Origin of the sequence: Pelagibius sp. (assembly GCF_965249265.1) — a bacterium.
GTDB lineage: Bacteria > Pseudomonadota > Alphaproteobacteria > Kiloniellales > Kiloniellaceae > Pelagibius.
In genome coordinates, this window is sequence record NZ_OZ252224.1 from 1,630,289 (window position 1) to 1,687,959 (window position 57,671).

The following is a 57,671-nucleotide window of genomic DNA, read 5'->3' on the forward strand; positions in this document are numbered from 1 at the left end:
CGGCCAGCTCGGCCTCGGCCCAGGCCCGCAGCGGCGAGCCGTCGCGCGGCCCGTGATCGCCGTCATGAAAGCTGAAAACGTTGAAGCGGTTATGCGAGATCAGCGGCAGACGGCGGGTCAGCTTCGGCAACTCGTCGAGATCGAGAAACAGCGAGAACACCCGGTAGCGGAAACGGTGTGTGAAGGGGCGCAGACGCTTGTGCATCACCTGGCCGAAGTAGAGGCAGGAGGTCAGGGCCTGCTCCTTGCCGTCCAAGCCGCTCTCTGCATCCTTGCCACGCTTTTCCCTCACTCCGCGGCCTCCAGCAAGGCGGCGGGCACAGTCGCCTCGGCAGCGGGACTGCGAGGCACGACTTCGTGTGCCCAAGGGGCAGGCGCGCCCAGGGCGGCGGCGACACCGAGGCCGGCCTGCAGGCCATCCTCGTGAAAGCCATATCCGCAATAGGATCCGCAGAACCAGGTTCTCAGAGAGCCCTGGATGTCGGGCAGCGATTTCTGCGCCCGCAAGGCGGCGCCATCGAACAGCGGATGGTCGTAGTCGAAGGATTGCAGCACCTTGTCGGCGGCGGGTGCGCGTTCCGGGTTTAAGGTGACGAACAGCGGATGGCGTCGCTCAAGGTTCTGCAGCTTGTTCATCCAGTAGGTGACGGAGACTTTCTGACCGTCGTTGCGCACCCCTTGATCGTTTTCCGTATGGCCGCTGGTGTAGTTCCAGCTTGCCCAGGCGCCGCGGCGTCGGGGCATCAGGCTGGTATCCTGGTGAAGGACCGCATGATTTTTCTCGTAACGGAAGGCTTCGAGAACGCTTCGCTCCCTCAGCGTCGCCTCGGCCCCGAGAATACGCAGTGCCTGGTCGGCGTGACAGGCGAGGACGACCTGATCAAAGCGTTCCTCATCGCTGCCGGCGCTGCGAAGATAAACGCCTTCAGGCGCGCGGCGCAGGCCGGTTATGGGACTGGCCAGGCGAATGTCACCGTCAAGACCGGTTGCAATGCGATCGACATAGGTACGGCTGCCGCCGGTAACCGTACGCCACTGCGGCCGGCCGGTCAGTAGCAGCAAGCCGTGATTCTCGCAGAACTGAATGAACGACCGAGCGGGGAAGGCTAGCATTTCTTCCAAAGGCGCGGACCAGATCGCGGAGCCCATCGGCAGCAGGTGATCGCGGGTAAAGGCTTCACCGTATCCGCCTTGATCCAGCAAGTCGCCGAGGCTCATGCCGGTGCTCTCGGCTTCGCGCATGGCGCCCGGCGCCTGACGATAGAAGCGTAGGAGATCGCGCAGCATCGACCAGAAGCGCGGCCGCAGCAGGTTACGCTTCTGAATGAACAGGCCGATGGCGCTTCCTTGATACTCCAGCCGTCCATTGTCCAGCGAAACGGAGAATGACATATCGCTGCGCTCGGTCGGCACCGAAAGCGCGTCGAAAAGGCGTGTGAGGTTGGGGTAGGCGAGGTTGTTGTAGACGATGAAGCCGGTGTCCACCGGCAAACGGCTGTCACCCAAAGCGACATCAACTGTGTTGGCATGACCGCCGAGACGGTCTGCGGACTCGAACAGAGTCACCTCATGGCGCTTATCCAGTGCCCAGGCCGCACCCAGGCCGGTGATCCCGGCCCCTACTACTGCAATCCTCATATGCTCCCCTTAATCACCCGGCCGGCTCGCTGGCGCTCAGACCATCCCGATTTCCGTTCACCGAGCATAACACTGCCTAACCTTTACCTAGTGCGGCTGACCACTTCGGGACAGGCCGCGGATCGGAAAGCTGTCACCATTTTCAACCGATCCTTCGCCGTCCCGACCGCTGTATATCCACTTGTGCTGATACGCCGCCAAACCCTAAATGGATCATGCGGTTGCGGGGTATTCTCTGGCGATCCGGTTCTTTTGGCCCGGCGGCGGGGTCGATTTTGCGGTAACTGATTGCAGCTTGTGGCCGGAGCGGCGATTTTATCGGGCAAGCGGTTCTTTGGGCAGAGGTGTGGCACAAGTGCGATGACGGGATTGTTTGAAAGCCAGGCGCCGCGGCCGCTGGCCGACCGCCTCCGGCCGCAGAACCTTGCCGAGGTCGTGGGCCAGGATCATCTGCTGGGACCGGAAGGTCCGCTTGGCCGGATGCTGGGCTCCGGCCGCTTGGCCTCCCTCGTCCTCTGGGGGCCGCCGGGTTGCGGGAAGACCACCATTGCCCGCCTGCTGGCCGAGGAAACAACACTGGAATTCGAGCCGCTGTCGGCGGTTTTTTCAGGTGTCGCCGACCTGCGAAAGGTTTTCGAAAGAGCCAAGCAGCGCCGCCTCGCCGGACGCGGCACCTTGCTCTTCGTCGACGAGATCCATCGCTTCAATCGCGCCCAGCAGGACGGCTTTCTGCCTTTCGTCGAAGACGGCACGGTCGTTCTGGTGGGGGCCACCACCGAGAATCCCTCCTTCGAACTGAACCCCGCGCTGCTGTCGCGCTGTCAGGTCCTGGTCCTGAAGCGGCTGGAGGAGTCGGCCTTGCGGGAATTGCTTGCCAGGGTCGAGGCGCTGGAGGGCCGGAACCTGCCGCTGACCAGCGAGGCCCGGGCCGCCTTGATGGCGATGGCGGACGGCGATGGCCGCTACCTGCTGAACCTGACCGAGGAGGTGCTGGCCCTTGCCAGCCCGGCCAACCAAGAACCGCTCGATACCGCGGCGCTGGCGGCGGTGGTCCAGAAACGCGCGCCGATCTATGACAAGGGGCAGGAGAGCCACTACAACCTCATCTCCGCCCTGCACAAGTCGCTGCGCGGCTCGGACTGTGACGCGGCTCTCTATTGGTTTGCCAGGATGCTGGCCGGCGGCGAGGACCCCCACTTCATTGCCCGCCGGCTGGTGCGTTTCGCCGTGGAGGATGTCGGCCTCGCGGATCCCGACGCGCTGCCGCAGTCAATTGCCGCCTGGCAGGCCTTCGAACGCATTGGTTCTCCCGAAGGCGAACTGGCGCTGGCCCAGGCGGTTATCTACCTGGCGACCGCACCGAAATCCAATGCCGCCTACAAGGCCTATAAGGCGGCCCGGAAGAGCGCGGGGGAGAGCGGCTCCCTGGCGCCGCCCGCGCACATTCTGAACGCCCCCACGGGCCTGATGCGGGATCTTGGGTATGGTAAAGGCTATCGCTACGATCACGATACGGCAGAGGCTTTTTCGGGGCAGGACTATTTTCCTGATACTCTAGGGCGCCAGGCCCTTTATCACCCTGTCGAGCGCGGATTTGAGCGGGAGATCCGCAAGCGTCTCGCCTATTGGGCGAAGCTTCGCGCCGGGCGGCAAGGCGAGAGCGAAGACCAAAACTAAGCTCAGCCTTGCAATTGATGCGAGTCTGCTATTCCGCCTTGCCTGTTGTCTGCAAACCGAAAGCTCGTAGTTTGTCACCGAGACAATCTGCCCGGCTGACGACAGCCTGAGCAGAGGGCTAACCAAACAAATTAGGCAATAGGGGCGTTGGATGGGCAATTACTGCGTGCCTGACAAGGGCAAAGCAGCTCTTCTCTGTATCTCTGCACAGCGTGATTTCGTAACTCCGGGTTCGCAGCTGAGGGCATCGGGTGTGCGCTCGGCACTGCCGAACATGGCAAAGCTCGCGGAGGCGTTTCGTGCTCAGGGAGCACCGATTTTCCATTCGGTGCGGCTTTACAAGGCCGACGGGTCCAACGTCGATGCCTGCCGCCGCCAAGCGGTCGAGGAAGGTATGCGTATCCTGATGCCGGGCACGCTGGGCGCCGAGTTGATCGATGAACTGCAACCCAATGCCGAAATGCGGTTGGATCCGGAGTTGCTTTTCGCCGGCGACTTCCAGCAGGTCGATCAGAACGAGTTTGTCCACTACCGTCCGCGCTGGGGCGCCTTTCACCACACCGCTCTGGAAGCGAAGCTGCGGGAGCTTGAGGTGACCACCCTGGTGATCTGCGGCTTCAGCTTTTCGACCGGCGGCCGCGCTTCGGTCTATGAGGCCTCGGCACGGGATTTCAGGATCGTCCTGGCGACCGATGCGCTCTGCAACGCCTCCGATGAGTCGGTGCGCGAGCTGGGCCGGATCGGCGTCTATCAGATGGACAGTGACAACTGTATTGCCTGGCTCGACAGCGGCGGACCGCGTTCCGCCGCCGCCTAGATCTGATCTGCTCCAGCCGGTTCACAGAATAGCTTGCGGAAAGGAACCACCGGAAGCCATGCGCTTCCGGCGGGCGGCCCGACGGCGTTTGCGCAGCCGTTTTTTGTCTGTTAGCTAGACTGCCGTTGCCAGCCGCTCCGGTGGCGGCTTCACGTGGCGGGGAGGCGGCGCATGCAGTACACGGTTTTGGCGAGCGTTGCTTTGGGTGGCGCCCTGGGGGCGCTGGGCCGCTATGTCATGGTGAGCCAGGTCGGTCACTGGTTCGGGCCCATGCTGGCCGGATTTCCGTTGGGCACCCTCAGCGTCAACGTGCTGGGTTCCTTTGTTATGGGACTGCTGGTCGAATTCATGGCCATCGTCTGGTCGCCCTCGCCGGAGCTTCGTGCCCTGCTGACAGTCGGCTTCCTCGGCGCCTTCACGACATTCTCAACCTTTTCCATGGAGGCCGTTCTGCTTTATGAGCGCGGAGCGCTGCTGCAGGCGGCCGGCTATGTCGGGGCGTCCGTGGTGCTCTCGATCGCGGGCTTCGCCGCCGGGCTCTATCTCGTGCGGATCAGTCTCGCGTGAGCCGGGTGCAGCAGATAACCATCGGCGCCGAGGACGCGGGGCTGCGGCTCGACCGCTGGTTCCGCCAGCGGTTTCCCCAGGTGACCCAGGGGCGGCTGGAGAAGCTGTTGCGGAAGGGCGAGATCCGCGTCGACGGCAAAAGGGTGAAATCCGCCCATCGGATCGATACCGGGCAGACCGTGCGGGTTCCGCCGCTTCCGGACGCTGACGCGCCAAAGCGGCCGCGGGAGCCTGCGAAAGAGAAGCCGGTTTCGGCCGAGGCCGCCGCGGAACTGCAGAACCGGGTGCTCTACCGTGACAATGCGGTAATCGTCCTCGATAAGCCCGCAGGCCTGGCAGTACAGGGCGGCAGCGGCCAATCGCGCCATCTCGACGGCATGCTCGATGCCCTGCGCTTCGGCTCGGGCGAACGCCCGCGCCTGGTCCATCGTCTGGATAAGGATACGGCCGGGATTCTGCTGCTCGCCCGCAACGCCGGGAGTGCCCGCGCCCTGACCGCGGCCTTTCGCGGCAAGACTACCCAGAAGATCTATTGGGCGCTGGTCCACGGTGTGCCGGCGGAAAAGCGCGGGATCATCGATCTGCCTCTGGCCAAGCGCCAGGCCGGACCGGGCGAAGCCATGGCGCCCGTGGAGGGGGAGGACGGCAAGCCGGCCCAGACCCTTTACCGCCTGGTTGAGAGCCACAAGCGCGCGGTGAGCTGGCTGGTTCTGATGCCGTTGACCGGCCGCACCCATCAACTGCGCGTCCACTGCGCCGCGCTGGGCCTGCCGATCATCGGCGACGGCAAATACGGCGGGCGCGCCGCCTTTCCTGAGGCTCTGGGCCTGCCAAAACCGCTTCATCTGCTGGCGCGAGAGCTTGCGGTCCCGCATCCCGAAGACGGCACCACCCTGCGGCAGACCGCGGCTTTGCCGCCGCATATGGCCGAGAGTTGGCAGAAGCTCGGATTTGATGAGAGAAAAGGCGAGGCGGCTTTGGAAGCGCTCTTGGCCTATGCCGAAGGCATCAGCCATTCGCCCGGCCAGGGCCGCGGGGCTTAACAGTGCGCGTACCGGCGTCTGTGCCCGAGCCCTGCTGAAGGCTTTATACTGATTAGAAAGCGGAGAGGCGGCGCGGTGCAGAGCGGCGCACAAGCTGCTGATAGCGCCGGGTCTGAGGCGTAACGCTGGGGCGCTCCTGCTTGCGCAGGGTCTCGGCGGTCTTCTTGCGCCACTCCATGTCGCTCATCATGTTCGCTAAAGAAAAACCCCATTCGGAGCCGGCTTCCGGCTGATACTTATTCGACTCCGCAGCCGAATAGTGACGGTCCATCGACAAATTCCAGTTCTCGGCAGCAACCGGTGAAGAAATACCGATAACCGTTGCGGTCGCGATAGCGATGGCTGCTGACTTGCCAAGTTTGAGTTTGGAAAACATGCCTGTCCCTCTGGAGTGTTTTTTCGATGACCCAAGGTATAAGCATGATTTTTTCTTAGTTCTCCTTCAAAATGATTAAAAACCACAAATGACATCAATCAAAACCCTTAAATGTCACAGCAATAGTCAATGAAATGGTATTTTTACTTAATTAATTATTTGTTAACAATTTGGCAAATGCGGCAGCAATGTGGCGTACCTAGAAAGAGTCTAGGTTTTTCAGATGGATAAAGCTGTGGGTAGATTTTCGGCAAATATGATTACTATCTAATGCCGCCTCATTTTGGTCACCTTCCGGGAGGATTCCGGCGATCTCCGGGTATCTTCTTTTGGCCATGGGAATGGGGCCGGACGGCCACAATCGTTAACAAATCACGCGGATTGTTCGCGAAGGTGTAGCGAACTGTTGAGAGCGACTCCCGAGGAGACGTTCTACTGGTCCTTGGCGCGTGGCTTGAACAGATCGCGGGCGGTCTGCCTGATCAACTGCTGAAAGCGGGGGGAGGCGGGGCCATCGGCCTCCTCCACCCAGCCGTTGACGGCAGAGACCAGGCGTTTGCCGCTACAGAAGGCGGCAAGGATTTCGACGCGGCCGTCGCTTCGGGCGGGCCCACCGGTTGCCGGGTCCTCGCAGATCGACAGTACGGCGGTTGCGGAGGGGGCGTTAAAGAGCAGCAGGAGCCGGGCATTCGGGTCCTCTGCGGCCGTTGCATCGGTGGTGAGCGTCAGGACTCGTGACTGGACGGCGGTTCCGATTGTCGCAGCCAGATCGCTTTGCGGAATGGGCTGCCCTGGGAAGGCCTGGCCGGATACCGCGAGGTAGAGGGCGCCCTGGTTCCGGGTCGCAGCAGCCAGAAAATCCAGCGATCCGCTGGGGTGCATGAAACGGGTGTTGGTAGCCGGGCCTTCGTCGCAGGCAGCCAGGGCCGCCGTGAGCGCCAGGGCGGCGACCAGACCGCTCAGCTTGGTGTGTCTCCGCTTGCTGAGGCGCAGGGATTCTGTCATGTCGTTCTCCGGTCGCCCCATTCGACTGCCCCTGTCCGCAAAGTCGCCTGCGCTCACCTCACCAAGAACCCCGGCGCAGACCGACCCGAATCGCCTTAAGCATGGGCGGGCAACGTGATAGAGACAACGCGCAATGACTCAGCTTCCTTTTCGCCACCGTTTTATCGTTTTCGACCTCGACGGAACGCTGGTCGACAGTCAGCATACGATTGTGCACTGCATGGGCCGGGCCTTCTCTTCGGACGGCCTGCCCGCGCCGACCGCCCAGGCGGTCCGCGGCATTATCGGTCTGAAGCTTGAGGTGGCGATCGGCACCCTGCTGCCGGAGCCCGATGAGGAGAGGGCCCTCAAGCTCGCGGGACGCTACAGAGAGGCATTCCACGAGCGCCTCGGTCAGCCCGATCATGACGAGCCTCTGTTTGAGGGCACCCTCGAATGCCTTTCCGCCCTGGACCATCCCGAGCTGTTTCTGGGGATCGTTACCGGCAAGAACCGCCGTGGCCTTGAGAGGGTGCTGGCGCATCACGAAATCCAGCACCGCTTCACCACTCTCAGGACTGCAGACGACGGGCCCAGCAAGCCGCACCCCCATGTCCTTCAATTAGCCATGGCCGACGTTGGGGCGGACCCGCAGGATACGGTGATGATCGGAGACACGACTTTCGACATCCAGATGGCGCGCTCGGCGGGCTGTGATGCGGTGGGGGTGGATTGGGGCTATCATCACCGCGATGAGCTGAAGGCCGCCGGTGCTGGTAAGGTTGTTGATCGATTTTCCGATCTTCGGCAGGCACTTATAGACTTGAGTGGAGTTTAGGTATGAAGTTGAGGCGGGTTCTCTACTGGACTGCCGCCGTGACTGCCGGCGTGTTTGTCGCCGGCTATGCCGCCCTTTCGTCGCTGCAGTTCGATGACCTGACCCGCCTGATCCAGGCGGAGGTCAAGAAGGCGACGGGCCGCGATCTGGTGGTAGCAGGGCCCGCCGATCTGGAGATCTCCCTCAGTCCCTCCGTCAATCTCCAGGACCTTAGCTTCGCCAATGCCGCCTGGGGCAGCCGGGCCGAGATGGTGACCGTCCGTCAGCTTGAGGTCGAAGTCGAGTTGCTGGCGCTGTTGACCGGCAACATCGTCATCAACCGTTTGGTTTTGGTTGAGCCGGACATCCTGTTGGAGACCTCTGCAGACGGCCTCGGCAACTGGGAGTTCGGCGCCCCTGATGGGTCGGACGCCACGGCGGAAGCGGCCGATGAAGACGGCGGCCGAGGCGGTGGCTCCGGGGCTCTTTCGGATGTGAACGACTTCGCCATCCGCGGCGGCCGTTTGGTCGTCAAGGGGATAGCGGGCGAGGAGACAACGCGCCTGGATCTAACGGAGGCGACAGGCAGCGCTCCCGCCGGCAGCAGTTCACGCAGTCTGACCCTGACCGGCAGCTATAACGACAATCCCTTTCGGGTCGAGGGCACCTTCGGCAGTCTGCGCGACATCCTTTCCGGTGAGGCGAGCCCGATCGATCTCGCCATCGACGCGGGAGGGGCCAGGGCAACGGTAGAGGGCAGCGCCGGCGATCTGACAGGATCTGCAGCCGCCGAACTCGCGGTTACCGCCGAAGGCGACAGCCTTGCCGGTTTCTCGGGCTTCGTGGGCAACACGCTGCCGGACCTGGGGCCCTATAAGCTCTCAAGCGACATCAGTATTGCCGGACAAAGTGTTGATTTTTCGGGATTAGCGATGCTGCTTGGGGGCAGTGATCTGGCTGGGGCAGGCAGCCTGGACCTGGCCGGAGAGCGGCCCAAGGTGACGGCGAAGCTTGCTTCCAGGACCCTGGACCTGTCGGATTTCTCGTCATCCGGGCCGGGAGATTCAGAGGGCCCTTCAGCCCCGGCAGACAGCGCGGCGGATCAGGCGGCGGGCCCGGGCGGCCGCATCTTTTCCAGAGAGCCTCTGCCCCTTGAGGCCCTGGCGGCATTTGATGGCGCGTTGACCCTGGGCGCTGCAGAGCTGCGCGTGACGCCGCGGCTTTTCCTGAACGACGTCGAACTGACCGCCCAGCTTACCAACGGCAACCTGAAGGTCGACCCGATGCAGGGGCGGCTGGCGGGTGGGTTGTTGAGCGGCTCTGCAGGTCTTGACGCCGGCACGGCGCCTGCCGCGCTGGATATCGACCTCAAGGGTGAGGGCATGGACTTCGGCAGCCTGTTGCAGGCGGCGGAGGTCAGTGACCAGGTCGGCGGCGAGTTGGCGTTGGATGTCGTCCTTAGCGGGCGGGGGCAGTCCGCCCACGCCTTGGCCGCCGGGCTGGACGGTCACGTTCAGGCGGTCTCAGAGGACGGCACCATCGACAATGCGCTGCTTGGATTCTTCAGCGCCGGGCTCAGCGACATCACCGGTCCGCTATTCGGCACCTCGGATCGTGCCAATCTGAACTGCATCGTCGGCCGCTTCGACATTGCGGGCGGGCAGGCCGAGAGCCGCGCACTGGTTTTGGACACCGGGACCTTCGCCATTGCCGGTCAGGGCGGTATTGATCTTGAGGCCGAGCGCGTCAGTCTCTCGTTCGACACGGAAACCAGCGAGCCGAGCCTTGCCAGCCTGGCGGTGCCCTTTAAGGTCTTTGGTCCGATGGAGGATCCGAGCATCGTGCCCGATCCCATCGGGGCCGCCGCCAATGTGGTTGGCACTGTTGGCACCGTTGCTGAAACTGGTGGCAACATCGTCGGTGGGGTTGTCGACACCCTCGGCGGTCTGGTCGGCACCGGGCCGATAATCGGCCGGATCGGCAGTGACGAGACTCTCTGCGGCGAAGCCCTGGCTGCGGTCGGCCTGGCTGAGACAACACCGCCTTCCTCTGACTCCGAGGTCAAGCCGGCCGATGGCGGACCGAAGCCGGCCTCGAAAGGTCTGGTCGAGGATGCCGGCGATGCCGCCAAGGAACTCGGGCGCGACTTGAAAGAGGGCATTAAGGGCTTGTTCGGGAACTGATTTACCGGCTTTTCTCATGCAGAAGATGAAGCGTTTCTACAAGGCCGCGACAGCGGGCTTAACCGACGGCGGCTATGGCGTCCTGCTGGACGGCCGTCCCGTTAAAACCCCGGCCAAGGCCGCTCTTGCCGTTGCCTCCCAGGCGCTGGCCGAGGCCATCGCCGAAGAGTGGCAGGGCCAGGACGATGAGATCGACACGGCCAGCATGTCGATCAACAACCTGACCTGCACGGCTATCGATATCGTCGGTCCGCAGCGTCAACGGATCGTCGACGACTTGATCGACTATGGCGGCCACGATCTGATCTGCTATTGGAGTGACGAGACGGGCGATCTGCTGAACCGTCAACAACAGCTATGGCAACCGCTGCTGGACTGGTCGGCGCAAAGCCTTGCCGCACCGCTGTCGAAGACCTGCGGTGTGATCTCCCAAGATCAGCCGCCGGCGAGCCTCGCTGCCTTGCGGGACGCGGTTGAAGTCCATGACACGCTGGCGCTGACGGGGCTGACCACGGCTGCGCAGGCGGCCGGTTCGCTGATCATCGGCCTTGCCTTGTCCCATGGCCGGCTGGACGCCGAAGAGGCCCATAGGCTCTCACAGCTTGACGAACTCTATCAGGCGGAACGTTGGGGCGAAGATGCTGAGGCCGCTGCCCGGCGTGAGCACTTGCGGCAGGAAATGCTCGCCGCCGCCCGTTTCCTCGAACTGGTTCGCCAGGGCGGCGCGGCGTAAGGTCTCAGACGCTGCGTGTTGCCGGCGGTTCCTGCGCGCCCTGCTGCATGACATCCGCCAGAATGCCATAGGTCTTGGCCCAGGCCGCTTCGACGGCCGGGGTGTACGTGTCCTGCAGTCCCTGCTGGAGGGTCCACAACAGAGCGTTGGCGACGCTCTCGTAATGGTTGGGCTGGATGCCATAGGCGTGGTGACGCTGACCCATGACCTTTACCGCCGGCACCAGTTTGTCGAGTTTTTCCAGGCTGGCGACCGCGGTCTTCAGCACCGCCATGAGCTTGCGGCCCTGTTCGGTCATGTCGCCCTTGAAGAGCGGTTTGGTGCTGGGGTCGATCTCGAAGAGCCTGCCGTAAAACAGGGCTGCGGCATCGTCGGCAATCGGCTCCACCGCGGCAAAGGTATCCTGCACCAGTCTGATTTCTGAGGGGCTGAGCGGGCCGTCGGCGGCGGACGCGCTCGGCGTCGGCGCTGCCGCCGGTTCAGGTCGCTCGGAGGCGGATGCCGGCGGCGCTGGTTCCGGCTTCTGTTCTGGTGCTGCGGCCTTCGGTGCCGGGGCTTTCGGCTCGGCAGCGCCTTGTCCCGCCTTGGCCTGCTTGCGCTCCGATTCCGTGTTCAGGCTGGAAAGCTTGTTGATCCTTTGGGTCAGGCTCTCGACGATCTCGCCGATCTGGTTGGTCGCCTTGCTGGTCTGCCCGGCGAGCTGCTTCACCTCACCCGCGACGACGGCAAAGCCCTTGCCGGCCTCGCCGGCGCGTGCCGCCTCGATGGTGGCGTTCAGCGCCAGCAGATTGGTTTGCTTGGCAATCGCCTCGATCTGGCCGGCCATATTGGCGACATTCCCGACTTCATCGCGCAGCGCCTCGATCTGCTCGGCAATGCCGCCGGCGGAGGCCTTGTCGGCAGATTCGGGTTTTTGACTTATGGTGGCGGCGGTGCTGGCGTCTTTGGCTGGCATGTACTGTCCTGCGGGCACTGTTGAGGTTCTGGGTAGGCTGTCCTAGAGCCTTGTATCCGGCCGCCGTTAATAATCGACTAATTATAATCATAATGCTCATTTTCGAGCTTTTGCCGGGTCGAATGCCGGGAAAGCCGGCCGGGTGGTGCTTGCCCCGGTCCCGTGCTATCAGCTTTTGCGAATTCTTCCACTTGTGGATCGATCAGCGACGATGGCGGCCCGGGATCGGGCGAGGGGACGGCAAAGGCGATGCAGGAAATCCTTCAGCAGCTTCAGGTCAAGCGCGACGAGGCGGCCGTGGGCGGCGGCCAGCGGCGTATCGACGCCCAACATGCCAAGGGCAAGCTCACGGCGCGTGAGCGGCTGAAGATCCTGCTCGATGAGGGCTCCTTCGAAGAATGGGATATGTTCGTCGAGCACCGCTGCAAGGACTTCGGCATGGAAAGCCAGACCGTCGCCGGGGACGGCGTGGTGACCGGTCACGGCACAATCAACGGCCGTCTGGTCTTCGTTTTCAGCCAGGACTTCACGGTCTTCGGCGGCTCCCTGTCGGAGGCCCATGCCGAGAAGATCTGCAAGGTAATGGATAAAGCGCTGCAGGTCGGGGCGCCGGTGATCGGGATCAATGATTCCGGGGGCGCCCGCATCCAGGAGGGGGTTGCCTCTCTCGCCGGCTATGCCGAGGTCTTCCAGCGCAACGTCCTGGCATCCGGCGTGGTGCCGCAGATTTCGATGATCATGGGCCCCTGTGCAGGTGGCGCGGTTTACTCGCCGGCGATGACCGACTTCATCTTCATGGTGAAGGACAGTTCTTACATGTTCGTCACCGGCCCCGATGTGGTGAAGACGGTGACTCATGAAGAGGTTTCCGCCGAGGCGCTGGGCGGTGCGACCACCCATACCACCAAGTCGGGTGTTGCCGATCTGGCCTTTGAAAACGATGTCGAGGCCTTGCTGGAGCTGCGGCGCTTTGCCGACTTCCTGCCCGCCTCCAACCGGGAGGCCCCGCCCTGGCGCCCCAGCGACGATCCCGCGGATCGCGAGGAAGCCTCGCTCGACAGCCTCGTGCCCGCCGATCCCAGCAAACCCTACGACATGAAAGAGCTGATCGAGAAAGTCGTCGACGAGGGCGAGTTCTTCGAACTGCAACCGACCTATGCGGGCAATATCCTCACCGGCTTTGGGCGGATGGAGGGCCAGACCGTGGGTTTCGTCGCCAATCAGCCGATGGTGCTGGCCGGCTGCCTGGACATTGCTTCGTCGATCAAGGCGGCGCGTTTCGTGCGCTTCTGCGATTGCTTTAACATTCCCATCGTCACTTTCGTCGACGTGCCGGGGTTCCTGCCCGGCACCTCCCAGGAATTCGGCGGCATCATCAAGCACGGCGCCAAGCTGCTGTTCGCCTATGCCGAGGCGACCGTGCCCAAGGTCACGGTGATCACCCGCAAGGCCTATGGCGGCGCCTACGACGTTATGGCCTCCAAGCACCTGCGCGGCGATGTGAACTACGCCTGGCCGACGGCTGAGATTGCTGTGATGGGCCCCAAGGGGGCCGTGGAGATCATCTTCCGCGGCGACATCGGCGATGAAGAGAAGATTGCCGCGCGGACCGAGGAATACCGTCAAAAGTTCGCCAACCCCTTTGTCGCTGCATCGCGCGGTTTCATCGACGATGTGATCATGCCGCACGGCACCCGTCGGCGGCTCTGCCGGGCGCTTGCCATGCTGCGCGACAAGCAGTTGGAAAACCCCTGGAAGAAGCACGACAACCTGCCGCTTTAGGTTTGGTTCCGGCGGTGCCCGCCCGCAGCGCACCCGGCTGCGTTGGATGAAGTCGCCGCGACTTCAGAGGAGAGACGCTTCGTGAAGCTCTATGCAGATTCGTCTTCAGGAAACTGCTATAAAGTACAATTATTATTGAATTTTCTGGGTCAGCCCTATGACCTGGAGGAAATCAACGTCCTCTCGGGGGACACGCGTCAGCCTGCGTTTTTGGCCAAGAATCCCAACGGCCGCATTCCTCTGCTGGAACTGGACGACGGGACCCACCTGCCGGAATCCAATGCCATTCTCTTTTACCTCGCCGAGGGTACATCTTTCCTGCCGACGGACCGCCTCCAGCGGGCGCGGGTGCTGCAGTGGATGTTCTTTGAACAATACAGCCACGAGCCTTACATCGCCGTGCTGCGGTTCTGGAAGCAATACGCGGGCAAGACACAAGCCGATGAGCCGGGCTGGGCCGAGCGCGAAGCCAAGGGCTATGCCGCGCTGGATGTGATGGACCGGGAACTGGCGCAGGGCCCCTGGTTTGTCGGAGAGACGCCCAGCATCGCCGACATCGCGCTCTACGCCTATACCCACGTCGCCGATCACGGCGGTTTCGATCTGTCTTCCTACGGGTCGATAAACGGCTGGCTGGAACGGATGGCGGGCCTGCCGGGCTACATTCCCATCGCACCGCCGCCTGAGCGCCGCTAAGGGCCCCCGAGTGCGGCCAGGGGGCCAGAGCAGGGGAAGCGGATTGCCAAGTAAGCGGCAAAGCAAGTACACAAGCAGAGGTTCATAAAACAGCAAAACAACAAGGTGTCGTCTGGGTGGATTTCGGGCCGGGGGTAGGACCGAACCTTAGGAAGCCGACGCGATAGGGGCGGATGTTCAAGAAAATCCTCATTGCCAACCGCGGCGAGATTGCCTGCCGCATCATCAAGACCTGCAAGCGGATGGGCATCCGGACGGTCGCTGTCTATTCCGCCGCGGATGCCGATGCCCTGCATGTTCGCCAGGCGGATGAGGCCGTGGCCATCGGTCCGGCGGCTGCGGCCGAAAGCTATCTGGTGATGGAGAAGATCATCGCCGCGGCGAAGCAGACCGGGGCCGAGGCGGTACATCCCGGTTTCGGCTTCCTGTCGGAGAACGCCGCTTTCGTCGAGGCGCTGGAGGCCGCCGGGCTGGTCTTCATCGGCCCGCCGGTGAAAGCCATCGGCGCCATGGGCGATAAGATCACCTCCAAGAAGCTGGCGGCGGCGGCCAAGGTCAGCACCGTGCCCGGCCATCCCGATGCCATCGAGGACGAGGAAGAGGCGGTAAGGGTCGCCGGAGACATCGGCTATCCCGTGATGATCAAGGCTTCCGCCGGCGGGGGCGGCAAAGGCATGCGGGTTGCGGCCAACGAAGCCGAGGCCCGTGAAGGCCTGCGCTCCGCCCGCAACGAGGCCCGCTCCAGCTTCGGCGACGAGCGGGTCTTCATTGAGAAGTTCATCGAACAGCCGCGCCACATTGAGATCCAGGTCCTGGCCGACGCCCACGGCAAGACCCTGCATCTGGGCGAGCGCGAGTGCTCGATCCAGCGCCGCCACCAGAAGGTCGTGGAGGAGGCGCCGTCGCCCTTCCTCGATGCCGAGACCCGGGCTGCGATGGGGGCCGAGGCGGTGGCCCTCGCGGCGGCGGTGGATTATCGCTCCGCAGGGACGGTGGAGTTCATTGTCGATAAGAACAAGAACTTCTATTTTCTTGAAATGAATACGAGAATTCAGGTCGAACATCCGGTGACGGAATTGATCACCGGTCTCGATCTGGTGGAATGGATGATCCGCATCGCCGCTGGGGAGCCGCTGTCTTTTGGTCAGGATGACGTAACCCTGGACGGCTGGGCGGTGGAGACCCGGGTCTATGCCGAGGACCCCCTGCGCGACTTCATGCCCTCCATCGGCCGTCTGGTGCGTTACCGGGAACCTCCGGCGCCGGAAGAGCCCGGCATCACCGTGCGGGTCGACACCGGCGTGACCGAGGGGTCGGAAATCTCGATGTTCTACGATCCTATGATTGCCAAGCTGGTCACCCACGGGCCCGACCGCGCCGCTGCCATCGCCGCGATGCAGGTGGCTCTGGATGCCTATCTGGTGCGCGGTATCAGCCACAACGTCGCTTTTCTGGCCTCGGTGATGGCCAACCCGCGGTTCCGCGACGGCGATATCTCGACGAACTTCATCGCTGAAGAGTTTCCGGACGGTTTTCAGGGCGCTCCGGCCGCGCCGGACACCCGGGACGCGCTGATCGGCGTTGCCGCGGTTCTGCGGCACCGCAGGGCCGGACAGGAGGCAGCCATCTCCGGCCAGATGGATGGCGTGCCCGACTTCGATCCCTCCAAGCCGGCAGACTGGGTGGTAATGCTCGGTGCGGAGCCGCATCCGTGCCGGGTGGTTCCCGTCGACGGCGCCTACCGTGTCACCAACGGCGAGGCTGCCCTGCTGATCGAGACCGACGCCCGGCCGGGCGATCTCGTCGTTCCCTGTTTCATTGACGGAAGGGCGGTAACGGTTCAGACCGAGCGGCGCGGACCGGCGCTGCGGCTCGGCCATGCCGGGACCTCTCTGGAGGTTCTGGTGATGACGCCGCAGGTGGCGGCGCTCGCCGAGCAGATGCCGGTGAAGGAGCCGCCCGATCTCTCGCGTTTCCTGCTGTCGCCCATGCCGGGTCTGCTGATGTCCCTGGCCGTGGAGGAAGGGCAGGCGGTGAAGGCCGGGCAGGAACTGGCGGTGGTCGAGGCCATGAAGATGGAAAACATCCTGCGGGCCGCCCGCGACGGCAAGGTCGCCAAGGTCCACGCCGGTCCCGGGGAAAGCCTGGCCGTCGATCAGGCGATCCTCGAATTCGACTAGTCCGGATTAAACCTCCAGACCATGGATCAGCTTGAGCGCCCGACGGAACTGACCTGGGACGAAAGGCGGTCCTGGTTCGAGGACCTGGAAGCCGGCCATGCGGTAGCAGGCGCCCCGGCGCCGAGCGAGCAGGCCTGCGCCCTGATGATCGATCTTCAGGCGGTGTTCTGCAGCGGCGCCTGGGCCGCCGCCGTGATCCTGGCCTATGCGATTGCCGAGGCCCAGGGCAGCCGGCGCGGGGCCTGTCCCGCCGGCGTCGCCGAACAGGACTGGAAGTGGCTGCGCGGCTTGCGGAACCGGCTGGTCCATGAAAATCCGGGCAAGGCAGCCTTTACCGTCGAAGACCAGTGGACGCGACGGGCGCTGTGGGAGGAGCGGGCCCGCCGGTCCATCGTGACAGCCTTTGCCGCACTTTACCCGGAGCCAACCGGAAGCGGCGGTGAGGCGAAGGAGAGACTGTGACCAAGGCGCTGCATGTCGTGATTTCCGGCCGCGTCCAGGGCGTTTGGTTCCGCGGCTGGACACGCCAAACGGCGGCGTCTTTCGGCCTGGACGGCTGGGTGCGCAATCGGCGCGACGGGTCTGTCGAGGCGGTATTCTCCGGCGATGCGGAAAAGGTGGATGCCATGCTTCAGGCCTGTTCCCAGGGACCGCAAATGGCCCGCGTGACCGCAGTGGAAAGTTGCGTGTATGATGGTCAGGTTGATCCTGGGTTTGTTGTTAAGACAACAACTTGAAGGGTATTTCTTAAAGTGCACCTGAGGATGCGGAGAGGGACGAGTGGACAAGGCCGGCTGCTGATTGCCGCCTTGCTGCTGTCCCTGCTGCTGCCCGCGCCCTCGGCCCTGGCCGATGCCGAGGGCGATCCGGACGCGCTGATCGAAACGGCCCTGAAGCCCTGGACCGGCGATCTCGCCGGTATCAAGAAGCGCGGCTTCCTGCGCATGGCGATCCCGCACAATCCGCTTTTCCTTGCCTATGACGGCGAAGCGCGGATCGGCGTGGCTGCGGAGATCGAGCGGGAGCTCGAGGCCTATCTGCGCAAAAAGCTGAAGCAGCGCATCGACGTGATCCTGATGCCTCTGGCGCGTGACCGCCTGTTGCCGGCGGTGGTCGAGGGGCAGGCCGACATCGCCGCCGCCAACCTGACGATCACGCCGGAACGCGCCGACAGCGTCGCTTTCTCAAAGCCGACACGCAAAGGCGTCGCCGAAATCATCGTTTCCGGCCCGGCAGCGGGTGATATCGCCAGCTTTGATGATCTGGCCGAAGTCGGCCTGCATCTGCGCCGCTCCAGCAGCTACTACGGTCATGTGCAGGCCCTGAACGCGGCGCGCGAAGCAGAGGGCAAACGGGCGATACCGCTCGTCGAGGTCGATGAGGTGCTGGAAGATTACGACCTGCTGGAGATGGTGCAGGCCGGCATCATTGAAGCGATCCCGGTCGACGACCATAAGGCGGCCCTCTGGGCGCAGGTTTTCGACAGAACCGTGTTGCATGGCGGCTTGGTACTGGCCGAGGGTAGGCAGATCGCCTGGGCTTTGCGTAAGGAATCGCCGGAGCTGATGACGCTGATCAACGGCTTCGTCGCCACCATTCGCAAGGGCTCACTGCTGGGCAATATCCTGGACAAACGCTATCTGCAATCATCCGACTGGGTCGAGCGGGTCGACTCCCGTGAGGCCCGGGCACGGGCCCTGGAGGTGGCGGCGCTGATCCGCGACTACGCCGGGCAGTACGACTTCGATTGGATCATGATCCTCGCCCAGGGATTTCAGGAGTCCGGCCTCGATCAGTCGAAGCGCAGCCCGGCCGGGGCTATCGGCATCATGCAACTGCTGCCGACGACGGCCCGGGATCCGAATGTCGCGATCCCCGACATCACCAAGGCGGAGAACAATGTCCACGCAGGCGTTAAGTACCTGCGTTTTCTGAGGGACCGTTACTTCTCGGGCGAGGAGATCGCCCCGCTGGACCGGGTGCTGTTTTCCTTTGCCGCTTATAACGCGGGGCCGGGCAACCTTGCCCGGGCGCGCAAGAGGGCCGGGAAGATGGGGCTGAATCCCGATGTCTGGTTCGGCAATGTGGAGATCGCCGCGGGCAAGGCGATCAGCCGCGAACCCGTTATCTACGTCCGCAACATCTTCAAATACTCGGTGGCCTACGCCCTCAGCACCGAGATCGCGGAATCACGCCGGGCCATCTTCAGCAGTCAATAGGTCCCGCAACAGGAACCGGGCGCCGCTGCCTTCATCTATCATTTCCATAATTCTAGAAATATCGTTGACTCCTCGGGTTGGATCGCTTAGCCTTTCGGCATGGAATTGAATCAGGCTGCCCGTTGTCTTGAGAAGCTCGGTAATCCGATCCGGCTGGAGGTCTTCCGCCTTCTGGTTCGGGCCGGGCCCGAAGGGCTTCCCGTCGGCGAAATCCAGGAGCATTTGGAGGTGCCCGCCTCGACCCTCTCGCATCATGTCGCGCATCTGGTGAATGCGGGCCTGGTGACCCAGGAGCGTCAGGGGCGGCAACTGATTTGCCGGCCGGATTTCTCGTTGATGGACGGTCTGATTGATTTCCTGACCGCCGAATGCTGCATGCTGGTGGACAAACCGGCAGAGAAAGAGGGGCGGCGCGAGGCCGGCTGAGCCGGAGAGCTGGCGCCCTTTTTTTGCTCAAATAGTTCGATGATCCCGGAAGGGTCGAAGGTAATTCTTGAAAGGACAGATCCCATGGCAAGCCTGGTTTCCGCGATGTCCGGTGCGGTTTTTGGTCAGGACGGCCTGATCCGCCGTGTTGATCGGGTCTGGCTGGCGTTGATACTGCTCTTCGCCGCTCTGGCGCTGGCTGTGCCCGCCCAGGCACTGGACAGCCTGGCGTTCATGGTTGATGCCTTTCTCTGGCTGCTGCCTTTCCTTCTGTTGTCTGTGGCTCTGGCTGCCTGGCTGAAGGCGGCGGGGGCAGACAGCCTGATCGCCGGCGTCGCCAGTCGTGCCGCGCCGACGGCAATCGTCATTGCTTCCCTGGCCGGCGCCATCTCGCCGTTCTGTTCCTGCGGGGTGGTTCCCTTGATGGCGGCGCTGCTGCTCGCCCGTGTTCCCTTGGCGCCGGTCCTCGCTTTCTGCGTTGCCTCGCCGTTGATGGATCCGGAGCAGTTCATTCTGATGGCGGCGACCCTGGGCCTGCCCTTTACCCTGGCGAAGACGGTGGCGGCGATGGGGCTGGGCCTTGCCGCAGGCTTCACAACGCTGGCTCTGCAGCGCGCCGGTTTCTTCGCCGAGCCTTTGAAGGCGGCGATCGGCTGCGGCGGTTGCGGCAGCCCCAGCCTGCCGGAGGGCAGCCTGCGCTGGGCCTTCTGGGATGAAGCGCCGCGTCGTCGGGCCTTTGTCGCCGAGGCGCGTTCGACGGCACTGTTCCTCAGCAAGTGGCTGCTGTTGGCTTTCGCCCTGGAGAGCCTGATGGTGGCCTGGGTCCCTGCCAGCCTTGTCGCCAGCACCCTGGGTGGCGACGGCTGGCAGGCGATCCCCCTGGCTGTGGTGGTCGGCGTGCCGGCCTATCTGAACGGCTTTGCGGCGATCCCGCTGATCGGTGAGTTGATGGCGATGGGCATGGCGCCGGGCGCCGCTCTCACCTTCCTCATCGCCGGTGGCGTGACCAGTCTGCCGGCCGCCATGGCGGTCTTCGCGGTGGTGCGCCGTGCCGTCTTTTTCTGGTATCTCGCCGTGGCGCTGCTGGGATCGCTGGTTGTCGGTGTCGCCGTTCAGACGGCTTTGTCGGTGACCGGCTTGACGTTCTGAAGCGGCCTACCGGGCTGATCCGGCAGACTGGGTTGAGCGGGGCCAAAGAGCTCCTCGACGTTGCCGAGCAGGGCGGCGTCGAGGTCGGCCATACCGACCGGCAGGCCGAGATCGACCAGCGAGGTGACGCCATGTTCGGCGATGCCGCAGGGCACGATGCCGCTGAAGTGGTCCAGGTTCGGCTCCACGTTGATGGCGAGGCCGTGGTAGGTGACCCAGCGGCGGATGCGCACGCCGATGGCCGCGATCTTGTCTTCGCGCGGCCCTAACGGCCCGCTGCCGCGTGCGACCCAGATGCCGACGCGGCCGTCGCGCCGCTCCCCGGTCACCGAAAAGCGGGCCAGGCTGCGGATGATCCATTCTTCCAGATCATGGACGAAACGGCGCAGGTCGGGCCCGCGGCGTTTCAGGTCCAGCATCACGTAGACGACGCGCTGGCCGGGCCCGTGGTAGGTGAACTCGCCGCCGCGCCCTGTCTCGAACACCGGAAAGCGGTCGGGCTCCAGCAGGTCTTCGCGTCGCGACGAGGTTCCGGCTGTGTAGAGCGGCGGATGCTCGACCAGCCAGATCAGTTCCGCCGCGCCCGCGTCGCGGATCGCCGCGACGCGCCGCTCCATAAACGCCACGGCGTCGGGATAGGCGGTCAGGCCCGGCTCCACCCGCCACTCGAGGGGAGGCTGCACCGGGGCTGCCGGCGGGATCGTCGCTTGCGCATCCATGATTGCAGAAGATAGCCGCTAGCGCCGGAAATACCATCAGTTTCCGCGTCTCCGCACCGCCCGCCCGGCTGCCCCAAGACACTTGCGCTCGGGCGCGGCGGCGGTCATCTTCTGAGCGTTGCCGGGGGCCGCGCTGCGCGGCTGCCGGGCTTAGGGTCGACAAGCAAGAAAAACGATATGGGGGACGGTATGGCAAAGGATCTTCGCGAGGCGGCCTTGGCCTATCACCGTCACCCGAAGCCCGGCAAGCTGGAGATCTCAGCCACCAAACCCCTCAGCACCCAGCGCGATCTTGCTTTGGCTTATTCGCCCGGGGTCGCTGCCGCCTGCGAAGCCATCGCGGAAGACCCGGCCGAAGCCTCGTCGCTGACGGCCCGCGGCAACCTGGTGGGTGTGGTCACCAACGGCACCGCGGTTCTGGGTCTGGGCGCCATCGGGCCGCTTGCCTCCAAGCCGGTGATGGAGGGCAAGGCGGTCCTCTTCAAGAAGTTCGCCGGTATTGATGTTTTCGATATCGAACTGGACGCCCTGGACCCGGATCGTTTCATCGATGTGGTTGCGGCGCTGGAGCCGACCTTCGGCGGCATCAATCTGGAGGACATCAAGGCGCCGGAGTGCTTCGTGATCGAGGCCGCGCTGCGCGAGCGCATGAACATTCCGGTGTTTCATGACGATCAGCACGGTACGGCGATTATCGTTGCCGCGGCGATCTACAACGGCCTGCGCCTGGTCGGCAAGGATATCGGCGAGGTTAAGCTGGTAACTTCCGGCGCCGGCGCCGCGGCTTTGGCCTGCCTCAACCAGTTAGTCTCTCTCGGCGTGAAGCGCGAGAACATCTGGGTCACCGACATCGTCGGCGTGGTTTATGAGGGGCGTGAAGAGCAGATGGATCAGTGGAAGTCCATCTATGCCCAGCCCACCGATGCCCGCAGCCTTGGTGACGTGATCGCCGGCGCCGATGTGTTCATGGGGCTTTCCGCGCCCGGCGTTCTGAAGCCGGAAATGGTGAAGCAGATGGCCGACAAGCCGATCATCATGGCGCTGGCCAATCCGACCCCGGAGATCATGCCGGAGGAAGCGCGGGAGGCGAGGCCCGATGCGATCATCGCCACCGGCCGTTCCGACTTTCCAAATCAGGTGAACAACGTTCTCTGCTTTCCCTATATCTTTCGCGGCGCTCTCGACGTCGGCGCGACGACCATCAATGAGGAGATGAAGCTGGCCTGCGTCAAGGCCATCGCCGATCTCGCCATGAAGGAGCAGAGTGATGTGGTCGCCAAGGCCATGGGCGGGGAAGAACGCAGTTTCGGGCCCGATTACCTGATCCCCAGCCCCTTCGATCCGCGGCTGATCCTGGAGATCGCCCCGGCGGTGGCGCGCGCGGCCATGGACAGCGGTGTGGCGATGCGGCCGATCGAGGACTTCGAGGCCTACTGTCAGAACCTGCAGCGTTTCGTCTTCCGCTCCGGCCTGATTATGAAGCCGATCTTCCAGCGCGCGAAGGAGAACCCCAAGCGGGTGATCTATGCCGAGGGCGAGGACGAGCGGGTGCTGCGCGCAGTACAGGTCGTCATCGATGAAGGGCTGGCTCAGCCGATCCTGGTCGGGCGGCCCGAAGTGGTCGAAGTGCGCGCCAAGCGCCTCGGCCTGCGCATCCGTCCGGGCGAGGATGTGCCGCTGATCAATCCGCAGGACGATCCACGCTTCCGCACCTACTGGCAGACCTATCACGCCTTGATGGAGCGCAAGGGCGTGTCGCCGGAGGCGGCAAGGGAGATCGTGCGAACCCGCTCCACGGTCATCGCCGCTTTGGCGGTGAAGCTCGGCGATGCGGATGCGATGATCTGTGGAACCACCGGACGCTACAAACGACACCTCGATCATGTCGGCGGTGTACTCGGCCGCTCCGAAGAGGTTCACGATTTCTCCGCCATCAGCCTGGTCATTCTACCGAGCGGGTCCTTCTTCATCGTCGACACCTATGTGACGCCCGATCCGACCGCCGAGGAACTGGCGGAGATGACCGTTCTGGCGTCTCATCATGTCCGCCGTTTTGGACTTCAGCCGAAAGTGGCGCTGCTCTCGCACTCCAACTTCGGCTCCGCCGATACGGCCTCGGCAAAGAAGATGAGGGAAGCGCTTGCGATCCTGCATCGCAAGTACCCCGATCTTGAAGTCGAGGGCGAAATGCATGCGGACTCGGCTTTGTCGGAGGCCATCCGCGAGCGCGTGTTCCCCAACTCCAAAATGGCCGGCACCGCCAACCTGCTGGTCATGCCGACGCTGGATGCCGCGAACATCGCCTTTAATATGGTGAAGGCCTTGGGTGAAGGCCTCTCGGTCGGACCCATTCTCATCGGCACCGCTGCGCCGGCCCATGTGCTCACCCCCTCGGTCACCGCTCGTGGTATTGTGAACATGAGCGCGATCGCAGTTGCCGACGCACAGGATCGTTCGACACAAGAATAGGGCCGCCCATGGCAGAGACGCCGCCCGAACGCGACGACAGCGACCCCTGGCTGCCGGAAGTGCAGCCCGACAGCTACGGCATTTCCGCAGAGCTTGTCCGTGCCGTTTCCGAGGCGCTCGAAGCCGAAGATGCTGCCGAGGTGCGGCGCATTGCCGTTGATCTGCACGAAGCCGATCTGGCCGACCTGCTTGAGAATCTGGACCGAGACGATCGCCCGCAGTTGATCAGGATTCTGCAGGATGACTTCGACCTGGAGGTCCTGACGCACCTCGATACCTCTTTGCGGGAAGAGCTCATCGAGACGATGGAGCCGCGCCAGTTGGCGGACTCCCTGTCGGATCTGGACAGCGATGATGCCGTTGACATTGTCGAGGACCTCGACGAAGAGGCACGGCGTGAGGTTCTCGAAGCCCTGCCGCAGGCCGAACGCCTGGCGCTGGAGGAAAGCCTCAGCTTCCCCGAAGATTCCGCCGGCCGCATCATGCAGCGCGAGCTTCTGGCCGTGCCCTCCGCCTGGACGGTCGGACAGACCATCGACTACATGCGCTCCGCCAAGGATCTGCCGGACGACTTCTATGATCTCTATATCGTCGATCCGAAGCACCAGCCGATCGGTTTCGTCCCTCTCAGCCGCGCCATGCGGACAAAGCGCCCGGTTCCCCTGACCGAAATCATGACCGACGATATGAAGGTCGTGCCCATCGAGATGGATCAGGAAGAGGTCGCCTATCTGTTCCGCCAATACGGTCTGGTATCGGCGCCGGTCGTGGATGCTGCCGGACGCCTGGTCGGTGTGGTGACGGTCGATGACGTGGTCCACATCATCGATGAAGAGGCCGAGGAGGACCTGCTGAAGCTCGCCGGTGTGCAGGAGACCGATCTTTACAGTGCGGTGCTGGACACCACGCGGTCGCGTTTTTCCTGGCTGTTGATCAATCTTTTCACCGCTGTCGCCGCTTCCGTCGTGATCGCCGTTTTCGAGGACACGATCGATCGGATTGTCGCCTTGGCGGTGCTGATGCCCATTGTGGCTTCGATGGGCGGGAATGCCGGTACCCAGACCTTGACGGTGGCGGTCCGCGCCTTGGCGATGCGTGACCTGTCAGCCGGCAATGCCTGGCGCTTCGTCGGCAAGGAGGTGCTGGTCGGCCTGGCCAACGGCCTCATGTTCGCCATCCTGGCCGGTGCCCTGGCCTGGTTCTGGTTCGATGCACCGATGATCGGGGTGATCATCGGCGCGGCCATGGTGATCAACCTCGTGGTTGCGGCGCTCTCCGGCGCACTGGTGCCGCTCGGCCTGGAAAAGCTGGGCGTCGATCCGGCGGTCGCTTCCAGCGTCTTGCTCACCACGGTCACCGACGTGATCGGGTTTTTCGCCTTTCTCGGCCTGGCGACCCTGTTTCTCGCCTGAAACAGGAAAGGGATGGCCCCTTACGACGCAGCCGGCGCGATCAGTTGTCTCTGACCCGCTTAAATCTTCTGTTGGCGTAGGGGTCAGGGTTGACCGTCTCCAGGCTCTCTTTGAGTTCCTCGACATCAAGGGACTCGACATAGGCCTCGCGTTCCTCGCGCGCCGCCCTTTCGGCGGCCGTCTCACAGGCCGCGGTCAGACCCATCACCGCCAGGGCCAGGGAAATCCCAGTGATCTTCGCAAATCGCGTCATGTCTTTCGGTCCACACCATCCAGGGGGCCGGCTCTCCGGCAACTCCGTCCTCTCGGGGCCGTTCTTCCGGCGCCGCCAAACTCGGGTTGGGAGCAATATCGCTCTTCAAGGGGGGGCTTCGCAAGTCGCCAGAGACGGCTATGGTACGAGACACAGTAGGGCGGATCGCCGCCGTCCGCGATACGGGTATCAACCAGGGGGGCTTTCCGCAATGACCGGCCTAGCGCCATCAGACACAGACTTTGCCGAGCGGGTGCGCGGCAGTTTTGCCCGCCAGAGCATCATGGACCTGCTGGGCGCGCGGCTGACCAGGGTCGAGCCGGGGGAGGTGGAGATCGAGCTGCCGTTCCGCCCTGACCTCTGCCAGCAGCACGGCTTTTTTCACGCCGGGGTCACCAGCACCATCGCCGATTCCGCCGGCGGCTACGCCGGATTCAGCCTGTTTCCCGCCGACGCTTCAGTGCTGACGGTAGAGTTCAAGATGAACCTGCTGGCGCCGGCCGATGGGGATCTGCTGCGCGCTACCGGCCGGGTCATCAAACCCGGCCGCACCCTGACCGTGACCGAGGCCGAGGTGGTTGTGGTCAAGGACGGCGGCGTCAAGACCTGCGCCCATATGTTGCAGACCCTGATGTGCCTGCAGGGCCGCAGCGACATGTCGCAGGCGGGCTAACCTGGCGGATCTGGCTGGCCATTGATCCTTTCGGGTCACGGCCCGGCGGCCTAAAGTAGTATTTGAACGGAAACCAGATCGGCGAACCCCAAGATGATTCCCAACCAGCTTCCCGGCCTCAACTTCGATCTCGGCGAAACGGCCGACATGCTGCGCGATACGGTGATGAGCTTCGCCTCGGAGGAAATCGCGCCACTGGCTGAGGAAATCGACCGCACCGATTCCTTTCCGCGCCAGCTCTGGCCCAAGATGGGTGCCCTTGGTCTGCACGGCATGACGGTGGAGGAGGAGTACGGCGGCGCCGGTATGGGATACCTGGAGCACTGCGTTGCCATGGAGGAGGTGAGCCGTGCGTCGGCTTCCGTCGGGCTCAGCTACGGCGCCCATTCCAACCTCTGCATCAATCAGATCCGCCGCAACGGAACCGATGACCAAAAGAGCCGCTACCTGCCCAAGCTGGTTTCCGGCGAGCACGTCGGCGCTCTGGCGATGAGCGAGCCCGGCGCCGGCTCCGACGTGGTCGGCATGCGCACCCGCGCCGACAAGAAAGGCGACCGCTATGTGCTGAACGGCAACAAGATGTGGATCACCAACTGCGACGAGGCCGATACCCTGGTGATCTACGCCAAGACGGACCCGGACGCAGGACCCAAGGGCATTACCGCCTTTCTGGTGGAGAAGGACTTCAAAGGATTCTCCATTGCCCAGAAACTCGACAAGCTGGGTATGCGCGGGTCGCCCACCGGTGAATTGGTCTTCGAGGATTGCGAGGTGCCGGAGGAGAACGTGCTGGGCGCGCTTGGCAAGGGCGTCAACGTCCTGATGAGCGGTCTGGACTACGAACGTGTCGTGCTGGCTGCCGGGCCGACCGGTATCATGCAGTCCTGCATGGATCTGGTGGTGCCCTACATCCACGAGCGCAAACAGTTCGGCCAGGCCATTGGCGAGTTCCAACTGATGCAGGGTAAGATCGCCGACATGTACACCACGATGAATGCGGCCAAAGCCTACGTCTATGCGGTCGCCAAGGCCTGCGACCGCGGAGAGACGACCCGCAAGGATGCCGCCGGGGCGATACTCTATGCAGCGGAGAAAGCCACCTGGATGGCCTTGGAGACGATCCAGACCCTGGGCGGCAACGGTTACATCAATGAGTATCCGGCCGGAAGACTGCTGCGGGATGCCAAGCTCTATGAGATCGGGGCGGGCACCAGCGAAATTCGCCGTATGCTGATCGGCCGCGAGTTGTTCAACGAAACCAAGTAGGCCTTCAGCGGCCAATCGTGGCGACAGGGGCGCTGATGCCGCCCGCGGGCGACCGTCGGTGCGCCTTTGGTTTCCTTGTAAACACGCCTGAAACTAGTGGTAATGATTAGGAAGCTCTGTGGGAGGGCGGGCGAATCTCGCCAAAAAGGGATTACCCCTTCGGGTGTTGTTTCATCCGGCCAAGTGATGTTCTCTAGGGTTTGAGGAGAAAGCGATGGCCCTGGCGATGAAACCGGCCTGCGAGCGTTGCGAGAACGGACTCGCGATGGATGGGGAAGTCTATATCTGCAGCTACGAATGCACTTTCTGCCCGACCTGCGCAAAAGCCTTGGCATCGCTTTGCCCGAACTGTGGCGGGGAATTGGTCGCAAGGCCGCGGCGCGATGCCGGACCGATGTTTGCGTAACGACGCAGATGCTGCGGATCCAATCCTTTTGAGTTCTTTTGGGAGAGCAGTTTGCCGACAGTATTGATTACCGGTGCCAATCGTGGTCTCGGCTTGGAGTTTGTGCGCAGTTTCGCGGCCGAGGGTTGGCGAGTCCACGCCTGCGCGCGCAACGTCGAGAAGGCCAAGAGCGTAAAGGCGCTGGAGGGCGATGTCGTCTGCCACAAGCTGGATGTCACCAATGGACTGAAAGTCGCCAGCCTGGCGCGCAGCCTTGCCGAAGAGCCCCTGGACCTGCTGATCAACAATGCCGGGATCTACGGTTCCCGCGCCGACTTCGGCGAAACCGATTTCGACGACTGGGCGACGACGTTGAGCGTCAACACCCTGGCGCCTCTGCGCATGGCAGAGCGTTTCGTCGGCATGCTCGAAAAGGGCGAGAGAAAGACCATCGTCAATATTTCGAGCCGTATGGGCTCCATCGCCTCAACGGGCACCGGCGGGTCCTATGCCTATCGCAGTTCCAAAGCGGCTTTGAACATGGTCACCAAGGGGCTCTCCGCTGACCTCGGCCCGAAAGGGTTCACGGTTGTCTCCTTTCACCCCGGATGGGTTCAGACCGACATGGGTGGCGAGGAAGCGGACATTCCCTCCGATGAATCCATCGTCGGCATGCGCAAGGTCATTGCCGGGCTGACCACCGAGGACAACGGCAAATTCTTCAACTACGATGGCAGCGAAATCGACTGGTGAGGCGAAGGCTGGGAAACAGGGCCGGGAAACAGGAGATGACGGCATTTCATCTGGCGCAGATCAACGTTGGCCGACTGATCGCACCGATCGACGACCCCGCGATTGCCGGCTTTGTCGAGCGTCTGGAAGATATCAATGCTCTTGCCGAACGGAGTCGCGGTTTCGTCTGGCGGCTGCAGAGCGAAAGCGGCAATGCCACCGACATTCAGACGTCGCCGGATCCGCAATTCATCGTCAACATGTCGGTGTGGCGGGACTTAGAGTCACTCTTCGCCTATGTCTACAAATCCAGCCACACTCAGGTGATGGCGCAGCGGCGCCGATGGTTCGAGAAGCCCGGCGGCGCCTTTATGGCGCTGTGGTGGCTGCCGGCCGGCACCATTCCCAGCATTGAGGCCGGACTGCAGCGGGTCGCCTTGCTCGACCGCTGCGGGCCGACGCCAGAGGCTTTTGTCTTCAAGACGGCTTTTGACGCTGCGGGGCAGCCGATGGATCGTGCGGCGCTGGTGCGGACGGCCGAACCATGCTTCTGAACGAAGAGCAAAGCCTGATCCGCGATACAGCGCGCCAGTTCGCACACGAACAGTTGGCGCCGCAGGCGGCCGCCTGGGACCGCGAGGCCCGCTTTCCCAAGGAGGCCGTTGCGGCTATGGGCGAGCTCGGCCTCATGGGCATGCTGGTGTCGCCGGAATGGGACGGCGCCGGGACGGACCATGTTTCCTACGCGCTGGCCCTGATGGAGGTCGCGGCGGGTGATGGCTCCTGCTCCACCATCATGTCGGTGCACAACTCCGTCGGCTGTATGCCGATTGCAAAGTTCGGCTCCGGCGAACAGAAGGAGCGGTTTCTCAAACCCATGGCGCGAGGCGAGAAGCTCGGCGCCTTCTGCCTGACGGAACCGCAGGCCGGCTCCGATGCGGCGGCGATCAAGACGCGGGCCGAGCGCGACGGCAACCATTATGTGTTGAACGGCGTGAAACAGTTCATAACCTCCGGTGAGACCGCCGATGTTGCCGTTGTCTTTGCCGTCACCGATCCGGAAAAGGGCAAACGCGGTATCTCGGCCTTCATCGTGCCGACGCGAACTGACGGCTATCGTGTCGCCTCGGTCGAGAAGAAACTGGGCCAGAAGGCCTCCGACACTTGCCAGATCGTCTTCGAGGATTGCCGGCTCACGCCCGACCTGCTGTTGGGGGAAGAGGGCGACGGCTACAGGATCGCTTTGGCCAATCTCGAAGGCGGCCGGATCGGCATTGCCGCACAGTCGGTCGGCATGGCGCGGGCCGCTTATGAGGCGGCGCTGGCCTATGCCAAGGACCGTCAGACCTTCGGCAAGGCGCTTGTCGATCATCAGGCTGTCGCTTTTCGCCTGGCCGACATGGCGACGCAGATTCACGCTGCCGAACTCATGGTTCTGGAAGCGGCTGCCCTGCGCGATGCGGGACGGCCCTGCCTGAAGGAGGCGGCCATGGCCAAGCTTCAGGCCTCTGAGATGGCGGAGAAAGTCTGTTCCGACGCCATCCAGATTCACGGTGGCTACGGCTACCTCGCCGACTTTCCCGTCGAGCGCATCTACCGCGATGTGCGGGTCTGCCAGATCTACGAAGGCACCTCCGACATCCAGCGCCTCATCATCGCCCGCCAGATCGCCGCCGATTGAACGGAGACGCCTCCAATGCTCGACGTTCTGAAACCGAGATCCGTTGCCTTACTGCGTGCGCGCGAGGCTATCTTGGCGGCCGCCGAAGCGGCGGAAGGCTTCGCAATCCCTGAGGTTCTGAGCAGCTACCAACAGGAAAGCGGCTGCGATGCGGCAACGGCTGAGTGGCGGCGGCGCGAGCTCTTTCGCTTTCTCCTTGTCCTCGGACACCTGCCGCACCGCGGCTACGGCATGTATGGTCCGGTCGACGGTCTCTGGCACTGCTTCGTCCTGCATACCGAGCGATACCAGGTCTTCTGCGAGACCTATGCAGCCGGTTTCGTGCATCATCACCCCGGTAGCTCCGCCAAGGGCGCGGGTTGGCGCTCGCGCTACCTGCAGTTCCTGATCGATTACCGCGTCATCTTCGGGGCGCCGCCGCCCGACGATGTCTGGCCGGTGCCGAACGTGCCAAAGGCGAAACTGCCGTCGACGACCGCAGAGTTGCGGCCGCGTCATGTCAGAGCGATGGAACGCATGGAGCGCGGAGTCGGCGGGCCGGACCGGCAGTCGCAGAGCGGCGTTGCGCTCGGCGACTCGAACTCCGCGCCTGGCTGCTTCGGTGGTGGTGAAGGCGTTGACGGCGATGGCGGATGCGGCGGCGGCGGGGGATAATGCGGTCCACAGCAGGGTCTGTGGTCAACGGGTCGTCGCGGCGTTTGGCGGCTGACCGGTCCCTGTCCTAACTGCGACTGCGATCCCTTCAGTCGCTGATCGCCAGACCATGCCGGAGGTTGATGCGTCACAATGCCAGAGCCCATCGAGTTCTATTTCGATTTCTCCAGTCCCTATGGCTATCTCGCCGCCGAGGAGATCAATGCAATCGCCGAGTGCGGCGGGCGCGACGTCGTCTGGCGGCCGATGCTTCTGGGCGCTGTCTTCAAGGAAACCGGCGGCCAGCCTTTGCTCGGGATTCCGATGAAGGGCGATTACGCGCGACACGACCTTGAGCGCTCGGCCCGGTTGATCGGTGTGCCTTTTACGCTGCCGGCCAGCTTTCCCTTCATGTCTGTAGCGGCGGCGCGCGCCTACTATTGGATGTATGACCAGGACCCCGAAAAGGCGGTGGCTCTGGCAAAGGCGCTTTACCGGGAGGCCTTCGGACAAGGGCGGGACATCGATTCGCCGGCGGCTGTCGTGAGCGTCTGTGCGGCTGAAGGCCTGGATCCCGAGGCGGTTAGCGCGGCCCTGAGCGACCCCGCGGTAAAGCAGCGCCTTCGCGAGGAAGTGGAGGCGGCGGTCGCCAAAGGGGTCTTCGGATCACCCCTTATTCTCGTTGACGGAGAGGCGTTCTGGGGTCATGACCGTCTGAGTCAGGTGGCACTTTGGCTGCAGCGAGGCGGCTGGTAGACTGCCTTTGGTGATACGGCGTCTATTGTGCACCTGCGAAAAGGGGTCTACAGGGCCGGTTTGTTTTGCTAGACAGTGCAGACAGCCGCTCCTCTCGATGAGCTTGCCTGAACGGCTTGCCAGAAGGGTTTGATAGAAACTCATGAACGACGGGTCTTCGGACGGGTCCGACAACGACGGTCAGGTTCTGGCCGTTCTCTTCGCCGATATCGACGGCAGCACCAAGCTGTACGAGATTCACGGCGATGAGACTGCGCACCGTCTGACTGCCGAGTGTTTGACCGTGCTGGATGCCAAGGCGGATATGGCCGGCGGCCGAACCGTGAAGACCTCCGGCGACGGTGTCATGTGTGTCTTTGCAACTCCGGACGAAGCGTTTCGGGCGGCGACCCTGATGCGTGACGCCCACAAGCAGGGCCAGGTTTCGATCCATGCCGGTTTCCACTTCGGGCCGGTCATCGAGGATTCGGGCGACTTCTATGGCGACACGGTAAACGTGGCTGCCCGCGTGACCGATCTTGCCAAGGCCGGCGAGATCCTGGTTACCGAAGATACGGTGGTGCGCCTCTCACCGCCGTTCCGCAGTTCGACACGCTGGCTCGACAAAGCGGCGATGAAGGGCAAGAAGGAGCCGGTGGCGATCTACGAGGTGGTGACCGAAGATGAGAATGCGACTGTCATCCGCGGCCCGCTTCTGGCCGAGGCCGGCGACAAGCTGCGCCTGGACATCGCCTATCGCGGGCAGACCTTCAGTCTGGAAGAGCCGATGGCGGAGTTCGTGGTTGGCCGGCAGGAGAACTGCCATCTGATGGTCGATTCCTCCTATGCCTCGCGGCGTCACGCCACGATCCAGGCCATTCGCGGCAAGGTCTTCTTGAAAGACCACAGCACCAACGGAACCTATGTGCGCAGCGAGACCGGCGAGATCGCTTATGTGAAGCGTGAGATGGTGCAGTTGAGCGGAAGGGGCGGCATCTTTCTGGGCCGCGAGCCCGATCTCGCCGCCGAAGACGAGATTCGCTTCAGCCTGCCCTGAGACAGCGACATTACGGAACAGCGAAAAGAGAGACCGGCAAAGGGCTGGGCTGGCGCAGGCACAACCGCTGCTGCTGCGCGGATTGCTTTACCGCACCCGGCACCTGTTCCATACTTTCCCGGGGAGAGTCAGGTCTTGGCGTGTTGAGACGCGCGCCGGACGATGCGGCGTCGGGTCAGGCAGCGAGGTCTGCGGAGAGCCCGACGCGCGAAAGCCGTCGGCCAAAAGCGGTGAGGGACTGAAGGGGTAATGTCGCAAAGCGGTGGAAACGGGGGAGCCACGAGCACGGTCAAGACAGGCTCGGCGGCCGCGACGCTTGGTCATCTGAGCGATGTCGGCCGCGTGCGGCGCCACAATGAAGACAACTACGCCCTTCGCGACGACCTGGGGCTCTGGGTCGTCGCCGACGGCATGGGCGGCGCCGCGGCCGGTGAGAAAGCCAGTGCGATCGTGGTGGACGTCCTGGCGCGGGAGACCGAGCGCGGCACCGCCCTGGAAGATGCCATTGCGGAAGCCAATCGGTCGATCCTGGATGCCGTCGTCGCCGGGGAGGGAAAGCAGGGCATGGGCTCGACCGTCGTTGCCGCGCGCTTTGCCGGTAGCGACTATCATATCGCCTGGGTCGGCGATGCCCGCGCCTACCTCTGGTCCGACGGCCTGCATCGGCTGTCTCACGATCACTCGCGGGTGCAGGAACTGGTCGATGCCGGACTCATCACAGAGGAAGAGGCGCGCCAGCACCCGCATCGCAGCGTGATCACCCGCGTGCTCGGCGGCCCCGACGGCACAGCTGCGGCGCCCGATCTGGTGAGCGGCTCGCTGGAGCCGGGCCAGGGCCTGTTGCTGTGCAGCGACGGCCTGACCTCTGAAGTCGCCGATGCGGAAATCGCGAAGGTTCTTTCGCGGGAGATGGACGGATCGGACAGCGGCTCCGGGTCCGGACAGCAGGCTGTCGATGAACTTGTCGCCAAAGCCTTGGACGAGGGCGGTAGCGACAACATTACCGTGATTTTGGTCGGGGTGCCGAAGAATGCAGCAGCGTAACGATCGGGTTCCGGCTGTGTCTGCGGTTGTATTTACGGGGGTGAAGAGGTGACGGCATTGTGGAGCCGCAAAGAGGATTTGCGCCATGAGCGGTGATACGCCGGACCGCGGCAGGGAGGGGCCCCGCAGCGTCGGTTCCACGGGTGGCGGAGATTCCGGCCTCGCCGGAACTTTCGCGCCGGGCACCCTGATCAGTTTCACTTACAGGGTGGAGGCTTTGCTTGCCCGTGGCGGCATGGGTGAGGTCTACCGCACCACCCACACTGAGATCGGCACCCAGCACGCCATCAAGATCGTCCGGCCCGATCTGGCCAACGACGATAAGATCATGGAGTTGTTCCGGCGCGAAGCCTCGGTGCTGCGCACGGTGCGTGAAGATGCGATTGTCGGCTACGACGGCGTGTTGCGGGACGAAGAGGGCCGGGTCTATCTGGTCATGGAATTCGTCGATGGCCCGTCGCTGACCGAGTACCTGACGGGCGGTACCCTGACGCCGCAGGAGGTTCGCGATCTGCGTGATCGCCTGGCCCGTGGCCTTGCGGCGGCGCATGACAAGGGGGTGATTCACCGCGACATGTCGCCGGACAACATCATCCTCGGCGAAGGGAAGCTTTCTCAAGCCAAGATCATCGACTTCGGTATCGCCAAGCTGGCGGATTCCTCGGCCACGACGATCATCGGCGACGACTTCGCCGGCCGTTATGCCTATGCCTCGCCGGAGCAGATCGGCCTTTACGGCGGACAGGTGGATGCCCGCTCGGATATCTACAGTCTCGGCCTCGTGCTGGCGACGGCGGGCACCGGCAAGGCGCTCAACATGGGCGAGATCAGCGAATCGCTGGTCTCCGTCATTGAGGCCCGCAAGCGCATTCCCGACTTCAGCTCGGTTCCCGAATCCCTGCGCAACGAACTGGGAGCCATGCTGCAGCCCGATCCGGCTGACCGCCCTCAGAGCATGCGTGAGGTCATCGGCCTGGACAGCCGCCTGGACTCGGCGGGGCCGCAGGCGGCGCCGGAACAGAAGCAACAGGCCCCGGCAGCGCCGCTGTCGGCCGAGCCCGCCGCACGGCCCACCTCCGCCGGGGGCAGCGCTCGGGGCTGGTTGTGGCCGGCCGTGACGGCCGGGGTTGCCGCGGCGGCGGTGGGCGGTTACTTCGCCTGGCAGAACATGGCGCCGCCTGCGGACCCGCCGCAGGCAGTGGCGCAGGTGGATACCGCCGAGCCCGCGCCGCCGCAGCCGGAAGCTTCCGCGCCGGCGGCCGACACGCCGCCGAACGGCCAGGCGGTCGCGCCGGTGGAAACCCCCGCGGAAGTTCCCACGGACCCCCCCACGGAACCCCCCGTGCAAGCCCCGGAGGAGCCGACAATCGCGGCGCCGGCGGATGAACCGCCGGCCGCTGTCGTCGCCGAGGAGGCGGACAGCCAGCCTGTGCCGGAGCCAGAATCGCCAAGCGAAACTGCGGCGGTCCAAACGCCGGCCCCAGCTGTGCCGGCGGTTCCTGCCGCCGAGCCGCAACCTGATGCCGAAGAAGGCGTGCCTGCGGATACCGCTGCCCAGGGGGAAGAGGCCGGCGGGGCCATCGCCGACGCGGCCGAAGCGGTTGCTGCGCAAGCTCTGCCGGAGGCCGATGACGCGGGCGTCGATACAGGCGAGGAGCCGGTGCCGGCCGACACGCAGCAGGCTGCGGCTGAGGAGACTGCAGAGGCGGTAACTGAGGAAACAGAAGAGCGCACCATTGATCAGGCGGAGGCATCGGCCCCCTCAGACGAGGAAGCCACCGATAACCGGGCCGTTGATGCGCAGATCGCTGCCTTGCCGGAGCCTTCCGAAGCTGAACGGCGCGCGGCGGCCCTGGCTGCGGCGGAAGCGGCCTTAACGCGCAGCGAGAAGTTGGAAATCCAACGCGACCTGCGGGCTTTGGGCCACTACGCCGGCGGTATCGACGGTAGCTTCGGGCCGGGAACCCGTGCTGGGATCGAGCGCTACCAACAGGTTGCAGGGCTGGAGCCGACCGGCTATCTCGACGATGCTCAACGTGCGGGGCTTGCCAGCGCTGCACAGGCGCCCCGGGCTGAAGAAGCGGCCCGTCTGGCGGCTGAACGGCAGGCCGCAGAACAGCGGGCAGCAGCACAGCAGGCCGCCGAAGCGGAAGCCGCCCGCGCCGCTGAGGAACGCAGGGTGGCGGAAGAGGCCGCCGCCCGCGCGAGGGCCGTAGCTCAGCAGCGCTCAGCACCGGCCCGGTCGACCGAGCCGGCGGTTTCTCAGAATGAGGCATTGGGCCAGCAGCAGGCGGCCCTGCCCGGTGAGAGCGAGATGGATCGCCTGAGGCGTGTCGCCGAAGCGGGTGACCCCATCGCTCAAGCAAGCCTTGGCCTCAGATACTATCGGGGCCAGGGGGTCAGAAAGGACTTGGAAGAGGCCTTTCGCTGGACAAAGCAGGCGGCGGAGCAGGGCGAGGCGCGGGCGCAGTCCAATCTCGGCTTTTATTATATGAATGGGGAAGGGGTCGGCAGAGATCCTGCCCAGGCGGCGCGCTGGTGGCGCGAGGCCGCATCCCAGGGGCTGCAACAGGCGCAGTTTAATCTCGGCCTGCTCTACGAGACCGGGCGTGGCGTCAGCGCGGATCCCCAGGAAGCGGCGAAGTGGTACCGGCTGGCGAGCGAACAGGGCGACCGGCAAGCCAAGTCTCGCCTGGATGGACTGGTACGCCGCGGACTGGTGTCTGCAGAGGAGTGATATTCGCCTTATAGGGGAATATTCGGATTGTTTTTCCGTTAAACGCGAATAAATCGAGGTAGTGGCAGCGATGTCGCAAAGCCATGGTAATTCAAACTGTTGCGAGAGCTTGTCTTGCGCCGGTCACAGAATCTGGCTATACCGCTGTTCGATGTGTTAATCATGTATTCTGTCGGTTGTCATGCAAGTGGCGCAGGGCATCCATCGCAGGGGATTTATCAAAGGGGAAAGCCGATATGAAGGCGAAGGGATTTATCGTTGGCGCCGGCCTGGCCGTTATTGTTTCCATGGCTGCGCCAGCTCACGCGATTACGCCGTTCAACGTTCCCGGTACCGATTTCTGGGATCATCCTTTCGGTAGCGTGTTCGACACGCGCAGCGGATTGGATTTGGAAGCGAACGGAATTGCTTTCAATCAGGGCCTCCAGGCGGGTTATGCGGAGCTTTCCGAGGATCGCTCTGACGCTTGGCTGCACGCCGACTGGGATTTCGTGGACGGCGAGCTTTTCAATCACAAGGCCCGTACGGCGGCCAAGAACTCTGTCGTTCTGCCGGATGCGCCCATGGATCGGGAGCTGAGCGAAGAGCAGGCTGCCGTTTTCCAGGCAGCGCTGGAGCGCCTGCGCAGAGGCTTTGACATGGGTGCCCGCTATGTGGCGCCGGCCGACGCTTCTTTCGCCCAGGTCAAGTACGACTGCTGGATCGAAGCGACCGAAGACGGCCGTACCGGTGACGCCGAGGCCTGCCGGGCCGAGTTCGAGTCGGCCATGGCTGCTGTGGAGGCCCAGGCTAACTTCGCCCTGACCGATGTCGACTACCAGACGCCGGCGCCGGCCATGGTGGCCAAGACCCCGACCGCCGACCAGTTCATCGTGCTGTTTGATTTCGACAGCACCGTCTATGCACCGGGTAACGGGACCATCGTCTCCGAGGCTCTGAATGCTGCCTTGGTCAACTCGGGCCGTTCCATCGACATCACCGGTCACGCCGACAGCTCCGGCGCCATCGCCTACAACCAGACGCTTTCAGAGCGTCGGGCTAACCGGGTGATCGACGAGCTGGTTTCCGGCGGTGTCGATCCGACGCGGATCAGCGGCCGCGGCGTTGGTGAAACGCAGCTTCTCATCCCCACCGGCGACGGTGTGCGTGAAGAAGGCAACCGTGCTGTCGTGATCGAGCTGAACTAAGACCAGAGAACAGCAGAGGCAGTGTAAACTGCCAAGTCTGGTGCTTTGATCTAAGCGCTCAGAACAGTCAGAACGAAGGCTCCTGCGGATTTCGCAGGGGCCTTTTTTCTGCGTTGTTCCGGGCGCTTTCCCTTCGGACCGGTTTGTCCCCTGTCTTTCCCGTCCGTTCTGCATAAGGCGGTGGAATGCGGCAGCGGATTGAAGGGCCGCCGTGATGAGATCGCCGGTTCCGTATATTGATGCAGAGCTTCGTCTTTGCGAGCCGATCCGCTGACTGCACAGCAGCCCTGCCAAGCCCTCGAGCCCAGACAAAGAATGCGGAGAATACTTCCGGGCGCTCTGTCTATCGCACCGCTTATGCAAAGTCGCGCTGTGTTTCGGTTGACCCGGAGCATATCTAGTCAAATCGCATAGGAGTCGAGCGGCTTTACTGTCCGTAAATCACTACTAATGCGAGAGGTTAATCAAACACCTTAGGTGAGTTGAGTCAGGTTCATGCAGGAACGCGTAAATTGATATGATGTTGAAATCCCTCCCCCCTTTTCGCGAATCAGGCCGAAAATTAACACAGTATGGTTAACCGGAGCGGGCCGAAATTCCTATAAAGCGTTGATTTGCGTCGAAATAGGGGGTGCGACGGCGTTAACACTTCTCACGGGGGTGTTAACCATTCGTGAGCAATAACACATACCATACGCTATGGTATTGGCTCTAAGGTCACTTGTAAATACCACAACAATCCCACAAACTCTCATCGCTCAAAGTCTAGGCCTTCGCGTATTGCGCGAGGGGATTTTCATCCGCACCGGGGTTCGCCTCGGTGCGCGCCTGTCTTGGGTAGCAGGCACCATTGGGAGATGGGTAATGACCGACGATCTGCAGCGTGGTGGCGATCAGATCCAATCCAGCGACGACAACTATGCCGAAGACCGCATGGTCGGCGGTGAGGAGCAGCAGGCGGTAGGGCAGGCAGGGGCAACCCAGGTCCTGAGCCGTCCGGCGCCCGGCCAGAGCGTCGTCGTTGAATACGGCCCGGGAGAGACCTTTGTTCTCAACTTCGACCCCGGTGCCGCCCAGATCCTGATCGACGGCAGCGACCTGATCATCGGTTTCGACGATGATGGTGACGGCAATGTCGACAGCAACCTGGTCTTTGAGAATCTGGCTTCGGACCAGGGCGCCGACGGCGGCGCGGTCTTTCAGGTCGCCGGCACCCAGATCGATGCCGGTGTCCTGGTCAGCCAGGCGCTGGCCCTGGCCGATCCCGGGCAGAGCACGATTGAGACCGCCGCCGGTGCCGCGGGCCCGCAGGGTGGCGGTGCGACTCAGTACAACGACAACCTCGGCGATGTCATCGACCTTCTCGTCGCACAGGGCGTAATTCCACCAACCGCCCTTGAATTCGGCCTGATTGAGCTTGAGGACGAAATCACGATCCTGGATGACGAAGTGCCGCCGCCCGATGCGCCGCTGGTGGTTCTTGTCCATGACGAAACCCGCGGCGTGCAGGGCTCCGGCCCCGGGGAAGATGATGATGACGGCGTCGACGACGAGGACGATGTCTCGCCGCCGCTGCCGGAAGAACTTCAGGAAATCTATGATCGTCTTTGTGACTATTACGGCGAGGAAACCTCCCAGCGGTTGCTGGACTTCAGGCCAGAGAGCTTGCAGGCCATGGGAACGCTTCCCTTCGGCCCCGGTGAATCCGTTGCACTGAATGCGATCGTCGACGGGGCCGACAGCGGTCTCGACACCGGCGGAACCGAATTCCCGCAAAACGTGCTGCTGTTTAACTTCGGCCCGAATGTGATCGTCGGTGCGACCGGCGAAGAAGAAGAGGTGGTCTTCATCGTCTACCTCGATCCGGCAAGCGGTGACATCTGGTTCGTTCAGTGCGAGGCCATCAACCACGGCGACCCGAGCGACCCCGATGAGGCCGACACGCCCGAAATTCTGGGCCTCTCCTACACCGTGACCGGTCCCGGCGGCAGCACCGAAGGCCCGCTGGAGATACAGGTTCAGGACGATGGGCCCTCTATCGATGTCGAAGGCGGTGAGGGCGGCCTTGGCCGACTTTCCCTGAACCTTGACGAAACGATCGATCCGGACGATGCCCCGGCGGACGTTTACAACGGCACAGAGACGGAGTCCGGTAGTGGAGGTCCCAACGGGAACCTTGACGATACCGACCTTGTGGCGGTGAACGGGACCGATGCGATCGGCCGTCTGGAGACGCCGGCGGGTGCGGTCGCCGCGTTGTTCTCGGTGAACGGGGATGCGGGCACGGACGGCGAGAAGTCGCTGAGCCACGGCTTCAAGCTGGTGCTGAGTGACGCGGGCTTGGCGACCAGCCTGTCGGTGACGCCGGCGGCGGCCGGGGGCAACCCGGATGATCTGCCTGATGATCTGACGATTTCTCTCTTCCAGGTGAGCGATACGGTAGTCGAGGGCCGCGTGGGCGGCGCGGACGGTCCGGTTGCGCTACGGATCACCCTGAACGATCCGACGGATGCGCTGGGTGACGAGACGCTGACGGTTGAGCAGATCCTGGCGATCGACCACGGCGATGACGACGGTCTCTATGACACCGAGCTAGAGCTTCTGCTGGCTGAGGGCAGCCTGGATGTGGAACTGACGGCGACGCTGGTTGACGGCGACGACGACGAGGCGGTGGACAGCCACACGGTGACGCTGATCGACGGCAACACGACCTTAGTGTCCTTCGACGACGACGGCCCGTCTGTCGCAATCAGTGCCGACACTTCTTCGATGGTGACGCATGATGAGTCGGCGGGTGAGCAGGACGATGATGTTCCGTTCAGTAGTCTGCCAGATAACATCCAGAGTCTCTTCGATGATGTTACGTTGCCTGGTGCCGATGGCAGTGCTGGACCCAAGGACAACGGCGCGTTGGGTTACGCCCGAAGCGAAGGATCTCTGGTCAATATCGATTCCGTTGATTTCGGGACAGACGGCGCAAAAGCCACCCAATACTCTCTCACCCTGGGTGAGCCCAACGATGACGGTATGGTCGAGTCCGGTCTGCAGACGACCGAAGGCTTCGACATCAACCTCTTCCTTGAGGGCGATGTCATCGTCGGCCGGGTCTCGGGCGGCGATGATGACGGCGATGCCGCTTTTGCCATCGCCATCGATCCCGACAGCGGGGAGGTTTTCCTCAGCCAGTGGCTCTCCCTGAAGCATCCCGACAGCCCCAACAACTTCGATGAGACCGTACAGCTGGATGGCGAGTCGGTGTTCGTTCAGGTCGCCGTGACCGACGGCGACGGCGATGTTGCCACAGATAGCGCAGCGATCGGCTCACAGATCAAGTTCGGCGACGACGGTCCGGTTGCGACGCAGGCCATGGAGATGGCGACGGTGCATGAGGATGCGCTGACGCCGGAGGGCAATGCCGAGGGCGGCCAGACGACGGTTGCGACGGGCTCGATTGCCGGTTTCTTCTCGATCGGTGCGGACCAGGAAGGCAGCTACGGGCTGGACGGCAACACCGGCGGTCTGCCGGCGCTGACCTCCGACGGCGCGCCGGTCACCTATGAGGTGAACGATGCGGGCACGCTGCTGACGGCCTCGACGGCGAACGGGGATGTGTTCACGCTCGCGCTGGACCCGGCGACGGGGGCCTATACCTTCACGCTGCTGGACCAGCTCGACCACCTGCCGAACGACCCGGCCAATGACGACGGCCAGGTTCTGGAACTGGACTTCTCCTCGCTGCTGTTTGCCAGGGACGAGGACGGCGACCGCGTCGATGGCGCCGGCAGCTTTGTGATCAAGGTCGAGGACGACATTCCGACGGCGGACCCGCAGGCCATGGAGATGGCGACGGTGCATGAGGATGCGCTGACGCCGGAGGGCAATGCCGAGGGCGGCCAGACGACGGTTGCGACGGGCTCGATTGCCGGTTTCTTCTCGATCGGTGCGGACCAGGAAGGCAGCTACGGGCTGGACGGCAACACCGGCGGTCTGCCGGCGCTGACCTCCGACGGCGCGCCGGTCACCTATGAGGTGAACGATGCGGGCACGCTGCTGACGGCCTCGACGGCGAACGGGGATGTGTTCACGCTCGCGCTGGACCCGGCGACGGGGGCCTATACCTTCACGCTGCTGGACCAGCTCGACCACCTGCCGAACGACCCGGCCAATGACGACGGCCAGGTTCTGGAACTGGACTTCTCCTCGCTGCTGTTTGCCACGGACGAGGACGACGACCGCGTCGACGGCGCCGGCAGCTTTGTGATCAAGGTCGAGGACGACATTCCGACGGCGGACCCGCAGGCCATGGAGATGGCGACGGTGCATGAGGATGCGCTGACGCCGGAGGGCAATGCCGAGGGCGGCCAGACGACGGTTGCGACGGGCTCGATTGCCGGTTTCTTCTCGATCGGTGCGGACCAGTCGGGCAGCTACGGGCTGGACGGGGACACCGGCGGCCTGCCGGCGCTGACCTCCGACGGCGCGCCGGTCACCTATGAGGTGAACGATGCGGGCACGCTGCTGACGGCCTCGACGGCGAACGGGGATGTGTTCACGCTCGCGCTGGACCCGGCGACGGGGGGTTACACCTTCACGCTGCTGGCCCAGCTCGACCACCTGCCGAACGACCCGGCCAATGACGACGGCCAGGTTCTGTCGCTGGACTTCTCCTCGCTGCTGTTTGCCAGGGACGAGGACGGCGACCGCGTCGATGGCGCCGGCAGCTTTGTGATCAAGGTCGAGGACGACATTCCGACGGCGGACCCGCAGGCCATGGAGATGGCGACGGTGCATGAGGATGCGCTGACGCCGGAGGGCAATGCCGAGGGCGGCCAGACGACGGTTGCGACGGGCTCGATTGCCGGTTTCTTCTCGATCGGTGCGGACCAGCCGGGCAGCTACGGGCTGGACGGGGACACCGGCGGCCTGCCGGCGCTGACCTCCGACGGCGCGCCGGTCACCTATGAGGTGAACGATGCGGGCACGCTGCTGACGGCCTCGACGGCGAACGGGGATGTGTTCACGCTCGCGCTGGACCCGGCGACGGGGGCCTATACCTTCACGCTGCTGGACCAGCTCGACCACCTGCCGAACGACCCGGCCAATGACGACGGCCAGGTTCTGGAACTGGACTTCTCCTCGCTGCTGTTTGCCAGGGACGAGGACGACGACCGCGTCGACGGCAGCGGCAGCTTTGTGATCAAGGTCGAGGACGACATTCCGACGGCGGATGCGCAGGCCATGGAGATGGCGACGGTGCATGAGGATGCGCTGACGCCGGAGGGCAATGCCGAGGGCGGCCAGACGACGGTTGCGACGGGCTCGATTGCCGGTTTCTTCTCGATCGGTGCGGACCAGGAAGGCAGCTACGGGCTGGACGGCAACACCGGCGGTCTGCCGGCGCTGACCTCCGACGGCGCGCCGGTCACCTATGAGGTGAACGATGCGGGCACGCTGCTGACGGCCTCGACGGCGAACGGGGATGTGTTCACGCTCGCGCTGGACCCGGCGACGGGGGCCTATACCTTCACGCTGCTGGACCAGCTCGACCACCTGCCGAACGACCCGGCCAATGACGACGGCCAGGTTCTGGAACTGGACTTCTCCTCGCTGCTGTTTGCCAGGGACGAGGACGGCGACCGCGTCGATGGCGCCGGCAGCTTTGTGATCAAGGTCGAGGACGACATTCCGACGGCGGACCCGCAGGCCATGGAGATGGCGACGGTGCATGAGGATGCGCTGACGCCGGAGGGCAATGCCGAGGGCGGCCAGACGACGGTTGCGACGGGCTCGATTGCCGGTTTCTTCTCGATCGGTGCGGACCAGGAAGGCAGCTACGGGCTGGACGGCAACACCGGCGGTCTGCCGGCGCTGACCTCCGACGGCGCGCCGGTCACCTATGAGGTGAACGATGCGGGCACGCTGCTGACGGCCTCGACGGCGAACGGGGATGTGTTCACGCTCGCGCTGGACCCGGCGACGGGGGCCTATACCTTCACGCTGCTGGACCAGCTCGACCACCTGCCGAACGACCCGGCCAATGACGACGGCCAGGTTCTGGAACTGGACTTCTCCTCGCTGCTGTTTGCCAGGGACGAGGACGGCGACCGCGTCGATGGCGCCGGCAGCTTTGTGATCAAGGTCGAGGACGACATTCCGACGGCGGACCCGCAGGCCATGGAGATGGCGACGGTGCATGAGGATGCGCTGACGCCGGAGGGCAATGCCGAGGGCGGCCAGACGACGGTTGCGACGGGCTCGATTGCCGGTTTCTTCTCGATCGGTGCGGACCAGGAAGGCAGCTACGGGCTGGACGGCAACACCGGCGGTCTGCCGGCGCTGACCTCCGACGGCGCGCCGGTCACCTATGAGGTGAACGATGCGGGCACGCTGCTGACGGCCTCGACGGCGAACGGGGATGTGTTCACGCTCGCGCTGGACCCGGCGACGGGGGCCTATACCTTCACGCTGCTGGACCAGCTCGACCACCTGCCGAACGACCCGGCCAATGACGACGGCCAGGTTCTGGAACTGGACTTCTCCTCGCTGCTGTTTGCCACGGACGAGGACGGCGACCGCGTCGACGGCGCCGGCAGCTTTGTGATCAAGGTCGAGGACGACATTCCGACGGCGGACCCGCAGGCCATGGAGATGGCGACGGTGCATGAGGATGCGCTGACGCCGGAGGGCAATGCCGAGGGCGGCCAGACGACGGTTGCGACGGGCTCGATTGCCGGTTTCTTCTCGATCGGTGCGGACCAGTCGGGCAGCTACGGGCTGGACGGGGACACCGGCGGCCTGCCGGCGCTGACCTCCGACGGCGCGCCGGTCACCTATGAGGTGAACGATGCGGGCACGCTGCTGACGGCCTCGACGGCGAACGGGGATGTGTTCACGCTCGCGCTGGACCCGGCGACGGGGGCCTATACCTTCACGCTGCTGGACCAGCTCGACCACCTGCCGAACGACCCGGCCAATGACGACGGCCAGGTTCTGGAACTGGACTTCTCCTCGCTGCTGTTTGCCAGGGACGAGGACGGCGACCGCGTCGATGGCGCCGGCAGCTTTGTGATCAAGGTCGAGGACGACATTCCGACGGCGGATGCGCAGGCCATGGAGATGGCGACGGTGCATGAGGATGCGCTGACGCCGGAGGGCAATGCCGAGGGCGGCCAGACGACGGTTGCGACGGGCTCGATTGCCGGTTTCTTCTCGATCGGTGCGGACCAGGAAGGCAGCTACGGGCTGGACGGCAACACCGGCGGTCTGCCGGCGCTGACCTCCGACGGCGCGCCGGTCACCTATGAGGTGAACGATGCGGGCACGCTGCTGACGGCCTCGACGGCGAACGGGGATGTGTTCACGCTCGCGCTGGACCCGGCGACGGGGGCCTATACCTTCACGCTGCTGGACCAGCTCGACCACCTGCCGAACGACCCGGCCAATGACGACGGCCAGGTTCTGGAACTGGACTTCTCCTCGCTGCTGTTTGCCAGGGACGAGGACGACGACCGCGTCGACGGCAGCGGCAGCTTTGTGATCAAGGTCGAGGACGACATTCCGACGGCGGATGCGCAGGCCATGGAGATGGCGACGGTGCATGAGGATGCGCTGACGCCGGAGGGCAATGCCGAGGGCGGCCAGACGACGGTTGCGACGGGCTCGATTGCCGGTTTCTTCTCGATCGGTGCGGACCAGGAAGGCAGCTACGGGCTGGACGGCAACACCGGCGGTCTGCCGGCGCTGACCTCCGACGGCGCGCCGGTCACCTATGAGGTGAACGATGCGGGCACGCTGCTGACGGCCTCGACGGCGAACGGGGATGTGTTCACGCTCGCGCTGGACCCGGCGACGGGGGCCTATACCTTCACGCTGCTGGACCAGCTCGACCACCTGCCGAACGACCCGGCCAATGACGACGGCCAGGTTCTGGAACTGGACTTCTCCTCGCTGCTGTTTGCCAGGGACGAGGACGGCGACCGCGTCGATGGCGCCGGCAGCTTTGTGATCAAGGTCGAGGACGACATTCCGACGGCGGACCCGCAGGCCATGGAGATGGCGACGGTGCATGAGGATGCGCTGACGCCGGAGGGCAATGCCGAGGGCGGCCAGACGACGGTTGCGACGGGCTCGATTGCCGGTTTCTTCTCGATCGGTGCGGACCAGGAAGGCAGCTACGGGCTGGACGGCAACACCGGCGGTCTGCCGGCGCTGACCTCCGACGGCGCGCCGGTCACCTATGAGGTGAACGATGCGGGCACGCTGCTGACGGCCTCGACGGCGAACGGGGATGTGTTCACGCTCGCGCTGGACCCGGCGACGGGGGCCTATACCTTCACGCTGCTGGACCAGCTCGACCACCTGCCGAACGACCCGGCCAATGACGACGGCCAGGTTCTGGAACTGGACTTCTCCTCGCTGCTGTTTGCCAGGGACGAGGACGACGACCGCGTCGACGGCAGCGGCAGCTTTGTGATCAAGGTCGAGGACGACATTCCGACGGCGGATGCGCAGGCCATGGAGATGGCGACGGTGCATGAGGATGCGCTGACGCCGGAGGGCAATGCCGAGGGCGGCCAGACGACGGTTGCGACGGGCTCGATTGCCGGTTTCTTCTCGATCGGTGCGGACCAGGAAGGCAGCTACGGGCTGGACGGCAACACCGGCGGTCTGCCGGCGCTGACCTCCGACGGCGCGCCGGTCACCTATGAGGTGAACGATGCGGGCACGCTGCTGACGGCCTCGACGGCGAACGGGGATGTGTTCACGCTCGCGCTGGACCCGGCGACGGGGGCCTATACCTTCACGCTGCTGGCCCAGCTCGACCACCTGCCGAACGATCCGGCCAATGACGACGGCCAGGTTCTGTCGCTGGACTTCTCCTCGCTGCTGTTTGCCACGGACGAGGACGCCGACCGCGTCGACGGCAGCGGCAGCTTTGTGATCAAGGTCGAGGACGACATTCCGATTGCAAATGACGACTACGATGCGGTGGAAGCGGGGGCTGTAACTGGCGGCAACGTTATCACCGGTGCGGATGCCAACGACCCGGACGGTGATCCGGATCTGAGCGAAGCGGACAGCGTGGGGGCCGACGAGGGCGTGGAGGTAGTGGGTGTCGCCGCTGGCGATACCGACAGCAACTTGGTCGCCCCGGGTTCTGTAGGCACACTCATCAACGGCACCAACGGCGCTTTGTTGCTAAACAGTGACGGCAGCTACAGCTACACGGCCAACGCCAATCCGGTGAGTAGTTCGGATACCTTCACTTATACCATCCGCGATGGTGACGGCGATTTGACGAACGCGACGCTGACCATCAACATCGATGGTGCGCCCAACGCCGGACCTGATCGGATGCTGACCATCGACGAGACGCTGGGCCACGTGAATGAAGTCGATGACATGTCCGATGATGTCGACCCAGCGGATGTCACCCTGGATTCGACGACTACCGATGCGCTGAATACTCTCGGTCTTGCGACCAACCTTCTCGATGCTCTGAGCGTCGCACAGCAGGACCCTGTCAATTTCACCTACGGCGTGAGCGCCAGAGGGGCGAGCGGCGGCATTGCCTTCGATGACCCCTTGGGCGCCGACAGTGGCCTTGACGACACTGCGACCGGCCAGTCGATCTTCCTCTTTTTGCAGGAGGACCTGATCGTCGGACGTGTGGGCAATGTCACTGGTGACATAGCTTTTGTGATAATTCTCGAGGAAAACGGTAATCCCGATCAGAACACCGTGGAATCGTCTGCCGAGATTCTGGTCGCCAACTACCGGGCCGTTGAGCACGACCTGGTGAACGATCCGGACGAAGAAAATCCTGAGGCCGGCACCGACGAGACGGTTACGGTCAGCTTTTCTGTGACCGACGGGGATGGCGACAGCGACAGTGCCGATGTAACGGTTAGTTTTGAGGATGACGGTCCGAAGGCGGCGCTTGCGCTCTCCGGAGGCGTGGTCGTCCTGGACGAGACCGAGAATGACGATGACGACACCGCCGTCGATGGCCTGCTGGCGAACGTGACGGTGGTTGGCGGTGACCTGTTTGAGGACACCTCTGTTTTCGGCGTCGACGGCGAAGCAACCTCAAACAGCAAAGTCTACAGCCTGACGCTTGAATCACCCGACCCGACCGGCTTGGTGGATACGGCGAGCGGCGAGGCGGTGGAGCTTGTCGTCGACGGCGACGACATTGTCGGGCGGACGGAGACGGGAGAACTTGAGGTTTTCCGGATCAGTATAGACCCGGCGGACGGCGATGTAACGGTGACCCAGACCCGGGCGCTGCAGCACGATGACCCGAGCGACCCGGACGAAGACGGGTCGCCGGAGGCGATGAACCCTGGTCTAGTATCCGCCACGCTGACGGTGACCGACGGCGATGGCGACAGCGATAGCGACAGCGTCGAATTGGGCTCCTTGATCAAGTTCGAGGACGACGGTCCTGTGGCGGCGGACGACTGCGCTGAGGTTCAGGAGAATACGCCGCTCAGTTTCGATCTGATGTTCATCCTGGATACCTCCGGTAGTATGAATGCTGACTCGGGGATTGACGGCGAGACCCGTCTGGCGGCGGCCGGGGAGGCACTGAAGCAGCTGATCGACGCCTACTTCCTGATTAGTAGCGACGTTGATATCGATCTGGTGACTTTCGCGAATGGCGCCTCTTTCGTGGGGAGCTTTGACAACGCGACGGACGCTAAGAACGCGGTCCAGGACATTGTGGACAACCCGAACCCGAACGATGCGGCGACCAACTACGAGGCCGCTTTGGTGACGGCCCAGGCCAACTACGCGCCCGGTCCTGCGGGTCCGAATGATACCAACACTGTTTATTTCCTGTCGGATGGCGAGCCGACGACCCGCAGCAACGTTGGCGGCAACGATGCCGGGGCTGTTGACAACGGCCTGAGCCCAGCCGAGGTGGTCGAGTGGGAGGACTTCCTGGCGGCGAACGGGGCCGAAGCCATCGCAGTGGGCGTCGGCACAGGCATCAGCGGGACCGACCCCGATCTGCAGGCTGTCGCCGTGCCGGCTGCTCCGGTCATTGTCGATGACTTCGCCGACTTGGCCGATGCGCTGCTGGCTACGGTGCCGCCGGTGAATTCCGTTTCAGGCAATGTTCTGAACGGCGCGGACAACAATCCGAGTATCGATGATCCGGGCCAAGACAATCTGGGCAGCGACGGTTTGGGGCGTATCGAATCGGTCGAGGTCAATGGTGAGATCTTCACGGTTCTGGATAATGGCGATCTGGTCATGAGCGGGAGCGACACCAGCGCGACCGGCAGCTACAACAATGTTACCAAGCTGCTGACCATCGAGACCGACCTCGGCAGGCTGGAGATCCAGATCGAGGACCACAACGGCAGCAGCACCGGCGACTACACCTATACGCCGAATGCGGCGGTGCAACACGGTGCACCGGGCACACTGACCGACGAGGAGATCAAGGACACCTTCACTTATGTCGTCAGCGACGGTGATGGCGACACCGCCAGCGCGGACCTTGTGATCAAAATCCAGGACGATGTGCCGGTGGCGCAGAACGATACCGATATCGTCGACGGGGGGTCGGTTACTACGGGCAATGTGTTGACCGGCATCGATCCGGATCTGACGGGAACGCCGGATACCGGAGATGACGGGGCCCAGGTGCCGGACGACTTCGGTGCGGACGGGCCGGACCTTGGCGGCGGCGTCGTCGGTATCGCTGCCGGTGACACGGGCTCCACATTGGACGCTCCGGGCACTCTGGGCAGCCCTCTCGAAGGCACGCACGGGCACCTGACGCTGAATGCGGACGGTTCCTACAGCTATGTGCAGGACAAAGGCACGCCGCTCACGCCCGTGACCGACACTTTCACCTACACCATCAAGGACGGCGACGGCGACCTGGCCACCGCCACCCTGGAAATCACGGTGACGCCCGACCTGGACGAACTGGTGGTCGGTACCAATCTCGACGACCTAGGTAACGAGGATGCGACGCACACCGTACCGAACGATCTTGATGGCTTCGAAGATGATGGCGACATCCTCGGCGGGCCGGGCAACGACGTACTGATTGGCGATGTCGGCGGCGGCAATCTCGTCGGCAAGTCCCTGAATATCGCTTTGGTGCTTGACGTCTCTCAGAGCATGAACGAGACGATTACTTTCAACGAACAGTCGGTGACAAGAGCCGACGCTCTTGGCCAGGCGGTCGAGACCCTGCTCGACAACCTGGCCAACACCGGGGGCGCCACGGTGCGTGTGCACATGTCGGCCTTCGGTAATAGCGAGTTTGGCACTCCCGAAACCTTTGACATCGTCACCAACGGTGTGGTCGATACGACTGCGTTGAATGCAGCCAAGGCCTACTATGTTGGTTTCGTTAATGGCCAGTTCACCAACTACGAAGCTGGCTTCCAGTCGGCGCTCGATTGGTTCGAGGGTGATGAGGCGGTCGACCCTCTGAGCGGCGCGGACTTCAATCAGACCATTTTCATCTCCGATGGTGCGCCGAACCGTGCTTACACCGGCGATCAGCAGGTGACGACGGTTTCCTACGACACTGCCGGCGATCAGCGGGCGGTCGAACACGTGCTTGGGACCGGGTCCGGCGACAGCGTCAGCGAACTTCAAGGGCTGATCGACAGCGGCAGTACGGTCGATGCCGTCGGCATTGCGATTGCCGACGGTTCAACGGCCGACGGCTTCCTCAGCCAGGTCGATGACGATGGTGATTCCAGCAACATTGCCACTGGCGAGCAGTTGCTTCAGGTGTTGGGCGATCTTTCTCAGGTGAATTCCCTGGCCGATGCCGGCAGCGATTCCCTGGCTGGCGGCGACGGCGCAGACCTGATCTTCGGCGACGTCCTGTTCACCGACCTGCTCGCCGCGGAGCTCAGCGGCACAGCGCCGCCGGCGGGTTCCGGCTGGGCGGTGATCCAGCAACTCGTCAGCGAAGGATTCTTCGATCCCCTGCCCGGCGACTCGACCGAGGAAAAGATCCTGAACTTCCTGCGCGATCCGGCAAATCAGGAACTCTACAACTTTTCGGGTGAGTCCGTTGCCGACGGCATCGGACGCGCGGGCGGCAACGACACCATTGATGGCGGTGCCGGTAATGACACCATCTTCGGCCAGGAAGGCGACGATGTCATCGACGGTGGCGCCGACGACGACATCATCGACGGCGGTTCGGGCGCCGACTCGATCCAGGGCGGCACCGGCAACGACCTGCTGATTGGCGGTCCTGCAGGTCCGTCGAGTGTGATAGCCGACGTACGTAGTGGCGGCACCAATCCTGTACAGCCAAACCAATTTGGGTTCAGCTTTCTCTCGGCCATAGCCGGTGTCTACGTTACCGAGATTTCGATCGACGTATCGGGGATCGCAAGCTTCAACTTCGATACCGGTCAAGGTGGCGGCTGGCAGGCCGGGGACGAGTCGGATGTTCCAGACGGAGTCGGCGGAGCTACGCTAAATACGGCTGGCACCGACTTGACCGTATTGACAATGTCTTTCGCCCCCGGTGTTTTCACGTCGGGAGAAACCTTCCGCTTCGGTGTCGAAACGGACAACAGTGGAACGGACAACGGTTCAGCGTTCGGCAACAATAGCGTGCCTTTTTCCGTGACACTAAGCGACGGAACGGTCCTCAACGGTGTCTACGAGCCCGGGCCCGGGGGCACATCGGTCGCCACCGTGACCGAAGTGATCGCTGAGGACGGCAACGACACGCTGCTGGGCGGCGACGGCAACGACACGCTGTTGGGCGGGGTCGGTGACGACAGCCTGAACGGAGGTGCCGACGACGACACCCTGGCCGGCGGGCAAGGCAACGATATCATGACCGGCGGGATCGGTGAGGATATCTTCCGTTGGGGTCAGGGCGACCACGGCGAGAGCCAGATGGTCTCGCAGACAGTTACCGACTACACCTTTGCCAGCGTGACCCAGGGCACCAACGACCACTTCGCTTTTGAGTTTAATATCGATGCGGCGCCTGGCAACAACACTGGCGATGAGGGGGATCTTGGCGATCTGACCCAGATTCCCCTGGGTGCGATACCTTCCGGGGTCACCTCTTTGAGTGAGGCGTCAAATGGGGAGTACCAGGATCTTGCCGCCTCCGATGACAACCGTTTTGCGACCGATGAGCCAGGCGGCGGTGTCAACTCGGTCTTCTTTGCCCAGTTCACCATTGCCGAGGAGTTCTCAGAGATCACACAGATTGATCTGCTGGTAGAAGGCTTCCAAGGCGATGGGCCGAGTGAGCCGGCGCACTTTGCGGTTTGGAACTACGCCACGGCAAGTTGGGACCTGGCAGATTCGGAAACCAACGGAAGCGACGGTGATTGGGCCATCAGCATCGGCAGTAACTTCGACGACTATCTGGGCGGCACCGGCAATGATCAGATCAACTTGGTCCTAATCAACGAAGATACGGCGGAGAACCTGCAGATCGACTTCGTCGAGGTTTCGGTCACAACAGCCGAGTTCGCGGCATCGGAGACAGACACCATCACGGACTTCGATACCGGGGTCGGGGGCGACGTCATCGACCTGGACGACTTGCTGCCGGCCTCGGTCACCGGCGCGACCACCGCGGCAGACTTGACGGAGTACCTGAGTTTCAGCTCCGACGGGACCAACACCACGGTCCATGTCGATCATGATGGTGGCGGGACCTTCCAGCCGACTCTCGATATCGTGCTGGAAAGCGTCGGCGACCTTACCGGGGGAGGGGCTAACAGTGACGAACAGGTGATTCAGTCCCTGATCAACGGCAGCAGCTTAGTGGTCTGAGTAGTCTCAGGCCGAGGTCTGACTATGAAGGTGAAAGGCGGTCCCTCGTGGAGGGGGACCGCCTTCCTTTTTTGCAGTGCCCGGTATTCGCCTCCAGCCCCCCGTCGGATGCAAAGAGGCTGTTTGCAATCATCGTAAAGTAGAAGTTTCGCTGCAACTACCCTCGGCCTGCTCAGCCAAATCAACTGGTCGAGCAAGCATATAAGCAATCAATTCAAGCGCGAAAATTAACCGTATCGGTTAAGAAATGACCGGTGCCAACCGAAAGGTATTTTTGAGGCATTTGATACCACCAAAGAGCAGTTTTTAACACTTTTGGGTAGTTTCCTTAACCCTTTCTGGGACTTTCGGCTGATTGTTTCAATAACCTCATACATAAAGCTGTCGTATTTAACAGAAGTTTCCTTGTTATTGCCACAGGCTTCTAAGAAACTGCAGGTAATCGGATTAATCAGCACCCGGGTGTCCGGCTGCGCTTTTTTTTGCGTCTGCGAACACCCTGCCTGGTCTTAACGGAGGAAGAACATGACGGACGATCTCACCCGCGGCTATGAGGGTCAGGACGACACCACGGCCGAGTCCGCCGAGAACACCTACATCACCGGTAGCGAAGGCAGCACGGCCGTGGTCGGCCAGGCTGCGCAGGCTGTGGACGTTGCACGCCCGGCTCCGGGGGAAACCGTTCAAATTCTGACCGAGGCGAACCAGGTCTATAACCTGACCTTCCCGCCGGGCGGCGCGCAGGTTCAGGTGCAGGGTGAAAACTTCATCCTTGCCTTCGACGACAACGGCGACGGTACACCGGACAGCCAGATCGTCTTCGAAGGTCTGGTGACCATCGTCGAGGCCGGTGACGCGCCGAGCTTCACTGTGGCAGGCACGGAAGTGGGTGCTGACGTGCTGTTGAGCCAGGCGCTGGCGCTTGCCGGAACAGACGACGCCAACCTCGAGACGGCTGCCGGTCCGGGCGCCATCGGTGGCGGTGCGTCCGAGTATAACGACGATCTCGGCGACATTCTCGATCTGCTGGCGGCACAGGGTGTGATTCCGCCGGTTCTGCTCGAGTTCGGCCTGATCGACATCGAGCCCGACATCATCGAGCTGGTCGAAGATCTTGACTTCCCGCCGCCGCCGCTGCTGATCAACGAGATCGGCGTTTCGGTAGCGCTGGAGATTCCCGGCATTCCCGGTGAGGACCCGACGCCCGGCGGAGAAGGGTCAGAGGATCTGCCCTCAGTCCAGTTGCTGAGTGACGGCAACGACGATGTGAAAGAAGAGCCGGCCCCGGAATACAACTTCATTGAGTTGCTGAACAATTCCGACACCGCGACGACGACCGAAGACCTGACGGTTGAGATTCTGAATCCGGCCGGCGATGTCGTCACTTTCGCGATTCCCGACGGCATTACGATTCCGGCCAATGGCTTCATCGTTTTCTATCAGCTCGCTGAAGACGGCAATCCGCTGACCCCGGACGATAACGACGGCCTCGAGGACATCATTTTCCGCGTGTTCGATGCCAGCGGCAATGTGGTTGACGGCGGTACCCTGGAAGACTCCGCTTTCTGGGACCTGGGCGACGACACCACCGAACAGATCGCGGTCAACGTGGTGTTCCGGGACGGCGAGGACGTCGATGGCGACCAGTCCGTGGATACCTTCGCGGCCAACACGACCCAGGACGACCTGGGCGGCCTGACGAATCCGGATTTCACCGGTTCGCCGGAGGGCTTCGTGTCTCCGCTGTTGGACCTGAATCTGGAGACTTTCAACGGCCAGTTCACCGGCAATCATCACATCTTCTCGCGCGTCAACACGACGGACACCGACACCCAGAACGATTGGACGACCAACAACAAGCCGACCGACGGCGCGCTGAACGACACCGATCTGAGCGAACTGATCGGTTTCACCGCGGGTAACTATTACCTTAAGAAGGTCAACCTCGAGACCGGCGAGACGGAGTTCGTTGGCGTCATCAGGGTCGACGGTAAGGCGATCGACGTCGAGGGCCTGACGTCCGGCGTGGGTGAGGACGAGTGCTTCCTGTTCGGTTTTGAGACTGACGGCGGGCGTATCGTCAAGATCGACCCGAACACCGCCGAGGTGGTCGACGTCTGGACGTTCGACGGGGACAGCGAGGGGCCGTCTCTCGAAGATCCGGGCTTCACCTTTGCGGCTGACGAAAGCCTCTATGTATTGACCGAGGACGGTGTCTTCAGGGTGGACCTGGGCAACGGCAGTTATACCCTCGACGAAATCACCACCGACACGCAGGCCTCGGAATCCGGCTTCGATATGAGCGGCCTGGTGGCCGACCCGACCGACCCGAACCTGCTCTACGCCATCGGCTACGATGAAGAGGGCGTGGTGAAGCTGTTCACCATCGATGTGGACACAGGCACGGTCACCGAACTGCCGGGCACCATCGACCAAGATGTGGCTGACGCCATCAATGGCGAAGAAGGTTCCGACCCCGACTTCGGCTTGGCGTTCGACAATTTCGGGCGCCTCTGGGCGGTTGATGAGGCCAATGAGCGCGCCTTCCAGATCGACCCGGCGACGGGCGCAGAGATCCCGAACACTTCGGTCGATCTTTCCGCGATCGATCATGCTCTCGAATCCCTGGCGTTCCAGCGTCACATCGTCGACGAGAATCCCTGGGATCCGCTGAACGACGACCTGAACCCGGGGCAGGACAACCCCGACGGCCTGGCCGGGCAGAACTTCCTGCAGGCAGACGAAGGCGGCGACACAGTCGAAGGCAATGGCGGCCCGGACTTCATCCAGGGCGCGAGCGGCGACGATGCTCTCTATGGTGGCTCCCAGGAACTGGTCGAGGAGCAGGCGCAGAAGGTTGCCGAACAGTTCGAGCAACTGTTGGACGAGGGTATTCCGGTCTTCGGACAAGATGGCAAGAGCGGCAAAGGCCTTGAGCTGAACCACAAGCCCCTGTTCAGCGACCACAACGATTTCCTTTTCGGCGACGCCGGAAATGACGAGATGTACGGCGGCTCCGGCGGCGATTACATGATCGGCGGCGAAGGCGACGATTCCATGGACGGCGGCACCGGCGACGACCAGATCTTCGGCGATGATTCCGCCGAGGTCGGCGGCCTGCCGGAAGACGGTGCGGGCTCCGGCGAAGAGGGTGAGGTGCTCTACGGCGAAGATGTTATCGCCGGTGACGCGCTGAACAACTTCGACAGCCTGCTCGGCGGCGAGGAAGGCCCCGGCGGGCCGGGGGATTACGCCGACCAAGTGAGTGCCTCTTTCGATGGTGGCGATTACGGCCCGAGCCTGGACGACTTCGACGGCGCGGCCGTGGCGATCCTGGGCGGCAACGATACCATCGACGCCGGCAAGGGCGACGACATCGCCTCCGGCGACGCGCTCTCCACAGGGGCGGAGTCTGTCTACGCCCTGGGTTACTCCGACAACAGCTTCAAGCGCCCGGAAAACGGCGTGCGCTCCGACGGCGCGCTGGTGCAGAACGACGAAGACGGCGAGGGTTCGGAGAACATCCTCTTCGTTGACGCCCTCGGCAACTTCAAGATCGTGATTTCCGAGGACGACATCACCGACGTGACCGGCCTCGACACCGCCCGTTTCGTCGACACCGGCATCGATACCGACGCCGAGGGTACGATCTATTTTACGGAGTCGGAATCCGACGCGGTCTACAGGAAGACCGAGTTTGGCGAGGTGGAAGTCGTTGCCTCCAACGAGGACATTGAAGCCGCGCTTGAAGACGCGCTTGAGACCGAAGAAATCGAAGCCCAGCCGGAAGGCCTGGTGTTCGGCCCGGACGGCTTCCTTTATGTGACGGAAGAGACGACGGATTCGATCCTGAGGATCGATCCCACCGACGGCACGGTGACCGTGCTGACCACCGCGGCGGCCGTCGAAGCCGTCCTTGGAGAGGGTAGCGAGTTCAACGTCGAAGGCGGCATCCTGGTTTCGGCCGATGGCGAGAGCCTCTATGTGACGTCTGAAGACAACCCGAACGCGATCATCAAGATCGACCTGGACACCGGTACGCCGGAAGTGCTGGCGAGCGGCGCGCCTTTCAGCGACCTCGACGGCTACATGGTGCTGGCGCCCAACGGCGACATCATCGTCGTCGATGAAGGTTCCGACAGCATCTATCGCGTCACACCGGACGGTGTGGTCAGCGAGTTCCTCAGCAATTCGCAGCTCGAGAACGCTTTCGGCAATTCCATCGACCTGGAAGGCGGCGTTTGGTTCGACAGTGACGGCAACTTCTACGTCACGGACGAGAATTCCGACAACATCGTCAAGTTCGACAGCCTGAATCCTCTGACCGGCGAAGTCGATCCCAATGGCGAGGTGCTTGTCGACGAGGACGACATTCAGGATGCTATCGGCAAAAAGGTCGATTACGAGGGCGGCGCCATTCTGGTGCCGGGTGCCGGCGACTTCCCGGCTGACACCGGATTTGCCAACGACGACATCAAAGGCGGCGACGGCGACGATCTCATCGCCGGCGACGCGGCGGCCATCGCGGTAGAGGGTACGGTAGAGGGCGGCGAAAGCGTTGAAGCCTTCGTGAAGTCCGGCACCGAGGCTCTGGCCGTTGGTATCAACAACGCCATCTTCTCCGACGGTTACAGCTATGACGAGTCTCTGGCTGCGACGGGTAACGACACAATTGACGGCGGTACCGGTAACGACACGGCCGCTGGTGAAGCCCTGGCGGTTGCCGACGATGCAGAGGCTGTCGCCCTGAACACGGCGAAGAGTTACGACATCGAAGCCGGCAACGACGCGATCGAAGGCCAGGAAGGCGAGGACGACATCGGCGGCGACGCCGTTGCCGTGGGTGTTTCTGATGCCGAAGCCCGGACTGAGAACGAGGCCAAGGTTGGCGCCAAGGCGGGCAGCGACACCATCGAAGGTGGTGACGACGACGACCGTATCGCCGGCGACTCGCTGGCGATTGCCACCGGCGAATATGGCGATGCTGATGCCGAAACTACCAACACCGCCAAGTACTTCGGCGCCGAGGCCGGTAACGACAGCATCGACGGCGACGACGGCGACGATGCGCTGGCCGGTGATGCAGCCGCCCATGCGACCGGTGACTACGGCGACGCGACCGCCACGGTGACGAACAAGGCCTATTACGCCAAGGCGGGCAACGACACCATCGACGGCGGTGAAGGCGCGAATCTGATCGCCGGTGAGGCCCAGGCGGTGGCTGACGACGACGCCACGGCGACGGCCACCAACAACGCCCACACAAAGCTCTCCAGGGCGGGAGACGATCTGATCGTTTCCGGCGATGAGAACGACACCATCTCGGGTGGCGCACAGGCTGTTGCCAAGGACGGCACTGCCACCGCAACAAACACCAATAACGTTTACGCATCAGGCGCGTCCGCAGGCAACGACACCATCGTTGCCGACGGCGACAACAGCGGCGACGACGTGGTTGCCGGCGATGCCCAGGCGATCAGCGAGAACGGTCACGCCGAGGCGACCGCCACCAACGATGCCGACGACAACCATCCCAACGGCTGGGCCGGCAACGACTACACCTTCACCGGCGGTTTCGAAGGCGGTGAAGGTGGCAAAGGCGACCAGGTGGCCGGTGAGGCCATGGCCCTGGGCGTTACGGCTTCTG

At 63.3% G+C, this 57,671-nt stretch carries 38 protein-coding genes and 1 pseudogene (2 of these 39 running past the window's edge); 31 read left to right on the forward strand and 8 right to left on the reverse strand.

The window, feature by feature from the left end:
- Together ACP146_RS07850 and ACP146_RS07855 are read right to left on the reverse strand one after the other, a co-directional pair.
- Window positions 1-292: the 5' portion of a DUF1365 domain-containing protein gene (locus ACP146_RS07850; protein WP_422366206.1), read on the reverse strand. Its footprint begins 539 nt before the window's first position; 292 of the gene's 831 nt are visible here — the first part of the coding sequence; it begins with the start codon at window positions 290-292; its stop codon lies off the left edge, out of view.
- Window positions 289-1,638: an NAD(P)/FAD-dependent oxidoreductase gene (locus ACP146_RS07855; RefSeq protein ID WP_422366207.1), complete on the reverse strand. Its 1,350-nt coding sequence runs from the start codon at window positions 1,636-1,638 to the stop codon at window positions 289-291. Before ACP146_RS07855 ends, ACP146_RS07850 begins: the two co-directional genes overlap by 4 nt.
- Window positions 1,639-1,998: 360 nt before the next feature.
- On the opposite strand from ACP146_RS07855, the gene ACP146_RS07860 reads away from it, so the two are divergent.
- The 4 genes from ACP146_RS07860 to ACP146_RS07875 all read left to right on the forward strand — a co-directional run bounded on the left by ACP146_RS07860 (window position 1,999) and on the right by ACP146_RS07875 (window position 5,742).
- Window positions 1,999-3,315 carry a replication-associated recombination protein A gene (locus ACP146_RS07860; protein WP_422366208.1) on the forward strand — a complete coding sequence of 439 codons (1,317 nt, stop codon included), beginning with the start codon at window positions 1,999-2,001 and terminating at the stop codon, window positions 3,313-3,315.
- 151 nt (window positions 3,316-3,466) lie between these two features.
- Complete coding sequence (locus tag ACP146_RS07865; protein ID WP_422366209.1) at window positions 3,467-4,132, forward strand: isochorismatase family cysteine hydrolase; 666 nt, start codon at window positions 3,467-3,469, stop codon at window positions 4,130-4,132.
- Between the two features lie 171 nt (window positions 4,133-4,303).
- A complete protein-coding gene (gene crcB / locus ACP146_RS07870) occupies window positions 4,304-4,699 on the forward strand; it encodes a fluoride efflux transporter CrcB (protein ID WP_422366210.1) in 396 nt (131 codons plus the stop codon).
- Complete coding sequence (locus tag ACP146_RS07875) at window positions 4,696-5,742, forward strand: RluA family pseudouridine synthase (RefSeq protein WP_422366211.1); 1,047 nt, start codon at window positions 4,696-4,698, stop codon at window positions 5,740-5,742. Before crcB ends, ACP146_RS07875 begins: the two co-directional genes overlap by 4 nt.
- A 52-nt stretch (window positions 5,743-5,794) precedes the next feature.
- Here ACP146_RS07875 and ACP146_RS07880 read toward each other — a convergent pair whose 3' ends face one another.
- A complete protein-coding gene (locus ACP146_RS07880) occupies window positions 5,795-6,118 on the reverse strand; it encodes a hypothetical protein (RefSeq protein ID WP_422366212.1) in 324 nt (107 codons plus the stop codon).
- A 432-nt stretch (window positions 6,119-6,550) separates the two neighbouring features.
- Window positions 6,551-7,123 (reverse strand): hypothetical protein, encoded by a 573-nt coding sequence (locus tag ACP146_RS07885; protein WP_422366213.1) that lies wholly within the window; start codon window positions 7,121-7,123, stop codon window positions 6,551-6,553.
- A 133-nt stretch (window positions 7,124-7,256) separates the two neighbouring features.
- Here ACP146_RS07885 and ACP146_RS07890 point away from each other — a divergent pair, with 133 nt between their 5' ends.
- From ACP146_RS07890 to ACP146_RS07900, 3 genes are read left to right on the forward strand one after another with little or no spacing between them, the layout of a single operon-like run.
- The gene (locus ACP146_RS07890) at window positions 7,257-7,940 is read left to right on the forward strand and encodes an HAD-IA family hydrolase (protein ID WP_422366214.1); all 684 of its coding nucleotides are present in this window, start codon (window positions 7,257-7,259) and stop codon (window positions 7,938-7,940) included.
- A 2-nt stretch (window positions 7,941-7,942) separates the two neighbouring features.
- The gene (locus tag ACP146_RS07895) at window positions 7,943-10,102 is read left to right on the forward strand and encodes an AsmA family protein (RefSeq protein WP_422366215.1); all 2,160 of its coding nucleotides are present in this window, start codon (window positions 7,943-7,945) and stop codon (window positions 10,100-10,102) included.
- A gap of 16 nt (window positions 10,103-10,118) precedes the next feature.
- Window positions 10,119-10,835, forward strand: coding sequence for an ATP12 family chaperone protein (locus tag ACP146_RS07900; protein ID WP_422366216.1), 717 nt, complete (start codon window positions 10,119-10,121; stop codon window positions 10,833-10,835).
- Window positions 10,836-10,839: 4 nt separating this feature from the next.
- Here ACP146_RS07900 and ACP146_RS07905 read toward each other — a convergent pair whose 3' ends face one another.
- Both ACP146_RS07905 and ACP146_RS07910 read right to left on the reverse strand, forming a co-directional pair.
- Window positions 10,840-11,244: a globin family protein gene (locus ACP146_RS07905; protein WP_422369628.1), complete on the reverse strand. Its 405-nt coding sequence runs from the start codon at window positions 11,242-11,244 to the stop codon at window positions 10,840-10,842.
- Between the two features lie 222 nt (window positions 11,245-11,466).
- A pseudogene (locus tag ACP146_RS07910) lies at window positions 11,467-11,790 on the reverse strand (methyl-accepting chemotaxis protein); the annotation flags it as partial.
- Window positions 11,791-12,039: 249 nt separating this feature from the next.
- Between ACP146_RS07910 and ACP146_RS07915 the strand changes: the two are divergent.
- The 8 genes from ACP146_RS07915 to ACP146_RS07950 all read left to right on the forward strand — a co-directional run bounded on the left by ACP146_RS07915 (window position 12,040) and on the right by ACP146_RS07950 (window position 20,242).
- On the forward strand, window positions 12,040-13,572 hold the full coding sequence (locus ACP146_RS07915; protein ID WP_422366217.1) for an acyl-CoA carboxylase subunit beta: 1,533 nt from the start codon (window positions 12,040-12,042) through the stop codon (window positions 13,570-13,572).
- 81 nt (window positions 13,573-13,653) lie between these two features.
- Window positions 13,654-14,268, forward strand: a complete 615-nt coding sequence (locus ACP146_RS07920; protein ID WP_422366218.1) for a glutathione S-transferase family protein — start codon at window positions 13,654-13,656, stop codon at window positions 14,266-14,268.
- A gap of 173 nt (window positions 14,269-14,441) precedes the next feature.
- Window positions 14,442-16,448 (forward strand): acetyl-CoA carboxylase biotin carboxylase subunit, encoded by a 2,007-nt coding sequence (locus ACP146_RS07925; RefSeq protein ID WP_422366219.1) that lies wholly within the window; start codon window positions 14,442-14,444, stop codon window positions 16,446-16,448.
- A gap of 21 nt (window positions 16,449-16,469) precedes the next feature.
- The gene (locus ACP146_RS07930; protein WP_422366220.1) at window positions 16,470-16,910 is read left to right on the forward strand and encodes a hypothetical protein; all 441 of its coding nucleotides are present in this window, start codon (window positions 16,470-16,472) and stop codon (window positions 16,908-16,910) included.
- On the forward strand, window positions 16,907-17,185 hold the full coding sequence (locus ACP146_RS07935) for an acylphosphatase (protein ID WP_422366221.1): 279 nt from the start codon (window positions 16,907-16,909) through the stop codon (window positions 17,183-17,185). Before ACP146_RS07930 ends, ACP146_RS07935 begins: the two co-directional genes overlap by 4 nt.
- A 27-nt stretch (window positions 17,186-17,212) precedes the next feature.
- Window positions 17,213-18,667, forward strand: a complete 1,455-nt coding sequence (locus ACP146_RS07940) for a transglycosylase SLT domain-containing protein (protein WP_422366222.1) — start codon at window positions 17,213-17,215, stop codon at window positions 18,665-18,667.
- Window positions 18,668-18,766: 99 nt separating this feature from the next.
- Window positions 18,767-19,093, forward strand: a complete 327-nt coding sequence (locus tag ACP146_RS07945; protein WP_422366223.1) for an ArsR/SmtB family transcription factor — start codon at window positions 18,767-18,769, stop codon at window positions 19,091-19,093.
- Between the two features lie 84 nt (window positions 19,094-19,177).
- Window positions 19,178-20,242 carry a permease gene (locus ACP146_RS07950; RefSeq protein WP_422366224.1) on the forward strand — a complete coding sequence of 355 codons (1,065 nt, stop codon included), beginning with the start codon at window positions 19,178-19,180 and terminating at the stop codon, window positions 20,240-20,242.
- Here ACP146_RS07950 and lipB read toward each other — a convergent pair.
- Window positions 20,206-20,961, reverse strand: coding sequence for a lipoyl(octanoyl) transferase LipB (lipB, locus tag ACP146_RS07955; RefSeq protein WP_422366225.1), 756 nt, complete (start codon window positions 20,959-20,961; stop codon window positions 20,206-20,208). The genes ACP146_RS07950 and lipB overlap by 37 nt on opposite strands.
- A gap of 189 nt (window positions 20,962-21,150) precedes the next feature.
- On the opposite strand from lipB, the gene ACP146_RS07960 reads away from it, so the two are divergent.
- Both ACP146_RS07960 and mgtE read left to right on the forward strand, forming a co-directional pair.
- Window positions 21,151-23,430, forward strand: a complete 2,280-nt coding sequence (locus ACP146_RS07960; protein WP_422366226.1) for an NADP-dependent malic enzyme — start codon at window positions 21,151-21,153, stop codon at window positions 23,428-23,430.
- Between the two features lie 8 nt (window positions 23,431-23,438).
- Complete coding sequence (gene mgtE / locus ACP146_RS07965; protein ID WP_422366227.1) at window positions 23,439-24,842, forward strand: magnesium transporter; 1,404 nt, start codon at window positions 23,439-23,441, stop codon at window positions 24,840-24,842.
- Window positions 24,843-24,882: 40 nt separating this feature from the next.
- Here mgtE and ACP146_RS07970 read toward each other — a convergent pair whose 3' ends face one another.
- Entirely contained in the window at window positions 24,883-25,095 is a 213-nt protein-coding gene (locus tag ACP146_RS07970; RefSeq protein ID WP_422366228.1) for a hypothetical protein, read from the reverse strand.
- 211 nt (window positions 25,096-25,306) lie between these two features.
- Here ACP146_RS07970 and ACP146_RS07975 point away from each other — a divergent pair, with 211 nt between their 5' ends.
- The 14 genes from ACP146_RS07975 to ACP146_RS08040 all read left to right on the forward strand — a co-directional run.
- The gene (locus ACP146_RS07975; RefSeq protein WP_422366229.1) at window positions 25,307-25,768 is read left to right on the forward strand and encodes a PaaI family thioesterase; all 462 of its coding nucleotides are present in this window, start codon (window positions 25,307-25,309) and stop codon (window positions 25,766-25,768) included.
- A gap of 93 nt (window positions 25,769-25,861) precedes the next feature.
- Window positions 25,862-27,034: an isovaleryl-CoA dehydrogenase gene (locus ACP146_RS07980; protein ID WP_422366230.1), complete on the forward strand. Its 1,173-nt coding sequence runs from the start codon at window positions 25,862-25,864 to the stop codon at window positions 27,032-27,034.
- Between the two features lie 226 nt (window positions 27,035-27,260).
- Window positions 27,261-27,440: a DUF1272 domain-containing protein gene (locus tag ACP146_RS07985; RefSeq protein ID WP_422369629.1), complete on the forward strand. Its 180-nt coding sequence runs from the start codon at window positions 27,261-27,263 to the stop codon at window positions 27,438-27,440.
- A gap of 51 nt (window positions 27,441-27,491) precedes the next feature.
- A complete protein-coding gene (locus ACP146_RS07990; protein WP_422366231.1) occupies window positions 27,492-28,172 on the forward strand; it encodes an SDR family oxidoreductase in 681 nt (226 codons plus the stop codon).
- Between the two features lie 35 nt (window positions 28,173-28,207).
- Window positions 28,208-28,705 (forward strand): DUF3291 domain-containing protein, encoded by a 498-nt coding sequence (locus ACP146_RS07995; protein ID WP_422366232.1) that lies wholly within the window; start codon window positions 28,208-28,210, stop codon window positions 28,703-28,705.
- Window positions 28,696-29,832 (forward strand): acyl-CoA dehydrogenase family protein, encoded by a 1,137-nt coding sequence (locus tag ACP146_RS08000; RefSeq protein WP_422366233.1) that lies wholly within the window; start codon window positions 28,696-28,698, stop codon window positions 29,830-29,832. Before ACP146_RS07995 ends, ACP146_RS08000 begins: the two co-directional genes overlap by 10 nt.
- Window positions 29,833-29,847: 15 nt before the next feature.
- Window positions 29,848-30,486 carry a hypothetical protein gene (locus tag ACP146_RS08005; protein WP_422366234.1) on the forward strand — a complete coding sequence of 213 codons (639 nt, stop codon included), beginning with the start codon at window positions 29,848-29,850 and terminating at the stop codon, window positions 30,484-30,486.
- Between the two features lie 132 nt (window positions 30,487-30,618).
- On the forward strand, window positions 30,619-31,221 hold the full coding sequence (locus ACP146_RS08010) for a 2-hydroxychromene-2-carboxylate isomerase (RefSeq protein ID WP_422366235.1): 603 nt from the start codon (window positions 30,619-30,621) through the stop codon (window positions 31,219-31,221).
- A gap of 142 nt (window positions 31,222-31,363) precedes the next feature.
- Window positions 31,364-32,257, forward strand: coding sequence for an adenylate/guanylate cyclase domain-containing protein (locus ACP146_RS08015; RefSeq protein ID WP_422366236.1), 894 nt, complete (start codon window positions 31,364-31,366; stop codon window positions 32,255-32,257).
- A gap of 249 nt (window positions 32,258-32,506) precedes the next feature.
- Entirely contained in the window at window positions 32,507-33,301 is a 795-nt protein-coding gene (locus ACP146_RS08020) for a PP2C family protein-serine/threonine phosphatase (RefSeq protein ID WP_422366237.1), read from the forward strand.
- Window positions 33,302-33,386: 85 nt separating this feature from the next.
- Window positions 33,387-36,038, forward strand: a complete 2,652-nt coding sequence (locus tag ACP146_RS08025; protein ID WP_422366238.1) for a protein kinase domain-containing protein — start codon at window positions 33,387-33,389, stop codon at window positions 36,036-36,038.
- A 236-nt stretch (window positions 36,039-36,274) separates the two neighbouring features.
- Window positions 36,275-37,225, forward strand: coding sequence for an OmpA family protein (locus tag ACP146_RS08030; protein WP_422366239.1), 951 nt, complete (start codon window positions 36,275-36,277; stop codon window positions 37,223-37,225).
- A gap of 864 nt (window positions 37,226-38,089) precedes the next feature.
- Window positions 38,090-52,024 (forward strand): DUF5801 repeats-in-toxin domain-containing protein, encoded by a 13,935-nt coding sequence (locus ACP146_RS08035; protein WP_422366240.1) that lies wholly within the window; start codon window positions 38,090-38,092, stop codon window positions 52,022-52,024.
- Window positions 52,025-52,549: 525 nt separating this feature from the next.
- Window positions 52,550-57,671: the start of an SdiA-regulated domain-containing protein gene (locus ACP146_RS08040; protein WP_422366241.1), read on the forward strand. The gene runs 11,183 nt beyond the window's last position; only the first 5,122 of its 16,305 coding nucleotides appear in the window; its start codon is at window positions 52,550-52,552; its stop codon lies off the right edge, out of view.

What these genes read in the sequence shown, in the direction of transcription:
- ACP146_RS07855 (WP_422366207.1), bottom strand. Translation starts at nt 1,638, where the DNA reads ATGAGGATTGCAGTAGTAGGGGCCGGGATCACCGGCCTGGGTGCGGCC.
- ACP146_RS07860 (WP_422366208.1), top strand. Translation starts at nt 1,999, where the DNA reads ATGACGGGATTGTTTGAAAGCCAGGCGCCGCGGCCGCTGGCCGACCGC.
- ACP146_RS07865 (WP_422366209.1), top strand. Translation starts at nt 3,467, where the DNA reads ATGGGCAATTACTGCGTGCCTGACAAGGGCAAAGCAGCTCTTCTCTGT.
- crcB (WP_422366210.1), top strand. Translation starts at nt 4,304, where the DNA reads ATGCAGTACACGGTTTTGGCGAGCGTTGCTTTGGGTGGCGCCCTGGGG.
- ACP146_RS07880 (WP_422366212.1), bottom strand. Translation starts at nt 6,118, where the DNA reads ATGTTTTCCAAACTCAAACTTGGCAAGTCAGCAGCCATCGCTATCGCG.
- ACP146_RS07885 (WP_422366213.1), bottom strand. Translation starts at nt 7,123, where the DNA reads ATGACAGAATCCCTGCGCCTCAGCAAGCGGAGACACACCAAGCTGAGC.
- ACP146_RS07890 (WP_422366214.1), top strand. Translation starts at nt 7,257, where the DNA reads ATGACTCAGCTTCCTTTTCGCCACCGTTTTATCGTTTTCGACCTCGAC.
- ACP146_RS07895 (WP_422366215.1), top strand. Translation starts at nt 7,943, where the DNA reads ATGAAGTTGAGGCGGGTTCTCTACTGGACTGCCGCCGTGACTGCCGGC.
- ACP146_RS07900 (WP_422366216.1), top strand. Translation starts at nt 10,119, where the DNA reads ATGCAGAAGATGAAGCGTTTCTACAAGGCCGCGACAGCGGGCTTAACC.
- ACP146_RS07915 (WP_422366217.1), top strand. Translation starts at nt 12,040, where the DNA reads ATGCAGGAAATCCTTCAGCAGCTTCAGGTCAAGCGCGACGAGGCGGCC.
- ACP146_RS07925 (WP_422366219.1), top strand. Translation starts at nt 14,442, where the DNA reads ATGTTCAAGAAAATCCTCATTGCCAACCGCGGCGAGATTGCCTGCCGC.
- ACP146_RS07930 (WP_422366220.1), top strand. Translation starts at nt 16,470, where the DNA reads ATGGATCAGCTTGAGCGCCCGACGGAACTGACCTGGGACGAAAGGCGG.
- ACP146_RS07940 (WP_422366222.1), top strand. Translation starts at nt 17,213, where the DNA reads ATGCGGAGAGGGACGAGTGGACAAGGCCGGCTGCTGATTGCCGCCTTG.
- ACP146_RS07945 (WP_422366223.1), top strand. Translation starts at nt 18,767, where the DNA reads ATGGAATTGAATCAGGCTGCCCGTTGTCTTGAGAAGCTCGGTAATCCG.
- ACP146_RS07950 (WP_422366224.1), top strand. Translation starts at nt 19,178, where the DNA reads ATGGCAAGCCTGGTTTCCGCGATGTCCGGTGCGGTTTTTGGTCAGGAC.
- lipB (WP_422366225.1), bottom strand. Translation starts at nt 20,961, where the DNA reads ATGGATGCGCAAGCGACGATCCCGCCGGCAGCCCCGGTGCAGCCTCCC.
- ACP146_RS07960 (WP_422366226.1), top strand. Translation starts at nt 21,151, where the DNA reads ATGGCAAAGGATCTTCGCGAGGCGGCCTTGGCCTATCACCGTCACCCG.
- mgtE (WP_422366227.1), top strand. Translation starts at nt 23,439, where the DNA reads ATGGCAGAGACGCCGCCCGAACGCGACGACAGCGACCCCTGGCTGCCG.
- ACP146_RS07970 (WP_422366228.1), bottom strand. Translation starts at nt 25,095, where the DNA reads ATGACGCGATTTGCGAAGATCACTGGGATTTCCCTGGCCCTGGCGGTG.
- ACP146_RS07975 (WP_422366229.1), top strand. Translation starts at nt 25,307, where the DNA reads ATGACCGGCCTAGCGCCATCAGACACAGACTTTGCCGAGCGGGTGCGC.
- ACP146_RS07980 (WP_422366230.1), top strand. Translation starts at nt 25,862, where the DNA reads ATGATTCCCAACCAGCTTCCCGGCCTCAACTTCGATCTCGGCGAAACG.
- ACP146_RS07985 (WP_422369629.1), top strand. Translation starts at nt 27,261, where the DNA reads ATGAAACCGGCCTGCGAGCGTTGCGAGAACGGACTCGCGATGGATGGG.
- ACP146_RS07995 (WP_422366232.1), top strand. Translation starts at nt 28,208, where the DNA reads ATGACGGCATTTCATCTGGCGCAGATCAACGTTGGCCGACTGATCGCA.
- ACP146_RS08000 (WP_422366233.1), top strand. Translation starts at nt 28,696, where the DNA reads ATGCTTCTGAACGAAGAGCAAAGCCTGATCCGCGATACAGCGCGCCAG.
- ACP146_RS08005 (WP_422366234.1), top strand. Translation starts at nt 29,848, where the DNA reads ATGCTCGACGTTCTGAAACCGAGATCCGTTGCCTTACTGCGTGCGCGC.
- ACP146_RS08010 (WP_422366235.1), top strand. Translation starts at nt 30,619, where the DNA reads ATGCCAGAGCCCATCGAGTTCTATTTCGATTTCTCCAGTCCCTATGGC.
- ACP146_RS08015 (WP_422366236.1), top strand. Translation starts at nt 31,364, where the DNA reads ATGAACGACGGGTCTTCGGACGGGTCCGACAACGACGGTCAGGTTCTG.
- ACP146_RS08020 (WP_422366237.1), top strand. Translation starts at nt 32,507, where the DNA reads ATGTCGCAAAGCGGTGGAAACGGGGGAGCCACGAGCACGGTCAAGACA.
- ACP146_RS08025 (WP_422366238.1), top strand. Translation starts at nt 33,387, where the DNA reads ATGAGCGGTGATACGCCGGACCGCGGCAGGGAGGGGCCCCGCAGCGTC.
- ACP146_RS08030 (WP_422366239.1), top strand. Translation starts at nt 36,275, where the DNA reads ATGAAGGCGAAGGGATTTATCGTTGGCGCCGGCCTGGCCGTTATTGTT.
- ACP146_RS08035 (WP_422366240.1), top strand. Translation starts at nt 38,090, where the DNA reads ATGACCGACGATCTGCAGCGTGGTGGCGATCAGATCCAATCCAGCGAC.